At 62.1% G+C, this 54960-nt stretch carries 55 protein-coding genes and 1 tRNA gene (1 of these 56 only partly in view); 25 read left to right on the plus strand and 31 right to left on the minus strand.

Features of this window, described 5'->3' with window-relative positions:
* The 3 genes from BLS48_RS15630 to BLS48_RS15640 form a co-directional block, all read left to right on the plus strand.
* On the plus strand, positions 1-240 hold a 240-nt coding region (locus BLS48_RS15630; protein ID WP_167365101.1), incomplete at its 5' end, for an ATP-binding protein.
* A gap of 137 nt (positions 241-377) precedes the next feature.
* Positions 378-2492, plus strand: a complete 2115-nt coding sequence (locus tag BLS48_RS15635) for a DUF3363 domain-containing protein (protein ID WP_091578965.1) — start codon at positions 378-380, stop codon at positions 2490-2492.
* A gap of 618 nt (positions 2493-3110) precedes the next feature.
* A complete protein-coding gene (locus tag BLS48_RS15640; RefSeq protein ID WP_091579415.1) occupies positions 3111-4760 on the plus strand; it encodes a bifunctional AfsR/SARP family transcriptional regulator/alpha/beta hydrolase in 1650 nt (549 codons plus the stop codon).
* A gap of 290 nt (positions 4761-5050) precedes the next feature.
* Here BLS48_RS15640 and BLS48_RS15645 read toward each other — a convergent pair whose 3' ends face one another.
* The gene (locus tag BLS48_RS15645; RefSeq protein ID WP_167365102.1) at positions 5051-5620 is read right to left on the minus strand and encodes a class I SAM-dependent methyltransferase; all 570 of its coding nucleotides are present in this window, start codon (positions 5618-5620) and stop codon (positions 5051-5053) included.
* Positions 5621-6308: 688 nt separating this feature from the next.
* On the opposite strand from BLS48_RS15645, the gene BLS48_RS15650 reads away from it, so the two are divergent.
* Positions 6309-7847, plus strand: a complete 1539-nt coding sequence (locus BLS48_RS15650; RefSeq protein WP_091578968.1) for a winged helix-turn-helix domain-containing tetratricopeptide repeat protein — start codon at positions 6309-6311, stop codon at positions 7845-7847.
* A gap of 378 nt (positions 7848-8225) precedes the next feature.
* Here the strand turns inward: BLS48_RS15650 and BLS48_RS15655 are convergent, their stop codons facing one another.
* Positions 8226-8507 (minus strand): helix-turn-helix domain-containing protein, encoded by a 282-nt coding sequence (locus tag BLS48_RS15655; protein ID WP_208604625.1) that lies wholly within the window; start codon positions 8505-8507, stop codon positions 8226-8228.
* A gap of 199 nt (positions 8508-8706) precedes the next feature.
* Here BLS48_RS15655 and BLS48_RS15660 point away from each other — a divergent pair, with 199 nt between their 5' ends.
* Entirely contained in the window at positions 8707-9423 is a 717-nt protein-coding gene (locus BLS48_RS15660; RefSeq protein WP_208604626.1) for a hypothetical protein, read from the plus strand.
* Positions 9424-9770: 347 nt separating this feature from the next.
* On the opposite strand, the gene BLS48_RS35945 is transcribed toward BLS48_RS15660, so the two are convergent.
* Positions 9771-10142 (minus strand): PIN domain-containing protein, encoded by a 372-nt coding sequence (locus tag BLS48_RS35945; RefSeq protein ID WP_208604627.1) that lies wholly within the window; start codon positions 10140-10142, stop codon positions 9771-9773.
* Between the two features lie 45 nt (positions 10143-10187).
* On the opposite strand from BLS48_RS35945, the gene BLS48_RS34985 reads away from it, so the two are divergent.
* Positions 10188-10418 (plus strand): hypothetical protein, encoded by a 231-nt coding sequence (locus BLS48_RS34985; protein WP_143019435.1) that lies wholly within the window; start codon positions 10188-10190, stop codon positions 10416-10418.
* 24 nt (positions 10419-10442) lie between these two features.
* Positions 10443-12068 carry a recombinase family protein gene (locus BLS48_RS15670; RefSeq protein WP_091578973.1) on the plus strand — a complete coding sequence of 542 codons (1626 nt, stop codon included), beginning with the start codon at positions 10443-10445 and terminating at the stop codon, positions 12066-12068.
* Between the two features lie 61 nt (positions 12069-12129).
* Here the strand turns inward: BLS48_RS15670 and BLS48_RS15675 are convergent, their stop codons facing one another.
* From BLS48_RS15675 to BLS48_RS15685, 3 genes are all read right to left on the minus strand, one after another.
* Positions 12130-12531, minus strand: coding sequence for a site-specific integrase (locus BLS48_RS15675; RefSeq protein WP_244529619.1), 402 nt, complete (start codon positions 12529-12531; stop codon positions 12130-12132).
* A 183-nt stretch (positions 12532-12714) separates the two neighbouring features.
* Entirely contained in the window at positions 12715-13122 is a 408-nt protein-coding gene (locus BLS48_RS15680) for a hypothetical protein (RefSeq protein ID WP_091578977.1), read from the minus strand.
* 206 nt (positions 13123-13328) lie between these two features.
* Positions 13329-13405 (minus strand) — tRNA-Met (locus BLS48_RS15685).
* 241 nt (positions 13406-13646) lie between these two features.
* Between BLS48_RS15685 and BLS48_RS15690 the strand changes: the two genes are divergently transcribed.
* Positions 13647-14606, plus strand: coding sequence for a Gfo/Idh/MocA family protein (locus BLS48_RS15690; protein ID WP_091578978.1), 960 nt, complete (start codon positions 13647-13649; stop codon positions 14604-14606).
* Between the two features lie 69 nt (positions 14607-14675).
* On the opposite strand, the gene mnmA is transcribed toward BLS48_RS15690, so the two are convergent.
* The gene (gene mnmA / locus BLS48_RS15695) at positions 14676-15866 is read right to left on the minus strand and encodes a tRNA 2-thiouridine(34) synthase MnmA (protein WP_091578980.1); all 1191 of its coding nucleotides are present in this window, start codon (positions 15864-15866) and stop codon (positions 14676-14678) included.
* Between the two features lie 255 nt (positions 15867-16121).
* On the opposite strand from mnmA, the gene sciP reads away from it, so the two are divergent.
* Positions 16122-16397, plus strand: coding sequence for a CtrA inhibitor SciP (gene sciP, locus BLS48_RS15700; RefSeq protein WP_013529904.1), 276 nt, complete (start codon positions 16122-16124; stop codon positions 16395-16397).
* Positions 16398-16605: 208 nt separating this feature from the next.
* Here the strand turns inward: sciP and BLS48_RS15705 are convergent, their stop codons facing one another.
* Both BLS48_RS15705 and BLS48_RS15710 read right to left on the minus strand, forming a co-directional pair.
* A complete protein-coding gene (locus BLS48_RS15705; RefSeq protein ID WP_143019436.1) occupies positions 16606-17010 on the minus strand; it encodes a PilZ domain-containing protein in 405 nt (134 codons plus the stop codon).
* Between the two features lie 293 nt (positions 17011-17303).
* Positions 17304-18230: an NADP-dependent oxidoreductase gene (locus BLS48_RS15710; RefSeq protein ID WP_091578983.1), complete on the minus strand. Its 927-nt coding sequence runs from the start codon at positions 18228-18230 to the stop codon at positions 17304-17306.
* An 89-nt stretch (positions 18231-18319) separates the two neighbouring features.
* Here BLS48_RS15710 and BLS48_RS15715 point away from each other — a divergent pair, with 89 nt between their 5' ends.
* Entirely contained in the window at positions 18320-18718 is a 399-nt protein-coding gene (locus BLS48_RS15715; protein WP_091578985.1) for a winged helix-turn-helix transcriptional regulator, read from the plus strand.
* A 113-nt stretch (positions 18719-18831) separates the two neighbouring features.
* Here the strand turns inward: BLS48_RS15715 and BLS48_RS15720 are convergent, their stop codons facing one another.
* Entirely contained in the window at positions 18832-19209 is a 378-nt protein-coding gene (locus BLS48_RS15720) for a flagellar export protein FliJ (protein WP_091578987.1), read from the minus strand.
* A gap of 450 nt (positions 19210-19659) precedes the next feature.
* Between BLS48_RS15720 and ctrA the strand changes: the two genes are divergently transcribed.
* Positions 19660-20355, plus strand: a complete 696-nt coding sequence (gene ctrA / locus BLS48_RS15725) for a response regulator transcription factor CtrA (RefSeq protein WP_006203583.1) — start codon at positions 19660-19662, stop codon at positions 20353-20355.
* A gap of 172 nt (positions 20356-20527) precedes the next feature.
* Here ctrA and BLS48_RS15730 read toward each other — a convergent pair whose 3' ends face one another.
* Together BLS48_RS15730 and chpT are read right to left on the minus strand one after the other, a co-directional pair.
* The gene (locus BLS48_RS15730; RefSeq protein ID WP_091578989.1) at positions 20528-20896 is read right to left on the minus strand and encodes a response regulator; all 369 of its coding nucleotides are present in this window, start codon (positions 20894-20896) and stop codon (positions 20528-20530) included.
* A 245-nt stretch (positions 20897-21141) separates the two neighbouring features.
* Positions 21142-21771, minus strand: a complete 630-nt coding sequence (chpT, locus tag BLS48_RS15735) for a histidine phosphotransferase ChpT (protein ID WP_091578991.1) — start codon at positions 21769-21771, stop codon at positions 21142-21144.
* Positions 21772-22209: 438 nt separating this feature from the next.
* On the opposite strand from chpT, the gene BLS48_RS15740 reads away from it, so the two are divergent.
* Positions 22210-22746: a DUF1134 domain-containing protein gene (locus tag BLS48_RS15740; protein WP_091578993.1), complete on the plus strand. Its 537-nt coding sequence runs from the start codon at positions 22210-22212 to the stop codon at positions 22744-22746.
* A gap of 98 nt (positions 22747-22844) precedes the next feature.
* Positions 22845-23981, plus strand: coding sequence for a coiled-coil domain-containing protein (locus BLS48_RS15745; protein WP_091578994.1), 1137 nt, complete (start codon positions 22845-22847; stop codon positions 23979-23981).
* Between the two features lie 2 nt (positions 23982-23983).
* Here the strand turns inward: BLS48_RS15745 and BLS48_RS15750 are convergent, their stop codons facing one another.
* From BLS48_RS15750 to BLS48_RS15775, 6 genes are all read right to left on the minus strand, one after another.
* A complete protein-coding gene (locus tag BLS48_RS15750; RefSeq protein ID WP_091579418.1) occupies positions 23984-24787 on the minus strand; it encodes a TrmH family RNA methyltransferase in 804 nt (267 codons plus the stop codon).
* 166 nt (positions 24788-24953) lie between these two features.
* Entirely contained in the window at positions 24954-25298 is a 345-nt protein-coding gene (locus BLS48_RS15755; RefSeq protein WP_091578996.1) for an ArsR/SmtB family transcription factor, read from the minus strand.
* Positions 25299-25452: 154 nt separating this feature from the next.
* Positions 25453-26241, minus strand: a complete 789-nt coding sequence (locus BLS48_RS15760; RefSeq protein ID WP_167365103.1) for a HugZ family pyridoxamine 5'-phosphate oxidase — start codon at positions 26239-26241, stop codon at positions 25453-25455.
* A 23-nt stretch (positions 26242-26264) separates the two neighbouring features.
* On the minus strand, positions 26265-27443 hold the full coding sequence (locus tag BLS48_RS15765) for a CaiB/BaiF CoA transferase family protein (protein WP_091578997.1): 1179 nt from the start codon (positions 27441-27443) through the stop codon (positions 26265-26267).
* Positions 27444-27449: 6 nt separating this feature from the next.
* Positions 27450-28211: a 3-hydroxyacyl-CoA dehydrogenase gene (locus BLS48_RS15770; RefSeq protein ID WP_091578999.1), complete on the minus strand. Its 762-nt coding sequence runs from the start codon at positions 28209-28211 to the stop codon at positions 27450-27452.
* Between the two features lie 58 nt (positions 28212-28269).
* A complete protein-coding gene (locus BLS48_RS15775; protein WP_091579001.1) occupies positions 28270-28806 on the minus strand; it encodes a GNAT family N-acetyltransferase in 537 nt (178 codons plus the stop codon).
* A gap of 272 nt (positions 28807-29078) precedes the next feature.
* Between BLS48_RS15775 and BLS48_RS15780 the strand changes: the two genes are divergently transcribed.
* The gene (locus tag BLS48_RS15780) at positions 29079-30071 is read left to right on the plus strand and encodes a glutathione S-transferase family protein (RefSeq protein ID WP_091579002.1); all 993 of its coding nucleotides are present in this window, start codon (positions 29079-29081) and stop codon (positions 30069-30071) included.
* Position 30072: 1 nt separating this feature from the next.
* On the opposite strand, the gene BLS48_RS15785 is transcribed toward BLS48_RS15780, so the two are convergent.
* Positions 30073-30570 (minus strand): NUDIX domain-containing protein, encoded by a 498-nt coding sequence (locus BLS48_RS15785; protein WP_091579004.1) that lies wholly within the window; start codon positions 30568-30570, stop codon positions 30073-30075.
* A gap of 53 nt (positions 30571-30623) precedes the next feature.
* On the opposite strand from BLS48_RS15785, the gene BLS48_RS15790 reads away from it, so the two are divergent.
* Complete coding sequence (locus BLS48_RS15790; RefSeq protein ID WP_091579006.1) at positions 30624-31547, plus strand: metallophosphoesterase family protein; 924 nt, start codon at positions 30624-30626, stop codon at positions 31545-31547.
* On the opposite strand, the gene BLS48_RS15795 is transcribed toward BLS48_RS15790, so the two are convergent.
* From BLS48_RS15795 to leuA, 4 genes are all read right to left on the minus strand, one after another.
* The gene (locus tag BLS48_RS15795) at positions 31531-32148 is read right to left on the minus strand and encodes a hypothetical protein (RefSeq protein ID WP_091579007.1); all 618 of its coding nucleotides are present in this window, start codon (positions 32146-32148) and stop codon (positions 31531-31533) included. The genes BLS48_RS15790 and BLS48_RS15795 overlap by 17 nt on opposite strands.
* A gap of 112 nt (positions 32149-32260) precedes the next feature.
* Entirely contained in the window at positions 32261-33064 is an 804-nt protein-coding gene (locus BLS48_RS15800) for an alpha/beta fold hydrolase (protein ID WP_091579009.1), read from the minus strand.
* A gap of 217 nt (positions 33065-33281) precedes the next feature.
* On the minus strand, positions 33282-35054 hold the full coding sequence (locus BLS48_RS15805) for a tetratricopeptide repeat protein (protein ID WP_091579011.1): 1773 nt from the start codon (positions 35052-35054) through the stop codon (positions 33282-33284).
* Between the two features lie 184 nt (positions 35055-35238).
* On the minus strand, positions 35239-36915 hold the full coding sequence (gene leuA, locus BLS48_RS15810) for a 2-isopropylmalate synthase (RefSeq protein ID WP_167365118.1): 1677 nt from the start codon (positions 36913-36915) through the stop codon (positions 35239-35241).
* A gap of 501 nt (positions 36916-37416) precedes the next feature.
* Between leuA and BLS48_RS15820 the strand changes: the two genes are divergently transcribed.
* Genes BLS48_RS15820 through BLS48_RS15830 form a run of 3 tightly spaced genes read left to right on the plus strand, consistent with a single transcriptional unit; the run spans position 37417 to position 39731 of the window.
* Positions 37417-38583: an ATP-grasp domain-containing protein gene (locus BLS48_RS15820; RefSeq protein ID WP_091579012.1), complete on the plus strand. Its 1167-nt coding sequence runs from the start codon at positions 37417-37419 to the stop codon at positions 38581-38583.
* A 4-nt stretch (positions 38584-38587) separates the two neighbouring features.
* A complete protein-coding gene (locus BLS48_RS15825; RefSeq protein ID WP_091579014.1) occupies positions 38588-39364 on the plus strand; it encodes an esterase family protein in 777 nt (258 codons plus the stop codon).
* Positions 39365-39416: 52 nt separating this feature from the next.
* Complete coding sequence (locus tag BLS48_RS15830; protein WP_091579015.1) at positions 39417-39731, plus strand: nuclear transport factor 2 family protein; 315 nt, start codon at positions 39417-39419, stop codon at positions 39729-39731.
* A 2-nt stretch (positions 39732-39733) separates the two neighbouring features.
* On the opposite strand, the gene BLS48_RS15835 is transcribed toward BLS48_RS15830, so the two are convergent.
* The gene (locus BLS48_RS15835) at positions 39734-41269 is read right to left on the minus strand and encodes an MFS transporter (protein ID WP_091579017.1); all 1536 of its coding nucleotides are present in this window, start codon (positions 41267-41269) and stop codon (positions 39734-39736) included.
* A 147-nt stretch (positions 41270-41416) separates the two neighbouring features.
* On the opposite strand from BLS48_RS15835, the gene BLS48_RS15840 reads away from it, so the two are divergent.
* Positions 41417-42322 carry a LysR family transcriptional regulator gene (locus tag BLS48_RS15840; protein ID WP_091579428.1) on the plus strand — a complete coding sequence of 302 codons (906 nt, stop codon included), beginning with the start codon at positions 41417-41419 and terminating at the stop codon, positions 42320-42322.
* 3 nt (positions 42323-42325) lie between these two features.
* Here BLS48_RS15840 and BLS48_RS15845 read toward each other — a convergent pair whose 3' ends face one another.
* Together BLS48_RS15845 and BLS48_RS15850 are read right to left on the minus strand one after the other, a co-directional pair.
* Positions 42326-43225, minus strand: coding sequence for a proline iminopeptidase-family hydrolase (locus BLS48_RS15845; protein WP_091579018.1), 900 nt, complete (start codon positions 43223-43225; stop codon positions 42326-42328).
* A 110-nt stretch (positions 43226-43335) separates the two neighbouring features.
* A complete protein-coding gene (locus BLS48_RS15850) occupies positions 43336-44097 on the minus strand; it encodes a helix-turn-helix transcriptional regulator (protein WP_244529620.1) in 762 nt (253 codons plus the stop codon).
* A 293-nt stretch (positions 44098-44390) separates the two neighbouring features.
* Between BLS48_RS15850 and BLS48_RS15855 the strand changes: the two genes are divergently transcribed.
* From BLS48_RS15855 to BLS48_RS15875, 5 genes are all read left to right on the plus strand, one after another.
* Positions 44391-46064: an ABC transporter substrate-binding protein gene (locus BLS48_RS15855; protein ID WP_091579021.1), complete on the plus strand. Its 1674-nt coding sequence runs from the start codon at positions 44391-44393 to the stop codon at positions 46062-46064.
* Positions 46065-46164: 100 nt separating this feature from the next.
* Entirely contained in the window at positions 46165-47193 is a 1029-nt protein-coding gene (locus BLS48_RS15860; RefSeq protein ID WP_091579023.1) for an ABC transporter permease, read from the plus strand.
* Positions 47193-48167: an ABC transporter permease gene (locus tag BLS48_RS15865; protein ID WP_091579025.1), complete on the plus strand. Its 975-nt coding sequence runs from the start codon at positions 47193-47195 to the stop codon at positions 48165-48167. Before BLS48_RS15860 ends, BLS48_RS15865 begins: the two co-directional genes overlap by 1 nt.
* Positions 48157-49176, plus strand: a complete 1020-nt coding sequence (locus BLS48_RS15870; protein ID WP_091579026.1) for an ABC transporter ATP-binding protein — start codon at positions 48157-48159, stop codon at positions 49174-49176. The genes BLS48_RS15865 and BLS48_RS15870 overlap by 11 nt, the downstream gene beginning before the upstream one ends.
* Complete coding sequence (locus BLS48_RS15875) at positions 49173-50156, plus strand: ABC transporter ATP-binding protein (RefSeq protein ID WP_091579028.1); 984 nt, start codon at positions 49173-49175, stop codon at positions 50154-50156. The genes BLS48_RS15870 and BLS48_RS15875 overlap by 4 nt, the downstream gene beginning before the upstream one ends.
* A gap of 31 nt (positions 50157-50187) precedes the next feature.
* On the opposite strand, the gene BLS48_RS15880 is transcribed toward BLS48_RS15875, so the two are convergent.
* The 4 genes from BLS48_RS15880 to BLS48_RS15895 form a co-directional block, all read right to left on the minus strand.
* Positions 50188-51288 carry an AbrB family transcriptional regulator gene (locus BLS48_RS15880; protein WP_091579029.1) on the minus strand — a complete coding sequence of 367 codons (1101 nt, stop codon included), beginning with the start codon at positions 51286-51288 and terminating at the stop codon, positions 50188-50190.
* A 245-nt stretch (positions 51289-51533) separates the two neighbouring features.
* The gene (locus BLS48_RS15885; protein WP_091579031.1) at positions 51534-51842 is read right to left on the minus strand and encodes a putative quinol monooxygenase; all 309 of its coding nucleotides are present in this window, start codon (positions 51840-51842) and stop codon (positions 51534-51536) included.
* A 63-nt stretch (positions 51843-51905) separates the two neighbouring features.
* Entirely contained in the window at positions 51906-52688 is a 783-nt protein-coding gene (locus BLS48_RS15890; RefSeq protein WP_091579032.1) for an SDR family NAD(P)-dependent oxidoreductase, read from the minus strand.
* A 61-nt stretch (positions 52689-52749) separates the two neighbouring features.
* Positions 52750-53187, minus strand: coding sequence for a DsrE family protein (locus tag BLS48_RS15895; RefSeq protein ID WP_091579034.1), 438 nt, complete (start codon positions 53185-53187; stop codon positions 52750-52752).
* A 100-nt stretch (positions 53188-53287) separates the two neighbouring features.
* On the opposite strand from BLS48_RS15895, the gene BLS48_RS15900 reads away from it, so the two are divergent.
* Positions 53288-54397, plus strand: coding sequence for a hypothetical protein (locus tag BLS48_RS15900; RefSeq protein ID WP_091579035.1), 1110 nt, complete (start codon positions 53288-53290; stop codon positions 54395-54397).
* A gap of 180 nt (positions 54398-54577) precedes the next feature.
* On the opposite strand, the gene BLS48_RS15905 is transcribed toward BLS48_RS15900, so the two are convergent.
* On the minus strand, positions 54578-54960 hold the 3' end of the coding sequence (locus tag BLS48_RS15905) for a cation diffusion facilitator family transporter (protein WP_091579037.1). Its footprint extends 565 nt past the window's final position; 383 of the gene's 948 nt are visible here — the last part of the coding sequence; the start codon falls outside the window, past its right edge; it ends in the stop codon at positions 54578-54580.

Consider the following 54960-nt stretch of genomic DNA (forward strand, 5'->3'; position numbering starts at 1 on the left):
CTGTTCCATCTGCTGAGCACGCTCTACGAGCGCACCAGCGTCGTCATCACCACCAATCTAAGCTTCAGCGAATGGGCTACCGTCTTCGGCGATGCCAAGATGACGACGGCGCTGCTCGATCGCCTCACCCATCATTGCCATATCCTGGAGACTGGAAACGACAGCTTCCGCTTCAAGAACAGCTCGGCCCAGACCCCTGCCACAAAGAAGGAGAAAGCACCCACCTTGACCAAAGCCTGAGACCCAAACCATACATGAAGGCGGGTCACTTCTCGGCGAAAATCCCGGGTCAGTTCTCGGCGGAAATCAACACGCTGGAGCACGATCAGCGCCTGCGGTGCCTTGCGTAGCCTCAATTCGCCGCTGATCCTGCCGCCATGGTCGACCGTGACGACAGAGATTTCCGTATCAGACCCGGGCGAGTGCGAAGCGGCGGCACGCGCGTCAATCCGCGCTCGATGCCGTTCGTGACACAGGTGAAGATCGCCGTGCGCAAAGCGGGCGGCAATCCCGGCAGGGTCGGTGGTTCGGCGGGGAGCAAGGGCGGCGGCCGGTTCAATTCAAGGGGACGCGGCGCCAGCATCGCCGCCGGCCTGGCGCGCGACGGCGGCGGCTGGGGCCGGGAAGGGGGCGGAGGCCGCTTCCGGGCGCGGCGGGTGATGGTCAAGGCACGCGTGGTCAAGTTCGCGTCCCAGCGTGGCACGCGCGGCCCGAAGATGCGTGGCGTCTCGACCCGGGCGGTCGATGCGCATCTGCGCTATCTTGAGCGCGACGGGGTGGCGCGCGACGGCGAGAAGGGCAGGGTTTATACCGAGCTCGAGGACGGTCGCGATAGCGACGAGGGCAGGGCGTTCATCGAGCGCTGCCGTGGCGACCGGCATCAGTTCCGCTTCATCGTCGCACCCGAGGATGCCGTCGAGATGGAGGACCTGCGCTCCTTCACCCGCGATCTCATGCGGCAGATGGAAAGTGATCTCGGAACCCGGCTCGACTGGATCGCCGTCAACCATCATAACACCGGCCACCCGCACACCCATATCCTGGTGCGCGGTGTGACTGATCAGGGCAGGGTTCTCAACATCGCCGGAGACTATATCGCCCATGGCATCCGCCATCGCGCTGGCGAGTTGGTGACGCTGGAGCTCGGACCGCAGACCGAGATCGACATCGCCCACAAGCTGAGAGCCGAGGTGGAGGCCGAGCGGCTGACCCGCCTCGACCGGATGCTGCTTGCCGAACAGCAAGAGCGTGGCATCGTCGACCTACGGCCCGGCGCTAGCGAGAGCTACACGGTGCGCGCCAACCGTCATCTCCTGATCGATCGGGCAAAGCGTCTGGAACACTACGGCCTCGCTGCCGAGACTGAACCCGGCCGTTGGATGATTGCCGGTGATGCCGAGCACGTGCTGCGCGGCCTCGGCACGCGCAATGACATCATCAAGACCATGCATCAGGCACTCGCCGACCACGGCATCGTTGAGGAGCGCGGGCCCAGCCAGTACGTCACCCATGGCAGAGAGCTCACCGAGCCGGTGATTGGACGAGTTCTGGGCAAGGGGCTTGCCGGCGACGGCATGGATGGCGGGCTCTATGTCGTCGTCGATGGCGTCGACGGCCGCACCCATTATCTTGAGACGGGCGATGACACAAAATTCGACGAGGTGAGGCGCGGCCACATCGTCGCCCTCGAGCCTGTCCCGGCAAAGGCAGAGCCACGCGCGGCCGATCTCAACATTCGCGATGTGGCAGCCGAGCACGGCGGCATCTACCGGCCAAGCGAACACCTGCAAGCAGCACGGCCGCGGATCGAGCGCGTGAAGGGCGATCCCGATGCCTTCGTTCGCTCCCATGTGCGCCGCTTAGAAGCGCTGCGGCGGGCCGGAATTGTCGAGCGGGTCGATGCTGACCGCTGGAAGATTCCCGACGACATCGCCGAGCAAGGTGCGGCCTACGACGCCCGCAACAGGGGCAGGGATTTTACGGTCCGCACGCTTTCCTTCCTCGACCTCGACAACCAGGTGACAAGCGATGGCGCGACCTGGCTCGACCGGGAACTCGCATCGGCAAACCGGACGCCGCTCGCACAGATCGGGTTCGGCCGGGAAGTCACTGACGCGATGGATCGGCGTCGTCAAAGTCTCGTTGACATGGGCCTTGCAGCTCGACTGGACGCCGGCCGGATTCGGGCGCCCAAGGATTTGATCAGTCGTCTCGAGCAAGCCGAGGTCGCCCGCGTCAGCCGTGCGATGGCGGCCGAGCGCGGGCTCAGCTTCATTCGGGCCAAGCCGGGCGAATATGTCAGCGGCCGGCTGATCGGAGCGGCCGATCTCGCCTCCGGCCGCTTCGCCATGATTGACGACGGTGCTGGCTTCCAGCTCGTGCCTTGGCAGTCGGTTCTCGACAAGCGCATTGGCCAGCAGATTAGCGGCATCGCCCGTGACAACGGCGGCATCGAGTGGACCTTAGGCAGAAAGCGGGGGCTGGGGTTGTGATGACTTAGAGATGACTAGGTTCTCAGCCACCGCGTCCATGTAGGTTCACTTCTGAACGCGCAAGATGCGCCAGGAACGGTCGGTCGATTGAGGTTTCTGGAATGGGGGCTTAGGGGACCGCAAGCGGACTGTCTGCTTTGCGACGGACGCAGCGCAAAGCGGTCGTTCAACTCACACCCGACGGTCCGAAGGGTCATAGGCTTATTGCGCCGCGATGACTTTCCGTTTCAAGAACCGGCCAAGACTCGATAGACGCGGGAACGCCAGGGTGCTCAGACCCGTCTGCGCATGTTGTCGAGATGCCATGATCGCTGCGCGATGAGCTTCTTGTTGTTCCAGGTAGCATGCCAGTGCAAGGTCATAACGTGACGCCCGAATGTCGCCGGGCGGCGGTCGTACGATTGACGTTCTCCCGGATTGAATGGGCCAATCGGAAAGGCTGGGGCCAAGCATAGCGTTTCCCTTGCGAAGTGTTGATTTGAGAGCCTCTCCTATGGCCGTGAGGGATGCGTACGAAGAACTGTGATTGGTTCGTGAAAAGCGTCTTTCCAGCCTGATTGCAGTTGAAGTCGCACCAGGTCTGGGGAACAATCGAGTGTCCAACATGGCTTGCGAACGGTGGCGCAAACACAACTTCTGTTATTCGGCGGCTTCACTCTTGCTGGAGGCGGGCTTGCCAATGCAGTGCTGAGCCGCAAAGCGCGTGGTTTGGTGACCTATCTCGCACTCAATCCTGGACAGTCCCATTCGCGCGAGAAACTCGCCGCGCTTCTATGGGTCGATACTGGGGAGCCACAGGCGCGGATGAACCTTAGACAGGCTCTGTCAGCGATCAGGAAGGCGTTGCCATCGGTCGACGACCGACGCCTTTTGGCACACGGCGACAATGTCACCCTCAAGCTCGACGATCTTGAGATCGATGTGGCACGGTTCGAGCGCCTAGCGTCAGGAATAGCCCCCGAGCAGCTTGAACAAGCCGTCGTTGTCTATCGCGGTGACTTGCTCGATGGCTTCGCCCTGAAGGAAGAACCGTTCAACGACTGGCTCAGGGTGGAACGTGAGAGATTGAGGACGATTTGGATCGGCGTTCTGGAGAGACTTCTCCATCACTATTCGGTCGAGAACAATCTGGCCGCATATGTCCAGGCAGCGAGGCGCTTGATCGGGTCTGATCCTCTTAGGGAAGACATCCACCGAGGCCTCATGCAAATCTACGCCCGCCAAGGCCGACTGAACATGGCACTGACGCAGTATGCCGAATGCCGCGAGGTCCTTCGCAAGCACCTCCAGGTGCAACCGGAGAAGGAGACGCGTGAGCTGAACGACAGGCTTCGTGCTAGCCGTTCGGTAACGTCCAAATCGAATTCAACAACGTTGTTGGAAGCCGCGGCAGGCCCTGTCGATAGTCCGGTGCCAGCCTCGCTGCGCCCCGAAACGCACTATGTAAGGTCGGGCGGGGTCAGCGTTGCCTATCAGGTAACCGGTGGGGGGCCGTTCGACCTCGTCTACGTACAGGGCTGGGTTTCCAACCTCGACTATGCTTGGGAATCTCCGCGGCTAGCGCACGTGCTGCGCCGACTGGGGTCATTTTGTCGGCTGGTCCGCATCGACAAGAGAGGCACTGGGCTTTCTGATCGCAACGTGGGCTTTCCAACGCTGCAAGAGCGGGCGGACGATGTACGGGCGGTACTCGATGCAATCGGATCGCGACGGGCGGTCTTGTTCGGCAGTTCCGAAGGCGGCGTCCTATGCATGCTTTTTGCGGCGACCTATCCAGAGCGAACCGAGGCACTCATTCTTCACGGTGCTTACGCTCAGGGATTGTGGTCACCTGACTATCCTTGGGCAAAGACTAGAGAGGACATGGAAGAAGAATTGGCCGAAATCGAACGCAAGTGGGGAGAGCCTTGGGATTTGGGACGAGGGGCGCCGAGCTTGGCGAACGATACCCACGAGCAACAATGGTTCGCAGCCTATCTGAGGAGTTCGGCGTCTCCCTCCGATGCCATCGCATTGTGGCGCTGGGGCGCAGAAGTCGATGTTCGTAATATCCTCCACGCTATTCATGTGCCCACTCTGATCCTGCAGAGGAAAGGCGATCGATGGGTCAAGGTAGAAGAAGCGCTTTACCTGTCCGAGCACATTGCTGGCGCCACGCTCATTGAGCTTCCGGGAGATGACCACCTGATCTGGGGCGCCGATTCGGACCGTCTAGTCGACGCAATTCAACACTATCTCGCCGTGAAGTTTCCGACGAAGGCCAGCTAAGGCTGCAAGGCTGGCTTGTCTTTTTCCTGCTTGTAGAAATGGACGATCTAGACGCCTTTTCCGTCGCAAGAAACCGACAGGCCATTGTCTCACTCGTCTCAGTTCATTCCGCACTTATGAGTTCACGGCCCTAGTGACGGAACCGGTAGACGCGTGCCAGTCTGTTCGGCACTGTCATCAATTCGTCTGCAGTTCTGAAACCGGCCTCGCGGCCCATGCCAATCCAAGTCGCGGCCGTCTCGGCATAATCGGATGCGCGGCAGTGGGTCTCAAAGGCGGCGAACTCCTCGTCAGAGACCGTCGCCCCACTCGGGCCTTATCTTATGAAATCGCTCCAGCCATCCCTCTCGATCCTCGCTCTCGAGGCGCGTGGGCTCCCATATCAGAAAAAGACCATCTCTGGGCAACAGGTCGCGGATTTTGCGCATGAAATTCCGCTTGTCCGGTGCAAGAAGATGGTGGAGGGACTGACCAATCCATACAACGTCGAGCGGCCCCTTCCAGGAATCGATTGCAGCAACGAAATCTCCGCAACGCAGTTCGACCGGGCAGGTGAGTGGGGCAAGCGCTTCCTTGGCTGCGTCGAGCGACGGTTGGGATATGTCGATGCCGATATAGCGTGCGACGTTGCTGCCGGCCAGTGCGGCTGCTGAGCCGGGGGCTGTGCCGCAGGCCAGTGCGGCTGCTGAGCCGGGGGCTGTGCCGCAGGCCAGATCGGCAAAGACGAAGCCGTCGGAAGCCTCATCGAGAAGAACTTGACGCAGCGTTTCATAGACCTCCCAATGGGCCATATAGTTCGCCGCGACAACCTTCTGGTATGTTGCAAGACCCTTCTCGAATAACTCTTGGTCGGACTTCATGGCCCCTCCTAGAGGCGAGCATTTCGCGTACTGGAAAAACTCGGTGCTTTCTGAGTCGAACGTCACCCATTTGGCGCCTGAGCTGGCTCGGAGCGGCCATGATATTAGCCTCAGCTTAAGTAATATCCGGCTTTTGCCAGGGGCCGTCAATCTGTGTCGTCCTGCTTTGACACCAGAAGACGCGACACGTGGCGCCAGGATTTCAAGGGGTCGATACCGACGAGGCGAAACGATGCCACCTAATGCTTGCGGCAAGATGTTCGCTCCAATGGACGCGATTGATGGAGTGGCTCGATAGGCCATCTCGCTGGGCGCTGCACTGCAGAGGTACCCCAGCCGGCGGCGTTGAAAACCGCTATTAGTCGCCGTATGAAATTAGGCAAATGTCTTCTCGCGAACCCGGAAACATCCGAGCCGGATTGAAGCCGGACTCGTCTCTGATACTCGACGTAGTCGGCCAAGTAGCGATCTAAAGCTAGACGAAATTCCTCTTGTCTACCTCGCTTTGCGAATCCGCATGTCTCCTGGAAATCTGGTGCGGCAAGGACAGGTGCCCGTTCGTGCGTGATCGACGACATTCTCGGCTCCTCGCTATCAAAGTGAAGGTACCTTGCGTCTAGGGGTTTCAAATGTCCCCAAGGCTTTCGGAAAAGTTCCGAAACGTTCCGAAAAGACTTAAGGTCCTCACATGTTTGGGCCGCGCGTTGCCTTTGGTTCGTTTGTTCTGAACTCGGAAAGCGGTACGCTTCTTCGAGACGGAGTTCCCGTGCCGGTCGGGTACCGAGCGCTGCTCCTTCTGGCGAAGTTAACGGACAGCGCCGGTCAAGTTCTCACCAAGACCGAATTGATCGACGCTGCCTGGCCGGGTATCGCGGTGGAGGAGAGCAATCTGTCTGTTCAAATCGCTTCGCTGAGAAGATTGTTGGGTTCGATGTCCGACGGCACGGACTGGATCGCCACAGTCGCTCGCGTTGGCTACCGGTTCACTGGCGATGTCAAAAAAATCGATCAGCCTGCGGTGGCAGCCGCATCTTCTGAGCCGGGCCCATCGGTCGCGGTGCTACCATTCACAAATCTCAGCGAGGATGCAGAGCAACAGTACTTTGCCGACGGGCTGGCTGAGGACATTATCACGCGGCTTGGGCGATTGCGCTGGCTGTTTGTTCCCGCTCGCAACTCTTCCTTCAGCTATAGGGGCAAAGCCGTTGACGTCAAGCAGGTAGGGCGAGAGCTCGGCGTCCGCTACGTGCTCGACGGAAGTGTTCGCCGATCCGGGCAGCGTCTTAGAATTGGCGCCGAAGTGAGCGACACATCGAGTGGGCATCAGGTGTGGGCCGAGCACTATGATGTTGAGAGCTCCGATTTTCTCACTCTCCAGGACCAAATCGCAGACAGCGTCATCGGGGCAATCGAGCCGAAATTGTATGCAGCGGAATATGACCGCTTTCAGAGCCGCTCGCCCAATAATCTCGACGCCTGGGGTTTCGTCATGAGGGCCATGCCTCATGTTTGGACGTGGGGGCCGGCGGCGGACATCGATTCCGCGGAGGCGTTGCTTATGCACGCCACCGAGATCGAACCTGACTATCCCCGTGCCAATAGCTTGCTCGCCTGCATGCGAACGGCTCGAACACTGCTTGGAATTGTGGATCCGACGGCCAACCTTGGTGCCGCCCAAGAAATGGCCGAACGTGCAATTCAGCGTGATCCGATAGATCCCTGGACGCACTTTGCGGCCGGCTTTTCCTATATGGTGGCGCGCCGTTTTGATCAGGCAGTCGAAGCCTTAAGCGAGGCAATCAGCCTGAACCCCAGCCTTGCAATCGCTCACACCATACTCGGATCGACCTACGGTTATGGGGGCCTTCCGAAAGACGGCCTCCATCATCTCGCGATCGCGGAGAGGCTGAGTCCCCGCGACTTCACCCAAGCGGCGAACCTGTCCATAAAAGGCATGTGCCATTTCGTCATTGGAGATTTCGCCGAGGCCGTTCGGCTCGAGAGCCGGGCTGTGAGGCTCCGTCCCCATTTCGGAACCGCCTGGCGCACCCTCGCTGCGTCTGCCGGCGTGTTCGGCGATCAGGCCACAGCGGTTCGTGCTCTCAGCGAAGCGAAACGGCTTCAGCCATCTCTGTCTTTGGATTGGGTGGATAAATATTACCCGATGGTGCGGCCAGAGCACCGTGCCCTCTATATCGAGGGATTGCACATTGCGGGGCTCAGCTGAATGGCCGACACCATCGGTTGCGCTCCCTCGATGTGGGAAGAGAGGCGATGTTCGCGTTTGTGTGTACGAACGCCGCGGCGAAACGCTCGCAACGACCCGCACAAGGCAAGCCCTTTCCATCTCAGCGCTCCCCATAGATTTAGCGTCGCAACTATGACGTAAGAGCCCACTCTGGCCAACGGGTCGCTCGTGCCCAACCACGGCCGGCAGGCTTAAAGGTCGGCTTTCAGGACGCGGTTAAGCTGACCTCTACGGCCGAGATGCTGCGCTAAGCTTTCATTAGCGGTACAGGAATGTAGGTGGCCAACGGGTCATATCGCCACATTCCGTTAGCGGCTGACTAACGGCGGAGCTGGGTCAAATTGCTTGTTGTAACGATTATTCGCTGTCGGGTCGCCGGGCAAGCCTCACTCCCGGTCCGTTACCGTTCTCGAGAATGAATTCTGTTCCTGCATCCGTCAGTGCCTTGAGAATTTTCGCCGCCGTTCCAGGGCGCCCCCGGAGCGGACCGTCTTCGGCCTCCAGACGAGCTATTGTTGGCTCCGATATGGAAGAGTGGCGCGCCAGGTCTCCCTGCGACCACCCCAGCAGTGCGCGCGCAGCTTTGATTTGGCGCGTGCTGACCAACTGGCGATGTTTTGATGGATTTTCTATTGACATTCAGTTCGCCTAATTGATATTTTTCCTATCAATCCGTTCCCGTTGCGAAATCTGACCAGCAGGGTGGGACGGAGTTGGCCGCAGCAAGCATTGGTGTCTTAGTTCTCCAATACTGCTCCAGCCTGGCATGAGCGGCTGGACAGGATGTCCACAGACCCACCCAGCCCGACCACAACCCAAGCTGATTGGAGCTCGGATCATGGCTGATTCCGACAATAGCATGACTCTGCCTTTCGTCACCCGCAGGCGAGTACTTGCGGGAGGGGTGATCACGTCCATCGCTTTGGTGCTCGAGAAAAGTGCGCTTGCCGGCAACGCTGCTGCAACGAGTGCGCTCCCCGACCCAGCGCTGACGCTTTGGCGGGAATGGGAGACAGCCCACAAGCTGACCGAGCGGCTTTGCCGCAGGCAGCAGCGCCTGGAGACGAGGCTTGTCGAGAGCGTCGGCTTTCCTTGTGCAACCGTCCGCCTGCCAGAGAGTGGGGACGTGACGATCCACTCGATCGAAGCGCTCAATGAAGTGCTCGGCAAGGGGCCGGATATGGCGGCTCTACGCAAGAAGGCCGAAGCTGATTTCGCATTGCATCAGGCACGCTGGGATGCGGCCGCCGAGGAGGCCGGTTACACCGCAGCACTCAGGGCCGAGCGCGAGGCTGGCGATAGGGCAGAGCACCTGCTGGAAGCGTTCTCAACTACCCCCGCCACGACTCTCGCCGGTGTGGCGGGCAAGCTCGATGCTGTGTTGCGCGAGGGCGAGGCGTGGGAAGAATGCTTGGAGTTCCCCTGGCCGCAAATCCGCTCGGCGCTCAGCGATCTGGAGCGCATCGGGAAGCAGACGATGCCGGAACAGTTCTCTCACGACGAGCGGCGTCCCAAGCTCCGCAGCCGGCGGGCTGGCTGCTGTTTCCGCGCCTGAAAGGCGAAGAAGGAGGCGAGATATGAAGACCCGTCCAACCCAATTTCCGGATTCAACGGAGACGCCCTCAATTTGCGGCGAAGCGTCTGCCTCCCGTCACCCTGCAACCGCCAGGCAATTGCCAGCACGGGACGCTCTTGCGGCATCTCACCATCCGCCGGCGAGCGATCCCGATCTGGTGGACGCCTTCAACCGAGACGCGGCCTTGAAGAAATGGACCGTGCCTGAAGCTGCAGAGGCAGCGAAAGCTCTGTGGGGAAAGACAGCCGCGACCGCAATCGCCTGGTGCGCCTTCTCGGCGCATTGCGACGGGAGGACGCAGGAGTTCCGGTTCTGGTTTCGGGTATTCACTGATCTTCAAGCGGGTTTGCCCGACTCCGAAGCGGGAGCGACAGGGCCCAAGCCTCAAGGTGCTCGGGCCTTGTCATGACCGCCTGGTACTCGGTCATCAACGTCACCGAAACGATGAGCGTCAACCGGCGTTCCAAAGCCGCCGCCAACAGTTGGCGCGCGGCGCCAGCGTCACTTCGGATCGCCGCCACCAAGCTCGCCGTATCGAGAAGCAGTCTCATGCAAGCATATTGGATATCGCCTGCGATATTGCAGGAGCCTCGAGCTTTGACAATTTGGCTCGGTTTCGGAATTCCCAAATCGCAGCCCGCAAGTATTTGCACGCCACCGTACGACCGCACTGCAACTGAACTTGTCCTGCTGATCATCACGCCGCTCAATGTCCTTGATCTACACAGAAGAGCGGGCATGCCATGGTGGACGAGGCCAAACCTGGGAACGACAGCGCAAGCCATGATTACAAAGCTAACATGTCGGCACGAGACATGGCTGAACGGGCCGTCCTGTCGATCGCCTGTTTGTTGGGTCGGCGGGTTGCTCGGGTGCATTTCGAGGAATTGCAGACGGCCAATGACAACAAGGTTCATCCTCCTGAGAAAGCACCGTCAGAAGGGGAGGGTGGGGACGGCGGCGGCGGACATTAGCAAACAGAGGCAGAGGAGCGGTCCATGACCCGTGTCGCGCTGTATGCTCGTTACTCATCCGACAACCAGCGCGAAGCCTCTATCGAGGATCAGCTGCGGCTTTGCCGAGAACTCGCGGCCAGGGAGAAGTGGAGCGTCGTTGGGACCTATGCCGATGCCGCCATATCCGGCTCAAGCATTATCCGTCGACCAGATATCCAGCGGCTTCTCACCGATGCTCAAAGCGGGCAATTTGAGATCGTTCTAGCCGAGGCACTCGATCGCCTGTCACGCGACCAGGAGGACGTAGCCGGCCTCTTCAAGCGGCTGCGCTTTGCAGGTGTCAGGATCGTCACTCTCTCGGAGGGTGCTGTAGACGAACTGCACGTGGGCCTCAAAGGAACGATGAACGCGTTGTTCCTGCGCGACCTTGCCGTCAAAATCAGGCGAGGTCAAAGCGGCCGCATATTGAACGGCTACAACGCCGGCGGCCTCTCCTATGGCTATCGCGTGGTCAAAAAGCTCGATGAACGCGGCGAACCGATCCGCGGTCTACGCGAGATCGATGAGGATCAAGCCGAGGTCGTGCGTCGGATTTTTCGGGAGTTCGCGGCTGGTCAATCGGCACGTACGATAGCTGCAGGCCTCAACAAGCAAGGTATCCCATCACCCTTTGGGGGTGCGTGGGGCGCCTCTACCATCAATGGCAATCTCAAGCGGAGAAGCGGCTTTCTCTACAACGAAGCCTATATCGGGCTGCTCGTCTTCAATCGTCTCCAAATGCGCAAGGATCCCGAGACTGGGAAGCGCATCTCGCGGCCGAACCTTCCGGAAACCTGGCAGGTCGTTGAAGTGCCGCATCTGCGCATCATCGACGATGAGCTGTGGGATGCGGTGCAAGTCCGCAAGAAGCTTTATGGAGGCATGAAACTCCATCACCGCCGACGCCCGAAGCACATGTTCTCGGGGCTTGTGCGGTGCGGCTGCTGTGGCGCTTCCTATACGGTGAAGAATAGAGACCAGCTTGCTTGTGCCGCGCACCGGGAGAAAGGCACTTGTGCCAATAACAGGACGATCCGTGTTGGCGAGCTTGAGAAGCGTGTGCTTGAAGGCATCCAGCGGCGCTTGCTGGCGCCAGATGCCATTGCAGGCTTCCTTGCTGAATATCATGCTGAGCATAAGCGTCTGAACGCCATGAACCGCGAACGGCAAAGGGAAGTCGAAAGGCGGCATGCCAGCATCGACAGGCAGATCGCTAATATCGTCGATGCTATCGCTGACGGTGTCGCGACGATCAGCATGAAATCGAAGCTACTGGACCTCGAGCGCGAAAAGGAGAATCTAGCCCGAGAGCTTCAGGCGATGGCGGCCGCGGAAAGCATTGTGGAGTTTCATCCGGCCGCGGTGACGGTTTACCGTCGGCAAGTATCCGAGCTCCAGGACGCGTTGCAATCCGATGAGCGCGAGCGCCACGAGGCGGCGAGGATCATCCGCTCGCTGGTCACGGGGATTGATATCATTCCGACGGAGGGTAGGGGAAAGGTTGAGCTGAAAGTCCGCGGTGCGCTGGCGGAGCTTCTGAACCTGCCAAATCGTAAACCAGGAACAGCGCCTAACGCTGCAGTGATGGTAGCGGGAGAGGGACTTGAACCCCCGACCCCAGGATTATGATGCTTGGTAGGACCGTTGATTTAATTATCAAAATTGGTCGTTTGTCGCGCCTATGTCGCGTTCACCCCAAGAGCGCGCGTTCTGCGGCAGCCATTTCGTCGGCGTCATCGCCATGCGGGAACAGGTGCCCGTAGACGCCCATGGTCATAACGATCGAGCTATGTCCGAGCCGTTCCTGAATGACCTTCGGAGGTGGGGCGAGACCGCCGTCCTGCGGCCGATTGATCAACCACGATGCATAGAAGTGACGGAGAGAATGCATGCCGCCATATTTGGCCTGCACGATTATGGTCTTGCCGTTTTCGCGGGTTTTGTCGTTCGCAACCGCCACCCTGGCCGCAACCTGAGTCGGAAGGAAACCGCGCTTTGTCATGTTCGATCGGCTTTCGATGTTGCCGCTTCCGGTCGGGAACACGTAGTGCAATTCCCTGACCTGATTCCCTTCGGCGTCGTTGCCAATCATGCGACGTGGGCAGGCGGGCCTCCACTCTCTCGATGCATTGATCACAGTCGGCGGGACCGGGATCGTTCTTTCGCCTGCTAAGAGGTGCTTGCGCATCTCGGCCGATCAAAGAGGAAGACATTTCCACTTTGCCCGCTGCCTCACGGTGGCGGGACTTTCTTCCCCGTGCGGAATTCCGCCGATTCAGCGTGTGGCCGGTGATAACTCAGACGCCGAGCGCACGCTGGCACTTGAGAAAACCACAAAGGCGAAAAGCAGCACCGCAGCGGCCACGATCAGCGAGCCCGCAGCGACGACCGGCTCAAGCGCCGTATTCCCGTGCAGCATCAAATACAGCGCCGGCAACATCACCACCAAGCCGACGTTGTAAAGGCCGTAGTGGGCCATTGCGATTTTCCGCTCTGCCTTTGCCGGGTTAAGGGCGTAGTAGCCGCCGAAGATTGCGCTTGTGACCCATCCGAGCAGATTGATGTGTGCATGCGCCGGGAAGGCACCGTGGTCTCCCGAAATCGCCATTTGCAAGCCGGCGCCAATCCCCAAAATGAGCCAAACGACGGCCGTCTTAAAGAAAAGATCCGAAACCTTAGGCATGTCACTTCCTCCCTAGAATCCCCGATTCCAATGCGGCGAGATTAGTGTTTCCTAAAATGCGATGCAATCATGTCGCACGGACTTGCCGATAGTGTCAGGAAACCCTTGGAAATCAACCGTAGTGGTTTGCAACATGGCGCGACATGGAATCAGCCGCCAAGATGCATTCGATTGCACCTAAGTGGCTGATTTTATTTGATGAATTTTGGTAGCGGGAGAGGGACTTGAACCCCCGACCCCAGGATTATGATTCCCGTGCTCTAACCAACTGAGCTACCCCGCCAGGGCGGCGAAAGGCCCGAAATCCGCCTCAAATCGAAAGGCATGTCCGAGCGTTCGCCAAGGTCGCGCGGATATAAGGTTGGGAGGGTGAGCCTGTCAAGCTTCGAAGCAACCGCCGCGCCGGCTTATTGTCGCCGCCGAAAAGCTTTGCCGCACAGACATTTGAGCGCGGCTGCCGGGGTTGAGTTCGAGGGGACACGTCGCTATGTCTCGGCCACGACTTCTTAGAGTTTGAAAAACAGATGAAACCGCGCATTGCAGTCCTCGGTTGCGGATACTGGGGCAGCAACCACATCCGCACCCTCAAGGCGCTTGGCGCGCTGCACGCGGTCTCCGACCTCAACCGTGCCCGTGCCGAAGGCTTCGCCAGCGAGCAGGACTGTCTGGCGATCGAGCCCGACCAGTTGTTCGTCCGTGACGACATCGACGCCATCGTCATGGCGCTGCCGCCGCAGTTCCATGCCGATCTTGCCGTGCGCGCCGTCGAGAGCGGCAAGGATGTGCTGGTGGAAAAGCCGATCGCGCTGACGGTGGCGGACGCCGAGCGCGCGGTGCAAGCCGCTAAGGACAACGGCCGCGTCTTCATGGTCGGCCATGTCTTGCGTTTCCATCCCGCCTTCGAGATCCTCAAAGGGTTGATCGACAATGGCGAGCTCGGCGAAGTCCGCTATATCCACTCTCACCGGCTCGGCCTCGGCAAGTTCCACACCGAGAATGATGCATTGTGGGACCTGGCGCCGCATGATCTGTCGATGATCCTCGCCATCACCGGCACGGAGCCGATCGAGGTGCGCGGCGAGGGCGCCGCCCTGCTCGACAATCTCAGCGACTTCGCGCATCTGCACATGCGCTTTCCCAACGGCCTGCGCAGCCATCTCTTCGCCTCGCGGCTCAATCCCTATCGCGAGCGGCGGCTGACCGTCGTCGGCACCAAGGCGATGGCGGTGTTCGACGATGTCGAGCCATGGGAACGCAAGCTTGCCGTCTATCGCCACGCGGTGTGGCAGGACAGCGGCCAATGGGCCTTCACCACCAATGAGCCGTCCTACGTCGCGGTTGCACAGGGCATGCCGCTGACGCGCGAGCTGGAGCATTTCATCCAGTGCATCGAGACGCGGGCCGAGCCCCGTACCAGCGGCGAGGAAGCCATCAGGGTGCTGCGCATCCTAACCGCGGGCACCGTCACGCATACCAAGTCCTGAGCGAGGGCCTGGAATTCTATTCTGGCGACCAGAGTAGAATTTCGAAGCGGTCTCCGAGAGGATAGCGGTCTATTCGGCGGGAATCCGCGCCGGCCTGGCGGCAAGCCGGGTCAGCATGGCCTCGGCCTCGGCGCCACGCTCGGAACGCTCGATGAAGCCGCCGCCGAGCACGCGGGCCTCGTTGCCATCATCGGAATAGAGCACGCAGGCCTGTCCCGGCGCGATGCCGGACTCGCCGTCGACCAGTTCCACCCATGTCACGCCATTGCCGTGATGCAGCACGGCCGGGCGCGGCGGGCGCGCCGAGCGGACCTTGGCGAACAGTTCCAGGCCGCCGGCGGGAACATCGGCCAGCGGCCCGTCGCCCAACCAGTTCATGTTGCGCAGATAGATCTTGTGCGTCTCCAGCGCCTCGCGCGGGCCGACGACGACGCGGGCGCGGTCGGCGTCGAGATGGACGACGTAGAGCGGTTCGCCGGAAGCGATGCCGATGCCGCGGCGCTGGCCGATCGTGTAGCGCAGGATGCCCTCGTGGCGGCCGAGCACGCGGCCGTCGATATGGACGATGTCGCCAGGATTGGCCGCCGTCGGCTTCAGCTTGGCGATGATGTCGGAATATTTGCCTTGCGGCACGAAACAGATGTCCTGGCTGTCCTGCTTGGCGGCGACCGTCAGTCCCATTTCCTCGGCGATGGCGCGAACCTGCGGCTTCGACAGGCCGCCAAGCGGAAAGCGCAGATAATCGATCTGCGCCTGCGTGGTGGCGAACAGGAAATAGCTCTGGTCGCGGTCGGCGTCGACCGGCCGGTAGAGCGCTCGGTGGGCGCCATTGGCGCCGGAACGGATATAGTGGCCGGTGGCCAGCGCTTCGGCGCCAAGGTCCTTGGCGGTGGCGAGCAGATCGGCGAACTTCACCGTCTGGTTGCAGGAAACGCAAGGGATCGGCGTCTCGCCGGCGACGTAGCTCTCGGCGAAGGGATCGATGACCGCCTTGCGGAAGCGTTCCTCGTAGTCGAGCACATAGTGCGGAATGCCGAGCGTCTCGGAGACTCGGCGGGCATCGTCGATGTCCTGCCCGGCGCAGCATGAGCCGGCCCGGTGTGTCGCCGCGCCATGGTCGTAGAGCTGCAAGGTGACGCCGACGACATCATAGCCCTCGCGCTTCAGCAGGCCGGCGACGACCGATGAATCAACGCCGCCCGACATGGCGACGACGATACGGGTGTTTTCGGGACGTCCGGGAAGGTCGAGGCTGTTCATGGTTCTTTCATTCTGCCCGGCGCTGAATGCCAGTGGCTGGAATATAGGTCAAGCACTACGGCTGCGCCAGCTTTGAGGGCCTGCCGATTTTGTGTCCGAATCCGAACCAGCCGCGAGGTGTTTAAAATGCTGACCAAAAGACTAACGCGGCGTTCATGATCCTTACCTAGTCATTAGGGTCTGCTTAGGCAAATTTTAAAGCTGTGGCGGTAACGTGGCGGGGATTGGGTCTTTGAGTTTTTTGTAGAGAGTACGATGACCGATCTGGTTAGACCGAGAGTCAAATATGTTATCGGGCCTGACGGCAGCCCTCTTACGATTGCCGATCTGCCGCCGACGAACACACGTCGCTGGGTTATCCGGCGCAAGGCGGAAGTGGTTGCGGCGGTGCGCGGCGGGCTTTTGAGCCTCGACGAGGCATGCCAGCGCTACAAGCTGACCACCGAGGAATTCCTGTCCTGGCAGGCGTCGATCGACGAATATGGCCTTGCCGGGCTGCGCACCACGCGCATCCAGCAATACCGACATTAGCAGAGTTTGCTTCCGGAACGGCGATCGTGAGTCAAGGGGCGGCGTAAGCCGTCCTTTTTTCGCGAGCGGACACGCTTCTTGATCGGTCCTACTACGTCTACGCAAAGTCGCGTGCCGACCTGCGGGTGCGAGCCATGGGGCGGCGCGCCCTCCTTCGGAGTCCTACAGGGCGAGGTTAACGCCGATTCCCGGTCTGCATGGCCGGACTCTAGCTCGCAAACGAGCCAAGAAAGTCGTTGACCAAATCCTCCCTCGTCTCCGAAAAAAGACTTTCGATGGTCAGGTCCATCTCTTTCTGGGTGATGATGGCGTCGATCTGCGCGGTTGGGAGGGGATTGCTGAATCGGCAACTCAGCGTGTGCTGTGTTCTTTGAACCAGATAGCAGCTTACGAGTTCGGATTTTTCGTCACCAAATTGCAGGTAAAAGTAATCCGGACTGCCCGAAAAGCCGCCGACATACAGTGCTGCTCCGCCTTCAGACAGATCCAGCATGCGGAAATTGGCGCTCTGTACCTCCCGCAGGCCGTGTGTCGGGAAGATGAGGCGAACAGGGAAATTGACGTCCCTTCGAACCCATCTGCGTTTTTCCTTCGTGCTCTCAGAATACTTCACGGGTTTTTCCCCAAAAGACTTAGATGTCCAAGTATTCCTCAGCACCCACTTTGGGAGCATGGAGTGAAAAAGCTTAAGGATCGATAAGAGGTTCCGTTCGAATTGGTTCTTCCTATATGACGTTGGGAGAGCCCATCCGCTTCTTCAGCATCATTGATCGCGCCTTGTGGCCAGGCCGAGGCGAGGCGATCGCGCCGCAGCAGGTTTCGTCCGCGCCCGCGCGCCTGAAACAAGGGCGGCGAGGGCGCGCGGCGATCTGCGCGCCTTGTGTTTTTCGGAGCGCCTTTTGACGCTCAGGCTGTCAACACCACTTTGCCGATCGGCTTGGTGGCAAGAAAGGCGTGAGCGGCGCCTGCCTGCTCGAGCGGGAAGCTTTTCGCCACATGGACGGCGAGCTTTTTGGCATCGATCAACTGGCCGAGTTTCAGCAAGCCCTCACGGTCCGGCACGACCGACATGCGCTCGACCCGGACGCCCTGCGCCTTGGCCTGCGTCTTCGTCGCGTCGCTGACATTGAGCAATGACACCAGCACACCGCCACGCTTGAGCACCTTCAGCGAATGTTCTGCATGGTCGCCGCCAACAGTCTCCAGCACGAGATCGATGTCGCGAAGCTTGTCCGCGAAATCGCCCTTGGTGTAGTCGAGAACCTCATCGGCGCCGAGCGAGCGGGCGAAATCGAGCTTCTGCGGGCTGGTGGTGGCGATCACGTAGGCGCCGTGCGCCTTGGCGATCTGCACCGCCAAATGGCCGACGCCGCCGGCAGCCGCGTGGATCAGCACGCGCTGGCCCGATTTCAATCCGCCATGCCGGACCAGGCCCTGCCAAGCGGTCAGGCCGGCCAGCGGCAATGCGCCCGCGTGGATGTGGTCGGCGCCGCTGGGCTTTGGCGCGATTTCGTCAGCGGGCACGGCGGCCAGCTCGGCGTACGCTGCCGCCTGCTTGGGGAAGCGCGGCATGCCGAACACCTCGTCGCCGATCTGGAAGCCGGAGACCCCGGCGCCCAGCGCCTCGACCGTTCCCGAGATATCCCAGCCGAGAATGAAGGGTGGCTCGCCCAAAAGCTTATAGTGGCCGGCGCGGACGGCGCCATCGACTGGATTGATACCAGCGGCCTTGACTCGGACCAGCACTTCGCCGGCCTTCGGCGTGGGGTCGGGCTGCTCGGCGGTGGCAAGGACGTCGGGTCCGCCGACGGAATTCTGGATAACGGCACGCATGGGATGTCTCCTGCTTGGTTGGTGCCGCTATCATTTGGATAGTAATAATCTATTGTCTAGTATGTACCATTGGGATATATAGCGACCTCATGGATAGTGATCTCGACTCCCCCTTCGGCTATGATGCGTTCCGGCGCACGTGTCCTTCTCACACCGTGCTGGAAATGCTGGCCAGCAAATGGGTCTATCTGGTGGTTAGCGCGCTGCGCAAAGGCCGGCTGCGCAATGGGGAGCTTGCCCGCAAGCTCGAAGGCATTACCCCGAAGATGCTGACGCAGACGTTGCGCGTGCTCGAGCGCGACGGCCTGGTGCGGCGTGAGATCTTCCCGGTCATCCCGCCGCGCGTCGAATATGAATTGACCGAGCTCGGCCAGAATCTGGCGGGGCTGCTCACCCAGATCAGGGCTTGGGCGGAGCAGCATGCGCCTGACATCAAGGATGCACGGGCGCGGGCAACCGCCGAAAATGAGGGGAATTGGGCCGTTTGAGGGCAGCCTTCAGGTCTGCTCGATCGAGCTTTTCGTGACCTTCGGCCAAGACTGGAGCCGGGATACCGCGCCCGCCTGACTGGCAAGCGCCGACGCCACGGATAGGCCGGGCTTCAGCCGATCATCGCGCTGCGGCCGCCGATTTCGGCTTCGCGAATCTTGGTGTCGCGTGATTCGAGCATTTCCGCCTTGGAAAGCTCCGCTTCAGCTTCGCCGAGTAGTGATTCGGCAGCGCTTCGCTGCTGGGCGAGGTCGCTTTGCGAGTTTCTGAGATTGTCGCGGCGCAAACGCGCCGCCTTGGCAAAGGTCGGATAGGCGAAATGGTTGATGTCGGTGATGCCGGCCTTCTTTTCTTCGGCGGTGATCTGAAGCTCAAGCTCGACGGCCATGCGTTCGAACTCGGCGATCATCATGTCGAGCTGCAGCAGCTGCCGCCGCTTCTCATTCACCCGAAACTGCTTCAGCCGAACGAGGTTTTCACGTGACTTCATGATTCGGTACTCCCGGAAACGCACACCCGCACATATCGTCGATCCACCTGGAAAGGCTCAGGCGTCGCCCGTTTCCACCGGCTTTCCCCGAACTATGGGAAACAAAACCCTAAAGTTTTTTGCCGGCGGTAACCATTCGTTTACGGGCATTGTTAATCATACGGGTCAGGGCTTAAGGCCGGGTAAAAATTCCGGTCGCCGATACGGAAGCGCGTCGATGAGTCCCTGGAGTCACTTAGTCCAGGTTATTAATGTGTCGCATTAGGAATTTTGGTCTGTGATTCGTTATTAGATTCAAGAGGGTGTAGAAAGGGGTTAAAAAATCTGGTACCGTCATGGACGGGAAATTAGGTTTTGTTAACCATTCGATGGCAGCCTCTGCACAAGGCAACCACTGCTCCGGTCCAGGACGGGTCGTGAAATGGTCCGGCAGCAGAAAAGGGGAATGAAATGCGTGTTCTGCTGATAGAAGATGACAGTGCAACCGCACAAAGCATCGAACTGATGCTGAAATCGGAAAGTTTCAATGTCTATACGACGGACCTCGGTGAAGAGGGGGTCGATCTGGGCAAGCTCTACGACTACGACATCATCCTTCTCGACCTCAACCTGCCTGACATGTCGGGTTATGAGGTCTTGAGAACGCTTCGCCTTTCCAAGGTAAAGACGCCGATCCTCATCCTGTCCGGCATGGCCGGTATCGAGGATAAGGTACGCGGCCTCGGCTTCGGCGCCGACGACTACATGACCAAGCCGTTCCACAAGGACGAACTGGTCGCTCGTATTCACGCCATCGTGCGGCGCTCCAAGGGGCATGCCCAGTCGGTCATCACCACTGGCGACCTGGTGGTCAATCTCGATGCCAAGACTGTTGAAGTCGGCGGCCAGCGCGTGCATCTCACCGGCAAGGAATATCAGATGCTGGAGCTGCTCTCGCTGCGCAAGGGCACCACGCTGACCAAGGAAATGTTCCTCAACCACCTCTATGGCGGCATGGATGAGCCTGAGCTGAAGATCATCGACGTGTTCATCTGCAAGTTGCGCAAGAAGCTCGACGCGGCATCCGGCGGCCAGAACTACATCGAGACGGTCTGGGGCCGCGGCTACGTGTTGCGCGAACCGGAAGACATCCGCGTCAGCGCCTGAGCGAAAAGCACCGTCCGAACCTGTCTTTCTCGACAAAAAACCCGGCTCTGGCCGGGTTTTTTGCTTTGATGGGCCGACGATCAGCCAGAGCGGTTCGACATGGAAAGCTCTTCCGCTGTAACTGTCAGTTTTTACGCACGCTTCCTGGAGCTACTCCAGGTGGCCAGCCGAATCAGGCAGCGATCTTCAAGGTACGAAAGCGCTCGAGCAGTTGGGGCCGGTTGAACGGCTTCAGCAAATAGCCCTGGGCGCCGGCGCGCTTGGCCCGCATGATCGAAGCAATATCGAGTTCGACCAGCGAAATCAGGATCTGCGGCCTGATCGGGCTCTCCATGGCGCGCACGCGACGGATGAGATCGACCGCGGCTACATCCGGCAAGGCGCCGTCGACGACGATGATGTCGGGCATGTCGGCGGCGCACATCTCCAGCGCGTCCAGTCCGCTGGCTGCTTCTATCACCATCATGTCGGAGCCACCCAGGATGCGTTTAGCAACCTTCCTGATGACGCTCGAATCGTCGACGAACATGCAGCGTTTCATTTCCGGGTCCTCTTTGCCTTGTGGCAATCCGGTAGCGTCGGGGCATCCGGACTGCACCATAGGCCGATCTGGTAAAGAAGCCGAAAAGCCATTAGGTAAAATTTTTGAAAAGATGCCATTCGCAGGCTTTTCTTGGCGATGCTTCGCAATGGCCAGCTTGGCGAAGTTCGTCTCACTTCAATTGAAAGCTGCCGCGGAAATCGCGGGTTGAATTACTTCGGTTTCTCTGAGGCCAGGCGCGAATTTCAGGCAGCCGAAAGGACGATTTCTTCCGGCGTCGCGTGAATCGAAATCGTCATGTTGGCCTCACGCGCCAGAAGCAGCGTGTAATAAGGCTGCACCGAATGCGCGTCGATCGGTTCCTCCGGCTTGTGGCCGGAATGAAGTTCGAGGAATTTTGGCGGCACGCGCAGCATCGGGCCGCTCGCCGCGAGCGTAAAGCGTGGCTCGGTTTCGAGGTTTTCAAGCGTCACGGAAAGCTTGCCGCCGCGCGGAATGGCGGCGTTGGCGACGAGGAGCAGGTTGAGCAGCAGCTTGACCTTGTTCTTGGGCAGCAGCGCGCGGGTTCCGTTCCAGCTCAGTTCCGGCTTCTCGTTCTTGAGGAAGGCGATGGCGACGGCTTCGGCGTCGCCGGTGTCGATCAGCATGCCGGCCGAGCCGGCGGCGCCGAAAGCGATACGGGCGAATTGCAGACGGGCCGAAGCGTTGCGGGCGCTCTGGCGGATCAGCTTCATGGCGTCTTCGTCGGCGCCGCCTTCGTCGAGCAGCTCGAGCCCATTGTTGATCGCGCCGACCGGCGAGATGATGTCGTGGCAGACCCGGCTGCACAGAAGCGCTGCCAGGTCGGGTGCGGAAAGGGTGAACAGATCGGCCATCGGCGAAAATCCCTGAAAAATTTCACAACTTACGGCCGAGCGATCGATCGTCGCCTGCCCACACGAATCACGCGCTCTCTCCTCGGGCTCCTGAATACACAGCGCCCGTGCGTGCGGCAACAAATCCAAAATTGTGGTCATGGCAAATGGCGTGTTCACGCAGGCTGCCGATGAGCGATCCGAAACAGCCTTTGAACCGCCATGTTCATGTGGGAGCTTAATGGTTGAAAAAGGATTACGGCATAGTTTGCCCGTAACAGTTACCCTTAACGGCCGGCTAAAAGAGCCGTACGGGGTGTGAGGCGTCGGCGAAGGTGCTCCCTGACGGAGATTGGAAGCATGTTTTCCCGATTCTACGACCGGATCTCGTTCCGTGTCACCTCTGACCGGACCTTGTTCCGTGTCATTCCAGACCGGGCATTTGTCCGTGTCGTATCAATGACGATCGCGCTCATGGGCGTTCTCGTCTTCTCGACTTCAGCCCTGCGGGCCCAGGAATATACCGCTCAGGAGATTGTCGATTCCGGTCACAAGTTCTTCGGCGCGACATCGGGCGGGCTCGCCACGGTCGTCGAGAAGATCTTTGCTTCCTACGGCCTGCCCAACGGATATCTGCTGGGCGAAGAGGGCTCGGGCGCGCTGATCGGCGGCCTGACCTATGGCGAAGGCACGCTCTACACCAAGAACGCCGGTGATCACAAAGTGTTCTGGCAAGGTCCATCGCTCGGCTGGGATTTCGGCGGCGAGGGGTCGCGGGTGATGATGCTGGTCTACAATCTCGACGATGTGAGCAGCCTCTACAACCGCTATGGCGGCGTTGCCGGTTCGGCCTATGTGGTGGCGGGCGTCGGCTTCAACGTGCTGAAGAACAACAATGTGCTGCTGGTGCCGATCCGCACCGGCGTCGGCGCTCGACTCGGTGTCAATCTCGGCTATCTGAAGCTTACCGAGCGTGCCACGTGGAATCCGTTCTGACGTGAACCCATCCCGTTGCGGCAAAACCTTGCCGCAACGCTGGATTTCCGCCATGCCAACGTGGCACAGTCCAGCTTTCGTCCATAACGGGTGGTCACTTGGTTCAGTCGTTCCTGTTCTTTGCCCTCGGCTTCCTCTGCGCCGGATTTCTGGCGCTGATGGTTGCCCCGGCCATATGGCGGCGGGCCGTCGCCTTGACGCGCAAGCGCATCGAAGCCTCCATACCGTTGACGCAAACCGAGATCCAGGCCGACAAGGACCGTATCCGGGCCGAGTTCGCCATGTCGGCGCGTCGCCTCGAAATGAGCGTCAAGGCGTTGCGCGAGAAGACGGCGGAGCAGTTGGTCGAGATCAACCGTGGCCACGAGGCCCTGAAGGGCCTTGCGGTCGAGCGCATGGACAAGAACCAGGCGCTTAGCGACCTTGCGGCCATGGGCGAAATGCTGCAGCAGCGCGAGGGCGAGCTACAGCTTCTGTCGGACCGGCTCAAGGAAACCGAACGCAAGCTGGAAAAGCGCGCGCTCGAGCTCGAAAAGCTGGAGCGCATGTATGATGACGCCAGTTTTTCCTCCAGCAGCCGGCAGATCGAGCTCGTGGCGCGCGAATCCGAATTGCAGAAACTCGCCAGCGACATTTCGCTGCTGCGCGGCCAGCGCAAGGAGGCGGACAGGCGCAACCAGGAGATCGCCGCCGAAAGCAAGGCCGCGCGCGATGCCCTGAAAGCCGAGAAGAAAAGGACCGCCGAGCTCGACAAGAAGCTCGAACGGCTGCTTGCCACGCTCGCCGATCGCGAGGAAAAGCTCGACCGCCGCGAAAAGGAACTGGCGCGGCTCCGCGAAAAGTCGAAAACCGAGGACAGCGCACCGGCCTTGCGGCTGGTCGGCAAGGCCGGTGAAGTTGCCAAGGGCGATGACGTCGACAAGGCAATCGCCAAGCTCGACAGCGATCGTGAGCGGCTCGAGGCCAGGCTGACGGCGCTGGCGCGCGAGAACAAGAGGTTGAAAGCGGATCTCGATGCGATGGCCACGTCCGGCCCGACGGATGGCAGCTCCGCATTGCGCGAGCAGATGAACGAACTGGCGGCCGAGGTCGTCCACCTGACGGCCAAGCTCGAGGGACCTGATTCGCCGATCGCCAGGGCGTTGGCGGCCCCCTCGGATGCGCGCTCCGGCAGCGGTGGCCGCAGCCTTGCGGACCGCGTGCGGGCGCTGCAGAAGGCCGCCACGGCAAACTGAGATCAGTCCCTGTTTGCGGAAAAATGATGCAGGGCGATGGCTGACGCCGCGGCGACGTTCAGGCTGTCGAAGCCTTGCGCCATGCCAATGCGCACCGTGTGCAGGCGGGCCAGCAGGCTTTCAGGCAGGCCTTCGCCCTCGGTGCCGAGATAGAGCGCCAGGCGCTCGCTCGGCCGCGCATCGCGTATGTCGGTCTGCCCGCGCGGCGACAGCGCAAACTGGCGATAGAAGCGGCGGTCAAGCGTTGCCGTGAAGTCGGCGACGTCGCTGAATGACGCGAAGGGGATTTTGAGCGCGGCGCCGACCGAAACGCGGATCGCCTTGCGGTAGAGCGGATCGCAGCATGTCGCATCCAGCAATACCGCATCGGCGCCAAAGGCGGCGGCGTTGCGGAAGATCGAACCCATATTGTCATGGTTGGCGATGCCGACGAGCACCACGACCAGCGCGCGGGCCGGCAAGGCATCGAGCAGGGCCTCCGCCGGTTGCGGCGCACCCTTGCGGCCTATGGCCAGGATGCCGCGATGCATGTGAAACCCGGCGATCGCGTCCATCACCGCGCTGGTGGCGACATAGACCGGCAGGTCCGCCGGCGCCTTGCGCAGGATGCCCTCGAGGCCGGCCAGCCGGTTTTCCAGAACCAGCACCGATTCGGCTGCAAAGCGTCCTGTCGACAGCAACAGGTCGAGTACCACCTTGCCTTCGGCAACGAAGCGGCCTTGCCGGCCGGCGAGGTCACGCTCGCGGATGTCGAGATAGGCGGCAACACGCGGGTCTTGCGGGTCGTCGATACGAATGGGATCCATGCGTTCCTCGCGGCCATCGCACGCGTCCGAAAAACCGATCGGCTCCCGGCACATACCCTGGATTCGGAAAGCACGATGCTACAATTCACGACTGTCAGCTATCTCCGTGCGTCCGGATGGACGCACGTCGCCGCGAAAGCGTTATCACCGATTACAAGGCCGCCGGTCAGGTCCCGGCGCGCCGCAAGCGTTGCGCCATGTGGGACAACTCATCCTGGCCGCTGCCGAAAATGCCGTCCAGCATGCCGAGCAACTCACGCACGGCGTCGGACTTGCAGGAATAGTAGATCATCTGACGATCGCGACGGGTTTCCACGAGGTCGAGGGCCCGCAACTTGGCCAGATGTTGCGACAGGGCGGATTGGCTGAGCATTACCTTCTCGGCGATGGCGCCGACCGACATTTCGCCGTCGGTCAGGTAGCTCATGATCAACAGCCGTTTTTCATTGCCCATCAGCATCAGAAATTCGGCTGCCGATTCGGCGTTGGCGATTAGCTTAGTCGAGACCATCGATCCCCCGTGCCTTTTGCTCATCCCGACGCCATGGGGGCAATGGCATCTGATTCCATAAACTCACTTGTGAATAGGCGCTGGCGAGTCAGCTCCACTAACAAAGGTAGAACATTTCGTTCAAATCTCAAGCATTGCTTTTGATCCAACACGATTAAGTGTCAGTTTTTGTGTTGGCGCCGGTTCTGGCAATCCTGGCCATCTCGACCAGAACCTGCCGCAATTCCCGTGCCGTCGCCAAAGGTTGCGGGAAGAAGACCCGGCAAACATTGTCGCCCGACACCAGATCCATGCCATCGGCATCGAATCCGGCAATGGTCCAGCCGTCGCCGGACGCCTTGGCGAAATGACGCGCATAAACGGCGATCGCGTCGAGATGGTCGGCGTTCATGTGGTCGACGGCGGATTGTTCGCTCGCGGCCAAGTCCTCGACGATCGGTCCGCTGGTGAGCAGGTTGGATCGATCGAGTTGATAAGCCTTGCCGAAGCCGCCATTCAGGCTGGCGTGTTGCGGTTCGAGTCGAAAAATCGAAAAGTCGCCGAGCCCGGCGTAGAGGCTCGCCTTGGGATTGCGGTTGAGATAGCGGCGCTCGGCGCGTGCGTGCGCGTTCGACCCACGCTCGAGGCGTGCCGCCTGGCAGACCAGCGTCAGGCGTGGGTGCGCCAGCGGGTCGCCCTTGCCGGGCTCGCCGACCAGCAGGGAACAGCGCGGATCGGCAAGCAGGGCGCCGGTGTGCGCCGAGAGCATCGAAACCAGGATCAGCGGCGCGCCGTCGATGTCCGTGGCCACGCCGACCCTGCTGGCCAGCGGCGAGCCGGTTTGCGGCTCGATCACCGCCAACGCGCCGAAACGGGCGCGGCGCAGAAGCGTCTTCGCCAGACGGATCGCCTCGGCGTCAGTCTCGCGGATCACGGCTTTCTTCTGGTCCGTCAAAACGCCCATCGCAATAAGCTGATTTTTCTTCTCTAGTTATTGGCCAGCATGACCAGTTTGACAAGGTCGTCGATCTCGGTTTTCGCAAAGCCGAAACGTGTCAGCACTGTCGACGGCGACAGATCCTGGTCGCCAGGCTTCGTTGCCGGTGCCGGCCGCGAGGCCGAAAAACGCGGCGCCGGTGCAGGGCGCTTGAACGCACCCGTAGTCACGAAGGCATCGCGCGACCGATTGTGTGGGTGATGCTTCGCTTCACGCAGCGACAGGACCGGAGCTACGCAGGCATCGGTTTCGGCAAACAGCCGGTCCCAGTCGTCGCGTGATTTCCGCCTGATCCGGTCGGCAATGGCGGCGCGCATCGGTGGCCACAGCGATTTGTCATACTGGCCGGGTACGAACCGCTCTTCGAGTGGCAGCAACCTGGCGAATTCGGCGAAGAATTGCGGTTCCAGGCAGCCTATGGCGATGTGCCCGCCATCCGCCGTCTCATAGGTGTCGTAGAAGGGAGCGCCGGAATCGAGCAGGTTCGCGCCGCGTCTTTCGTCCCAAAGGCCAGCCGCCGTCAAGGCGTGCAGGGGCGTCGCCAGCATCGAGACGCCCTCGACCATCGCGGCGTCGACTACCTGGCCCTTGCCCGTGCGCGAACGTTGGAACAGGGCGGCCAGCACGCCGGCAACCAGCATCATGGTGCCGCCGCCATAGTCGGCGACGAGGTTGAGCGGCGGGACGGGGCGGCTGTCCGCGTGGCCAATTGCGTGCAGCAGGCCCGAATAGGCAAGGTAGGTGATGTCGTGGCCGGCACGGCCCGCGAGCGGCCCATCCTGGCCGAAGCCGGTCATGCGGCCGTAGATCAGAGCCGGATTGCGCGCCAGAACGATATCCGGACCGAGGCCAAGCTGCTCCATGACGCCCGGGCGAAAGCCTTCGACCAGAAGGTCTGCCTTTTCGGCAAGGCGCAGCGCCAGTTCGGTGCCTTCCTGGCGCTTGAGGTCGATGCGCAGGATAGAGCGGCCGTGACGATCGATGTTGTATTCATCCGGCAGCGACAGGAGCGGCCGGTCCGAACCAGCCCGTTCGATGCGCAGCACCTGCGCGCCCATCTCCGAAAGCATCAGGCCCGCCAACGGCACGGGACCGAGCCCGGCCATCTCGATCACCTTCAGCCCGGCAAGCGGACCGGTCTTTCCGGCGGTGGATATGCCGGTGTTCATGGCCAGCTATTTCGGTGCCATGCGGATGGCGCCGTCGAGGCGGATGGTTTCGCCGTTCAGCATCTGGTTCTCGATGATGTGCAACGCAAGGGCCGCATATTCGGATGGCTCGCCGAGACGCGACGGGAAGGGCACCGCGGCGCCCAGCGAATCCTGCACCTCCTGCGGCATGCCGGCTACCATCGGTGTCTTGAAGATGCCGGGCGCGATGGTGCAGACCCGGATACCGGAACGGGCAAGGTCGCGCGCCACCGGCAGCGTCATGCCGACGACGCCACCCTTGGAGGCTGAATAGGCGGCCTGGCCGATCTGGCCGTCAAAGGCAGCGACGGAAGCGGTGTTGACGATGACACCGCGCTCGCCGCCTTGCAACGGCTCGAGCCTGGCGGCACGGTCGGCGACGAGACGGATCATGTTGAAAGTGCCGATCAAATTGACTTCGATGACCTTGCGGTACTGATCGAGAGGATGGGGGCCGTCCTTGCCGATCGTCTTCACGCCGATGGCGATGCCGGCGCAATTGACCAGGATACGTGGCTCACCAAGCTTGGCCGCGACCTCGGTGAGAGCGGCAGTGCCACTGTCGCCGCTGCTGACATCGCATTGGACGGCAATGCCGCCGATCTCGGCCGCAAGCTTCGCCGCGCGGTCAATACCAATGTCGAAGATGGCGACGCGGGCGCCCTTGGCGGCAAGAGCGCGCGCCGTTGCTTCGCCAAGACCGGAACCGCCGCCGGTAACGATCGCGATCTGGCCATTCGGGTTCATGGCGTCATCCTTTCACATGAGAACAGGGACTGATCAGGCGCCAGGTCGGCTCGCAAGGTCAAGCCATCGCCGTGACGTGACCGGCAACCCTGGCCTGATCGGCGTGGCAGACTTCGCCCGAGAGCCTGGCGACCGCGCCCGGCGTAATCTCGTGCGACAGCAACCGATCGAGATCGACAGGGCGTGGCATCGAAATCTGGCCGCGCGGGATCCTCTTGAAGCCGAGCGGTCCATAATAAGGCTCGTCACCGACCAGCATGACGGCGGGCGCGCCGGACTTGGCGGCCGCTTCCAGCGCGATCGAGACCAGCCGGCGGCCGATGCCGAGATTCTTGAAGGCCGGCCGCACCGCAAGCGGCCCGAGCATCAGGGCGCGGCCGGCGCCGGCGGCGATGCGGGTCATGCGCACCGAAGCGACGACGGTATCGCCATCGACGGCGACAAAGGACAGCGATCGATCATGCCCGCCAGCCTCGCGGATCTTGTAGGCGGCCAGCACGAAACGGCCGGGCCCGAAAGCTTCGTCATTGATGGCTTCGATCTGGAGGTCATGCGCCGGAGTTTCCGGCAGGTATTTCACGTCGGCAAGGCTCATGGTCTTTGCGTTCCGGTAGAAGAGGAAAGGTTTGCTGCAAACGGCAGCATTCGCCAGTCAGCGCTTCATCAAGCGCGGGCGCCCTTTCGTCGTCGGTCAAACCGGATCAAGGCAAAGTCGAACATGCGGATTGTCCGCTAGCATCAATTTCCCGCCGCTGCAATCGGGGGCTTCTTGGGCCACGCCGTCGCTTGACGGTCTGTTCAGCACCAGGTGATTCCGCGCGGCCGACTGGTGTCCTACATGAAGGGCAAGCAGGAAAGGAACACGCGATGGGATTGCTGGTCGACGGCAAATGGCAGGACCGCTGGTACGACACCAAGGACAGCGGCGGCAAGTTCATACGGGCGCGATCGCATTGGCGCGACTGGATCACCCGCGATGGAACGCCAGCCGAAGGCCGCAGCCGCGGCTTCAAGGCAGAACCGGGCCGCTATCACCTCTATGTCTCGCTTGCTTGCCCGTGGGCGCACCGGACGCTGATCTTTCGCGCGCTGAAGAAGCTCGAAGGCATCATATCGGTGTCGGTGGTGCATCATTTCATGGGTGCCAACGGCTGGACGTTCCTGGCCGAGGACGGCGCCACCGGTGACACGCTCTACGGCCTCGACTTCCTGCACCAGATCTACACCAGGGCCGATCCGGCCTATTCGGGCCGGGTGACGGTGCCGGTGCTGTGGGACAAAAAGGAGCAGACCATCGTCTCCAACGAATCCTCCGAGATCATCCGCATGCTGAATTCAGCCTTCGATGAATGGGGAGACGCCAGCCTCGATTTCTATCCGCAGGCGCTGCGCGGCGAGATCGATGCGATCAACGCTCTGGTCTATCCCTCCGTCAACAACGGCGTCTATCGTGCCGGCTTCGCAACCACGCAAAGCGCCTATGAGGAAGCATTCGGTGAGCTGTTCTCGACGCTCGACACGCTGGAGGACCGCCTCTCGGGACAACGCTATCTGGTCGGCGATCGCATCACCGAGGCCGACTGGCGGCTGTTCACCACGCTGGTGCGCTTCGACCCGGTCTATGTCGGCCATTTCAAATGCAATCTGCGTCGCATAGCCGACTATCCGAACCTGTCGAACTATCTGCGCGATCTGTATCAGGTGCCTGGTGTTGCCGAGACCGTGAACCTGCATCACATCAAGGCGCATTATTACGGCAGCCACGAGACGATCAATCCGACCCGGATCGTGCCAGTTGGTCCTGAACTCGACTATGCCCAACCGCATGACCGGGCGCGGTTCCGCAAGGTGGCGGCCTGATCTACCAGTAGGGCGATGCGGGCTCGCCACCAAAAATCTCGGCGATCCGGCGCAGCGTTGCCGGTGTCGTGCCTTCCGGCAAGCGGTCGAGCGGGAAGAAGCCTGCCTCGGCGATCTCGTGATCCGGCAGCTTCGGCGCGGTCTGATTGAAGTGCTCGATCAGATAGAGGCCGACATGGTCGCGGCGGCTGGAGCGGCGGTTGAAATGCACCGACCTCAGCACCGGCGGGGCGTTCAGCGCGATGTTGCCTTCCTCGGCAAGTTCGCGCGCCAGCGCCTCGGCAAGCGTCTCGCCGACCTCAACCCCGCCACCGGGAAGTTGCCAGCCCGGAACATAGGTATGGCGAATGAGGAAGACCGAATTGGTTGCCTTGTCTTGAACGAGGGCGCGCACGCCAAGCGTCATCGGTCGCCGCAGCACGAAATAGAGATGGAACAGCCTTGCCCTGAGCCCTGCCCAGCCGGTCTGGCGGAAAACGTCTTGTGAGCCTGTCGTCATCAATAGAGAAACCGTGGGTGGAAAGCGGGAGGCGCGTCGCTTATGAAAGACGGATGTTCAGGCTCGCGCATATTTCCGATGTCCATCTGGGGCCGCTTCCCGATGTAACCTATCGCGATCTCGCCTCCAAGCGCGTGCTCGGTTACGTCAACTGGCAGCGCAATCGCCGCCGCCACATGCATGACGCCGTCATCGACACGATCGTCGCCGACATCAAGGCGAGCAGCCCCGATCACCTCGCCATCACCGGCGACCTGGTCAATCTGGCGCTCGACGCCGAGATCGAAATGGCCAGGTACTGGCTGGAGACGCTGGGATCGCCGCATGATGTTTCGGTCGTTCCGGGAAACCACGACGCCTATGTCCCCGGGGCCTTCGACAAGGTCTGCCGGTCATGGGCGGCGTGGATGAGCGGCGACGGCATCAACACGCCGGTGGACCGCAACGCCTTCCCCTATCTGCGCGAGCGCGGCGATGTCGCGCTGATCGGCGTCTCGACGGCGCGCGCCACCGCGCCGTTCATGGCCAACGGTTTCTTCATGGAAGGGCAGGCGGGGCGGCTCGGCAAGATTCTCGACGCGACGGGCCGGCAAGGGCTGTTTCGCGTGATCATGATCCATCATCCGCCGGTGCGCGGCGCGGTCTCGCAGCAAAAGCGGCTGTTTGGCATTGCCCGCTTCCACAAGATCATTCGCCGCCACGGCGCCGAGCTCGTCCTGCACGGCCATTCGCACCTGCCGTCGCTGTTCTTCATCGGCATCCGGGGCGCCCGGGTTCCGGTGGTCGGCGTCGCGGCCGCCGGCCAGGCGCCGGGCGGCAAGCACCCGGCGGCGCAGTACAACCTGTTCGATATCGACGGCGAAAAGGGCAATTGGCGGATCCAGCTTACCCGGCGTGGCCTGACCGGGCCAGCAATACCGCCTTCCGATCTGCAGACACTGGAGCTGGGTGCTGAAACCGCTACGGCCGCAAGCTGAGGACCATGGCCACGATGCGGTCCCAGAACAAGGCGACCGACACCGCCAGCCCGACCAGCGCGCCAGCGGCGATCAGGCCAAGGCCGGACAGGAACGCCGACCAGCCCGAGCTGCGCGTCGTCGACCGCAACGGTGGCTCGGCCTCCCGAACGTCGGCGCGTTTCAGGCCTGCGACAGCCGGCTCGACGCCACCTTCCATCATCCTCTGACGCTCGACGACACGCTCGGCGACGTAGCGCGTCACGGAATCGGCAACGGGCTTCATCTCGGTCGATTCGGCAAGCACCACACGGCCGATGCGGGTGTCCCTGAGGAAGCGATAGGTGCGGCGGTCGCGTCCCATCGCGACATGGCTGACGGCGTCGATCCACAGCCGCGGCTGCAAGCCGGACGAGACGACGAAGTCGAAATTGTCCATGTCGGCGGGAACATCGGCAAAAACCGGCGCCAGTTCCGCGGCAAGCAGATCGAGGCGCATGCGATGGGCTTCGCGCATATCGACGACGACGTCGTCACGGTCGGCAAAGGCATTCTTCACATCACGGATGGCGTCGGACAGTTTTTTCGACGGATCGTTTATCTTCTCGCCTGCTTCCTTCATTGGCGTTTGCCTCGCGGGTTTGGTTAACACGGAGTTAACACAGCCGCCGGCAAAATGCACTGGCGAGATCGGCGGGATCAAGCCGTTCCGGAAGGCATCGCGCCCGACCGAGTCAGCCGGCCGCAGCGGAGAATTTCAGGCGATGCGGCCTGGCGCGGCGGTTGGTGTTGCGGCGAATGATCTCGGCGACGAGATCGGGGGCTTCCTCGGCCAGCATATGGCCGGCCTCCAGCACATGGTGCACATGAAAATGCGCCGGCAGGCCATCCGCCTGGGTAAAGGGCAGCACCGTGTCATCGGTTCCCCACACCACCATCACCGGCATGTCCAGCCCTTCGAGGCGGTCGCGCGGGATGACGCCTTGCCGATCGTCCGTGGTCATGGCGGCCGCGATCTCGACAAGCTTCGGCAACTGGCCGGAACGCTTGCGCATGTCGCAAAGCACGTCGACGTTTCGCTCCGAAGGCAGACTGTGGGGGCCGGACATGGCGGCAAGGCAAGCGTGGATCTCGGCTTTGTCGACAGCACCGGCAAAGCGGCGCAACAGCGGGCCGTTGATCTCGGGGCCAAAGCCGCCCGGAGCCAGAAGCGTCAGCGAGGCCACTTTTCCGGGCTCGGCCAACGCCATCAGCGTCGCCACCGCACCGCCCATCGAGTGGCCGACGAGATGAACGCGCTTCGGCCCACGCGCCGACAGATCGGCGAGAATGGCCTTTGCCGCCACCTTGGCTGGACCGGCCGCGGGAAAATCGAGCGACAGCCCGTGCCCCGGTAGATCATAGGCCAGCGTGCGCGCGGAAGGCGCCAGCGAGGAGATCACCTCGCGCCAGACATCGTGGCAGCCGCCGAAACCATGCACAAGGACGATGGTCTTCGAGCCAACACCCTGTTCAGCGGCATAAAGCGATGGGGTCATGAAAGCGGAAGGGTTTTGATTTATCTATTATTGCAGGACGCGCGAGATCGAATGTGGCTGAATTGCTCCTTGTCCAGGGCGATAGCCAGTAAAATCTTTGCGATTGGCGGCGGTTGCCGACAGAAAACCCTGAGGCCAATCGACACTCGGCGATCGGAGCGCGTCGTATTCTTTCGTGGCGTGGTGCGTCATGCCACGATCCGTGATGTCGGTCGTGCTAGCTGGCGTTGCCGAGCCCGGCGGCGCGCAAGGCATTGACCAGCCGATCGGTCAGGTCGGCCGGGTATTTCCTGTCGGCGAAGGTTGCGCGCGGATTGGCGGCGAAATTCGGAAACTTGGCGGTCAGTTCATCGATCAACTTGCGCGCCTGGTTGTCATGGCCGGCGATCCTGGCGCCGATCAGCCGGGCGGCGAGATAATGCGATTTTGTTGCAGTCGTTCTCAACGCGTTGCTGGCAATGGTGGCCTTGTTCATGTCGCCAAGCATGAATTCGCCGGCGAAAAGTCCGAAATCCCACCATGTCGGGTGCCCGCTGGAGGTGTCCACGGCATGGGCGAGGATCGGTGTTCCCTCGGCATATCGGCCGGCGAAAATCAGCCCATAGCCATAGGCGGCGGCCATGGCGAGATCATAGGGGTTGAGATCATAGGCCTTGCGCATCCAGCGGAGCGCTTCGTCGGCATTGCCGATGCGTGTATTGATGTAGCCGTAGGAGCGATGCGCATAAGGGCTGGTCGGTCCCATCTGCACGGCGCGATGGGCAAGTTCCACGGCTTTCTCGACCGTCGCATCCGGAGGATAGGCGTAATGATCGTTAACCGCCTCGAGATGCAGCGAGGCAAGCTCTGAATAGACCAGTGACGATTTCGCCCCGTTGCTGGCAAGAGCCTCGAGGCAGCGATATGCGGCCTCATGGGTCTTGGCGTTCTGGTCGAGATAATATTTGTCGTTGAGCAGCAGGCACTGCGTCAGGCCGGTCTGAATGCCGCTTTGCTCGATGTAGTTGTAGATCGTGCCGGAAGCTGGAACGGCCGAAGTCAAGATGCCGGCGATATGGTCCTCGACGGCGGCCGGCGCGCTGTCGGCGGCAGTCAGGTTGCGCGACAAAAGCACCCGTCCGGTTGCCATGCTCTGCAGTTCGATCGTGATATCGCCGGCGTTCGGACCAGGCAGGATGTCGAATATGAAGCTCGTGGCATCGTTGGCCGGATCGGGTCTGTTGGCGGCGTCGCGACCGATGAAGTCGATCGTATCGAAGCTGCTCAGGCCGGCGCGCAGCGACGCGGCGACCCTGCTGGCATCGGCGCCATCGGCCTTGACGGCGATGTAGACGAGCGGCAGGGCTTCAGCCACTGGCGATGGCGCGATGCTGCCAGTTGCGGCGGCCGTCTCGATCGTTGCCGACATGTCGCCGCCCGCCAGCAAGGCCGTGCTGCCCTGACGGAGGATCAGGACGCCCAGCATGGCGATGACAAGGGCGATCGCCATCCAGAAGAAGCGGAGATGGCGCACCACCGAGGGGGTGGGCGAGGGCGCGGCAGCCAGCAATGCCGCGGCGGGAACAGCGTCGCCGGCGTCGGTGGGTCGTTCGGCCGCGGCCGCCGCCTCCGCTTGCCCGGCAGGCTCCAGGGTTTCCGGCAGGCGGATCGCATTGAGCTCATAGGCTGGAACATAGCCGCCGCGCGGAATGGCGATGCGGACGGGCTCGGCGACGCCTTCGTTGGCGAAATAGTGTTGCAGCAGGTCGCGCAACCTGCCCGCCTGCACCCGGACCACGGCATCGGTCGACGGATCGAAATCTCCGTCCTTGCCGAAGACGTCCATGGCGATGGAGAAGCCCTTCAGCCTATCGGCTTCGCCTGCCTGCTCGCGCTCGACAAGATAGCGAAGCAGTTTACGCGCGCGCTCGGATCTCCCGAACGTTTCGCTGGCAAGCAGTCGCTCCAGTGTCTCGCGCACTGCGGGGGCGGCAGGCGTCGCATGCTGCAAGTGTCGATCCTCTTGAAGTCGGCACAGGTTGAGGCACGATCATATCGTTCCCGCACCACCACACAAGTATACACCCATTATGCGATCACGTACCCCACCGGATAATTCAGCGGTGGTTAATGAAGCGAAGGATCGGAACCGATCACCAGATGGGGATGGTCCCGACCTTCGTTCTGGTCGTGCGTCAACCGGCCCTTTTGCCGACGATACGGTTGGCGGCGGACGTCACCGCTTCCAGCGAAGCGGCAACGATGTTGGTGTTGATGCCGGCGCCGAACAGCTTGCCATCAGGATATTCCATCTCGACATAGGAGATGGCCGAGGCGTTCGAGCCGCGCTGCATCGAGTGCTCGGAATAGTCGAGAACCGACATCTCGACGCCGAGATGGCGCGACAATGCATCGACGAAGCCGTCGATCGGACCAGTGCCGGTGCCTGATATCGTCACTTCCTTGCCGTTGTCGAGGATGGTCGCCTCGACCACGCGTCGGCCCTTGACCGCAGTGTCCGGATAGGTGTGGTGATCGAGGAATTTCAGCCGGGCGCCGGGCTGGTCGACATAGGTCTCGAGAAAGCGCTCGTAGATGCGCCTGGCCGGCACTTCCTTGCCCTCGGCATCGGTGATCGCCTGGATTTCCTGGCTGAATTCGATCTGCAGGTTGCGCGGCAGGTTGAGGCCGTAATCGGCCTGCAGCACATAGGCGATGCCGCCTTTGCCCGACTGCGAGTTGATGCGGATGATCGCTTCGTAGCTACGGCCGACATCGGCCGGATCGATCGGCAGATAAGGCACTTCCCACAAGCTCTTGTTGGCCTTTTTCAGCGCCTTCATGCCCTTGTTGATGGCGTCCTGGTGCGAGCCGGAAAAGGCCGTGTAGACGAGCTCGCCGACATAGGGGTGGCGCTCGGGGATCTTCAACTGGTTCGAATATTCGTAAACATCCTTCATCCGGTTGATGTCGGAGCAGTCGATCCCCGGGTCGACACCCTGGGTGTACATGTTGAGCGCCAGGGTGACGATGTCGACATTGCCGGTGCGCTCGCCATTGCCGAACAGCGTGCCTTCGACGCGGTCGGCGCCGGCCATCAGGCCGAGCTCGGTGGTGGCGACGCCGGTGCCACGGTCATTGTGCGGGTGCAGCGAGATCAGCAGGTTCTCACGGTTGTCGAGGTTGCGGCACATCCATTCGATGCGGTCGGCATAGATGTTGGGCGTCGACATCTCGACCGTCGAGGGCAGGTTGATGATCAGCTTGTTGTCGGGGGTCGGCCTGACGATCTCGGTGACGGCGTTGCAAATATCCAGCGCCACTTCGAGTTCGGTGCCGGTAAAGCTTTCCGGAGAATATTCGAAGCGAAAGCCGCCGCCAGCCTTGGCCGCCATGTCGGTGATCATCTTGGCGGCGTCGGTCGCGATGCGCTTGATGCCGCCGATGTCTTTTTCGAAGACGACGCGGCGCTGCAGTTCGCTGGTCGAATTGTAAAAATGGACGATCGGGTTGGTGGCGCCCTTGAGCGCCTCGAAGGTGCGGGTGATCAGTTCCGGCCGACACTGCACCAGCACTTGCAGCGAGACATCGGCGGGCACGTTGCCCTCTTCGATGCACCAACGGGCAAAATCGAAATCGGTCTGCGATGCGGAGGGGAAACCGATCTCGATCTCCTTGAAACCCATGTCGAGCAGGAGCGCGAACATGCGCGCCTTGCGATCGTGGCCCATCGGATCGATTAGCGCCTGGTTGCCGTCGCGCAGGTCGACGGAGCACCAGATCGGTGCCTTGTCGATGACCTTCGAGGGCCATGTGCGGTCGGCGAGGCCAACGGTTGGATAGGGTTGATATTTGCGGGCTGCATCAGGCATGCCGCGGCTCTTCATGCTCTTCGCGCTGTCCTTGCCGGCTACCGCGGCATCAGGGCGGATTTCTTCTCGTGCGTTCATCGTCATTTCTCCCGGCGACCCTCGGATCCGCCTTCAGACGGATTGCTGGCGAGTGGCGCCTTTACCAGATTTTCGTTCGCTTGATGTGAGTGCCAAGGAGCATGCGCTTGCGCGGCGGTTCGACCGCCGGGCGCTCCTTCAGCGAACCCGGCGATCGCCGATAAGGCCGAGAAGAAGCAGGGTCGAAGTGAGCGCGCGCATGGTCTCGCCGGAAAAACCGGTCGGACGGGTAGCGTTGGTGGCGCGCGTGTTCATGGCGGCTCTCATACAGGAGCGGCTCGTGAGAGGCAAGTGGGACCGCATGGCGGGCCAGCGTTTGTCGAGCAATGTCCCCAACGCGGGTGCTCTTCCCCGCGCGCTGCAAATGCGCCAGACTTGGACGTCGATGGGGCCGCGATGTCCTGTCGTGGGGAGGGGTCATCCATGAATTTCGTGTTCTTCTCGCCGCATTTTCCCGCCAACGGCGCAGATTTCTGCGATCGGCTGAAGAAGGCCGGGGCCACGGTGCTCGGCATCGGCGACGCACCCTACGACGCGCTGGACGGCAAGCTGAAGGCAGCGCTTTCTGAATACTACCGTGTCGCCGACATGGAGGACTATGAGCCCGTGTTCCGGGCGATGGGTCATTTCATCCACAAATGGGGCCGCATCGACCGTTTTGAATCGCTCAACGAGCATTGGCTGGAGCTGGAAGCCAACATTCGCACCGACTTCAACATCTACGGCACCAAGCTCGATTTCGTGAAGAATTTGAAACGCAAGAGCCGCATGCGCGCCTTCTTCCGCAAGAGCGGGGTGGACACCATCGCGCAGCGCAAATGCTCCGACCGATCCGGGGCCATGACCTTCATTCGCCGCGTCGGCTATCCGGTAGTGGTCAAGCCCGACACCGGCTCCGGCGCCTCGAATACCTTCAAGATCTCCAACGCCAGGGAGCTCGACCAGTTCTTCAGGGACAAGCCCGAGGATGTGACCTTCGTCATGGAGCAGTTCATCGAGGGGCTGGTGGTGACGTTCGACGGGCTGGTCAACCGCGACGGCGAGGTGGTGCTGGCCGCCAGCCACCGCTACGACCAGAGCGTCATGGAGGTGGTCAACAAGGACCGCCACATGAGCTACACCTGCTTTCCCCGGATCAGCCCGGCGGTCGAGGAGGCCGGCCGCAAAATCCTGAAGGCGTTCGACGTGCGCGAGCGCTTCTTCCACATCGAGCTGTTCGAGACCAGGGACGACCGCGTCATCGCGCTGGAGGTCAACATGCGACCACCCGGCGCCTGGATGACCGATGCGATCAACTACACGTTCGACATCGACGTCTATGCGGCCTGGGCCGACATGGTGGTCAAGGACGCCGCCGGCGGCCCCTACGAGGGCAAGTATTTCACCGCTTACGCCAGCCGCAAGCGCCATCTCCACTATTTGCACAGCCATGAGGACGTGCTAGCGGCGCACCGTGACAGGATCGTCCACCATCAGGCCATCGAAGAGGTTTTCAGCCGCGCCATGGGAAATTACGCCTACCAGATGCGCTCGAAGGACGCGGCAGCGCTGCGCGAGGCGGTCGCCTACATCCACGCGGAAAAGGCGTGAGGCGATGGACATATCCTATCACAAGAACTTCTCGGGCAATCTCGGCCGCGACATGGAATACAAGCGCTATGGCTATGCCGGCCGGCCGGTGGTGGTGTTCCCGACCTCGCAGGGACGGTTCTACCAGTTCGAGGATTCGGGCGGGGTGGGCGCGCTGGCCGAGTTCATCGACACCGGCCGTATCCAGCTGTTCACGGTCGACGGCATCGATTCGGAGTCCTTCTTCGACAAGCATGCCGAAGCCGCGCATCGCATCGCCCGTCACGAGGCCTATTTCCGCTATGTGCGCGAGGAGGCACTGCCGGAGTTCCTGTCCACGGCCGCGCAAGCCAATGGCGGGCGCAAGCTGAAGCCACTGTTTTCAGGCTGTTCGATGGGCGCCTACCACTCGTCGAACTTCGTTTTCCGCTTTCCGGAACTGGCCAGCGGCGTCATCGCGCTGTCGGGCGTCTATTCGGCCCGCGACTTCTTCGGCAAGGCGCTGGACGGCGACATCTTCTACAATTCGCCGCTCGACTATCTGCCCGGCATCGTCGACCAGAAGCTGCTTGGCCGCCTGAAGGCGCTGCGGCTGATCTTCTGCTGCGGGCAAGGCGCGTGGGAAGAGCGGATGCTGGTCGAGACGCGCAAGCTGGAACAGATCCTGCGCGACAAGTCCATTCCCGCCTGGGTCGACTATTGGGGCGGCGACGTCAGCCATGACTGGCCGTGGTGGCACAAGCAACTGGTCTATTTCTTCGGCCGCTGGCTGGATGATGATCTGATGCACAGGCTGGATTAAGGTGCATTGATATTCAAGTGGGGCTGGATCAACGCACCCTCGGCACAGACGAATGACGACACCCGACTCCATCCGCCGCTTCGTCGAGGCCACCAATGCCGGCGACACGGAAGCTTTTCTCGACAGCTTTACCGCCGACGCTTTCCTGAGGGATTGGGGACGGTCCTTTCAGGGCCGCGAGCACATCGCGCGATGGAACCAGTCGGACAATATCGGCCTGAAGTCCCATCTTCGCATCGTTCGTGTCATCTCAGCGGAAGGCAGCTACCGCGTCCGCATCGCCGTCACAGGGGACGGCTTCAACGGCGAGGGCGACATGACCTTCACGCTGGACGATGATCGCATAGCAAGCCTTGTCATCACCTGACGTTATCCTTCCTGGCATGCCGGCAAAGGTGCGGCCTCGTGTTCCGGCGCCGACCCGCGACGCAGGCCAAGGAAGACGATAATGGCGGTCATGACGGTGATGGCCGCCAGCACCATTAGCAGCCTGCCGAACGCTGTCTCGTAGGCCTGGACCAGAACGGCGGCTCCGGCTCGCGGCAGGTGTTGGACCGTTTGTCCGAGATTGCCAGTTACCAGCAATTGCGCCGCGGCGGCCGTGTCCGCGGAAGAAGCCGTTCCCTGAGCTGCGAGTTCCGCGGCCGTGAAGCCCGACAGGATCGCCATGACGATCGCCAGCGCCACGCCCTCGCAAGCGACGCGGGTGGTGTTGAAAATGCCGACCGCCATGCCGGCGCGCTCCCTCGGCACGACGCTGACGGCAAGCCCATCCATCAGCCCCCACGGCAAGGCGATGCCGACGCCGATCAGCACCAGCGGCGCCACCAGCGCGATGTCGACCGGTGGTGTCAGGCTCAGCCAGACAAGGCCGGCGGCGGCGACGAGCAGGCCGATGCCGCAGATGGTGGCCGGAGCGATCCAGCGCGCCATCTGGCCGGCAAGCAACGGCAGGATCAGCAACGGCCCCGACAGGCAGATCATCAATTGCCCCGCCTTGATTTCGGTCATCCCCTCGATGCCGATGAAGCGGATCGGCAAGAGGACGAGCAGGACGACGAAGGCATAGGCGGGGGCAGCCGCCAGAAACTGGACGCCGACGAAGCGGGGATAGCGAAACAGCGTGAGATCGAGCATCGGCCGGCGCACGCGCCGCTCGACGACGACGAAGGCAACAAGACAGAGCGCGGCCGCGCCGAGAAGCGCAATAACGAAGGGATTGGTCCAGCCGCTCTGCGGGGCCTGGAGCACGCCACAGGTCAGCGACGCCAGCGCAATCGTGAAGGTGCCGGCTCCCGCCCAGTCGAGGCCCGTCGCGTTCGGATCGCGCGATTCGCTGATGGTGCGCAAGCCAAGAGCCGCGGCGGCGACCGCGAGCGCGGTGACCAGAAGAAAGATCGACCGCCAGCCGAATGCATTGATGAGCAGGCCGGAGACGATCGGGCCGAAAGCGAGGCCGATGCCGAAACTGGTGCCGAGGAAACTGAAGGCGCGCAGCCGCAACGATCCCTCGAATTCCTGGGCAAGCGCCGAAGCGCCGCCGGCAAAGGCGGCGGCGCTGCCGATACCTTGCGCGGCCCTCAGCACATCGAACCAGACGATGTCAGGCGCGAGCATCGAGCCCAGCGACGCCAGGACATAGGTGGAGAGGCCGGCGAGGAATACGCGCTTGCGCCCCTGGTTGTCGGCGAGAGCGCCGGCCGCCATCAGGGTGGCGCCGAAGGTCAGCATGAAGGCATTGGTCACCCAGTTGAGCTCGATCGGGCTGCCGCCGAGATCGGCCGCAATGCGCGACAGCGCGACGGCCGGACCGGTGAAGGTCAAAGGCATGGTCATGGCGGCAAGACATACCGACAGCAGCACCAGCCATCTCTCGGCCGAGCCGGTTCTCGTCTTCAAGGTCATGGGTTTTCCTATCTGAAGCAGTATCGCCGGCATGCCGCTGCGGTCACAGGGCCGGTCGCACTCACAAGATAGGTCGACGACATTTCCGGCAAAATGGTATTTTATCTCCAGTCATATCGGACTGAAACGCTCGAATGGATTGATGTGATGGATCGTCTCAGCGGCCTCATGGCCTTTGCCCGTACCGCCGAGCTCGGCAGTTTCGTCGCCGCTGGACGGGCACTTGGCATTTCCGCTTCCGCTGTCGGCAAGAGTGTCGCCCGGCTCGAACAGGAGTTCGGGGTGCGCCTCCTGCAGCGCAGCACGCGGCGGATCGGACTGACCGAGGAGGGCAAGCTGTTCAACGAGCGGGTGCGCCGCATCCTCGACGACATCGACGATGCCGAGGCGATGCTGTCGCGGACACGCGAAACGCCGCATGGCCGGCTCCGTGTCTCGACCCCGATTGTCACCTATCATCTGCTGCTACCGGTGCTGTCGGAGTTCATGGCGCGCTATCCGGAGATCGAGCTCGACATCGACTTCAACGATCGCATCGTCGACGTGATCGACGAAGGCATCGATGTCGCGATCCGCAGTGGCGACCTGCCCGATTCACGATTGGTGTCGAGACCCGTTGCGCCTTTTCGCATGCTGCTGTGCGCGGCGCCCTCCTATCTCGACCGCCATGGCACCCCCGGCGTGCCGGCGGATCTCATCAGGCATTTCGGCATAAACTTCCGCTTTCTCAACAGCGGCAGGTTGCTCGACTGGCCGTTCATTGCCGGGGACGCCGAACCGCGGATCCGCTCGATGCTGACCTGCAACAACATGGAAGCCTTGAAGGGCGCCACGATCGCTGGTCTTGGCATCGGCTGCATGCCTGACTTCCTGGTCCACGAGGCGTTGCGCGACGGCAGGTTGCACAGCGTCCTCGACGATCATGTCGACGGTCGTGGCCAATTCAGGATGCTGTGGCCATCCAATCGCTATCTGTCGCCGAAGGTTCGCGTCTTCGTCGATTTCCTTCCCGAGCGGCTTGCTGTCGCGGGCAACGGTTCGCCGCGCGAATAGCAGTCAGTCATGGCGGGCAAGGAAGGCCTCGGTGACGGCCATGCAATCCTTTCTTTCCTCGACATGCGGCATGTGGCTGGAGAGCGGGAAGACATGGCCTTCGACCGTGGGAATATGGTCAAGGAAGGGCTGGACACAGGCTGGCGTGGCTTCATCGAAAAAGCCGCGAAAAGCCAGCGTCGGGGCCTCGATCAGCGGCAGCCGGTCGATGATCGTCCAGTCTCGCATGGTGCCGACGACGTGGAATTCGTTGGGGCCGTTCATCGTGTGATAGACGGTGGGATCGGCGTCGATGGCGGCGAAGGTGCGCGCCACCTCGGCCGGCCAGGGCACGACGCGGCAGACGTGCCGGTCGTAGAACGCCCGGGTCGCCGCGAGGTAATCGGGATGGTCGGTCGTCCCGTCCGCTTCGTGGCGATCGAGCGCCTGCCGCACCGCCGTCGGCAGCTCCGCGCGCAGCTGCCCCGCACCTTCGACCCACAGCTTCATCGAGGCAAGCGAGTTGGCGAGCACCAGCGCCTTGAGGCCCGGTGGTCGGCGCACCGCATGCTCGGCGCCGAGCATGCCACCCCAGGATTGTCCGAGCAGGGCGTAGCGCTGATGGATGCCGAGATGGGCAAGCAGTGCATCCAGTTCGCCAAGGAAGAAGTCGACCGTCCAGAAGTCGCCGCCCTTTTCCGGCAGGTGGGTGGATCGTCCGTTGCCGATCTGGTCGTAGTGGATCACCGCGCGGCCGAAACCGGCAATGTCCTTGAAACTGTCGACATAGTCATGGGTACAGCCTGGACCGCCATGGGCAACGACCAGCGGCAGCTTTGCAGAACCCAGATCTCCCGTTACGCGGTACCAGGTCCTGTATGGCCCGTAGGTGCTGAAACCTTCCGATACCGCGAGATCGTCCATCGTGTCCCTCCGCCTGGGTCGCTCGGCGAAGACCGCTGATCAGCGGTCTCCGACATTGTCGCGGCAAAGGGTATAGAGGCGGATCGGCAGGCGACCAGCTAGCAATAACACTAGTTTTGACTGATCCGGCGGGACGGGTTCTGGCCCTGGCTGATCGGTCCGAGCAACCGGTAGTGGGCCGCCAGGGCGATGGCGTGGAAGCGGTTGCGGGCGCCGAGCTTACGACTGGCGGCGTTGAGATGCAGCGTCGCGGTCGGCACGCTGCGGCAGATTTCATGGGCGATCTGCTTGGCCGTCAAACCGCAAGCCGCCAGGCTCAGGCACTGGCGCTCCCGCGATGTCAGGTGGAAATACTGGCTCGTCCTGGTGCGCTGATCGAAGCCTGCATAGACACAGTCGTGGAACAGGTGGCCGAGGTCGCCGATGCTTGGCAGCATGCTTTGTGCCTCGGCTTCGAAATGCGGCTCAGGATCGAGGCGGATGGCGGTGAAGGTCGCGAGATCGCCGCCGTCGAAGCGGATCGGCACAGTGACGCCGCATGTCATCCTTGTGTCGAGGAGGTAGCTCACCACCGGATCGTGCTTGCGCTGCAAGATGCGCCGCATGACCGGGCTCTGGGACCCCTTGTGCGACCACAGGAACGGCCGGGATACGGCAAGTGCCGCCTCCTGCACCGGATCGAGCTGATAGAAGCCGCCCTTGCACCAGAGGTCCTGCATGTCGGACGGGACGTTGGCGAGCGCCATCAGCGAAGGCGTGATCAAATCGCCGTCATGGCTGACCGGGACCGGCGTATAGTCATAGATCAGCGAGGTGAAACCGGCGGGCGCAAGTGCGCGCATCGCTGCCGCCATCGCGGCGTCGACACTCATCCCCGTGTGAAATTCACTTTCGAAATCGCCGGACATGCCCTGCATGAGCAAAAGCTTACTCGCCGGCCAATGTTTGTCAAACGGGCATGTTCACCAAATGCCCAACAAATAAGCAGTCCGCGATCACGGCTTGTTGTCTGTGACGGGTCTGAAGGATCAAAACTATCTTAATTCACAGCTATCCCGGCGGGTTTCGCGCGCCATAGGCTGTGTACAATGGATCACGGTCCGGCGTGTGTCACTTGGCGCAGGTCGCGGCTTGCGATCACCCACTTCCCTAGAGGAGCAAGACGATGCGGTCCCGGACGGTTTTTAACGCAATGATGGCCGGTGTCGGCCTGGCCGGCCTCATGCTGATGGCGCCCATGACAGGTGCCGCCGCGCAGGAAGGCAAGGTTGGCGGAACGCTCAAGCTTCTCGCCAACGCCGCTGCCGGTACGATCGATCCGCACATCAACTACACGCTGCAATATTTCCAGATCAACTATGTCCTCTATGACGGGCTGGTGACCTTCCGCAAAACCGGCGACAAGACCGGCTTCGAGGTGGTGGCGGATCTGGCCGAGAGCCTGCCCAAGCCGGAAGACGGCGGCAAGAAATACGTCTTCAAGCTGCGCAAGGGCATCAAGTTCGCCGACGGATCGGACCTGACGACGGCCGATGTCGTGGCCTCGTTCCAGCGCATGTTCAAGATCAGCGGCCCGACGACGGGCACGCTCTACAACGGCATCGTCGGCGCCGACAAATGCCTCAAGACGCCGGCGACCTGCACGCTCGAGGGCGGCGTCGGGGCCGATGAGGCGGCAAGCACCGTCACCTTCAATCTGGTGGCGCCCGATCCCGATTTCCTGCAAAAAATCTCGATCCCGCACGCGGCGATCCTGCCCGCCGAGGCGCCGCTCAAGGATTCGGGCACCGTGCCCATTCCCGGCACCGGGCCCTACATGATCGCCAGCTACGACCCCAACAGCCTGCTCAAGATGGTGCGCAATCCGCATTTCAAGGAATGGAGCAAGGAAGCGCAGCCGGCCGGATATCCCGACGAGATCGACTATGGCTTCGGTCTCTCCGACGAGGCGGCGGTCACCGCCGTGGAGAACGGCCAGGCCGACTGGATGTTCGATCCGCCGCCGGCGGACCGGTTGGCGGAACTGGGCACCAAATACGCCAAGCAGGTGTCGGTGCATCCGCTGACGGCGATGTGGTATGCGCCGATGAACACCAATCTGGCGCCGTTCAACGACATCCGCGTGCGGCAGGCTGTCAACTACGCCATCGACCGAGCGGCTATCGTCAAGCTGTTCGGCGGCAGCAACCTGGCGCAGCCGTCCTGCCAGATCCTGCCGCCGGACTTCCCGTCCTACGCGCCCTATTGCCCGTTCACCGCCAGTCCCGGCGAGAAGTGGTCGGCGCCTGACCTGGAGAAGGCCAAGGCGCTGGTCGCCGCCTCCGGCACGGCCGGCCAAGAGGTGACGATCATCACCGAGGACACCGAAGTGTCGAAATCGATCGGTGTGTATCTGCAGGACGTGCTGAACGGGCTGGGCTACAAGACCTCGGTGAAGCCGATCTCGCAGAACATCCAGTTCACCTACATCCAGAACACCAACAACAAGGTGCAGATTTCCATCTCGCAGTGGTTCCAGGATTATCCGGCGCCTTCGGATTTCCTGCAGGTGCTGTTCAGCTGCGCCTCGTTCACGCCCGGCTCGGACGCTTCGGTCAACATCTCCGGTTTCTGCGACAAGTCGATCGACCAGAAGATGGTCGAGGCCCAGACCGCCACGATCGCCGATCCGGCCAAGGGGGCGCAGCTGTGGACCGGCGTCGACAAAGCGGTGACCGACGCAGCTCCTGTCGCCGTGCTGTTCACGCCCAAGCGCGTCGACCTGATCTCGCCGCGGTTGAAGAATTTCGTCTTCAGCCCGCAATTCTACTGGATCATGAGCCAGTCGTGGGTCGAGTGATCAGGGGTTGAGTGACCAAGCCCAGTCCGATCCGCGGCGGAACGATGCGCAATCCTCCGCCGCGGTTGCTTTTTCCCGCTGATCTGAAATTCATACCATCATGGACAATTCGAGTGGCGGGCAAGCGCTGGTTCGGAGCCGCCGGGGCGCCGAGGGGCCATGGCGCACGGCGTGGCGCAAGCTCAGGGCCGATCATGCCGCCATCATGGCGTTCGGCGTGCTGGTGCTGATCACCGCTGCTTCGCTCGCAGCCCCGCTCTATGCCCGCCATGTCGCGCTGACCGACCCTTTCGCCACCAATCTCAATGGCGAGATAGTCATGGACGGCCAGACCAGACAGGTGCTGGAACCTTCGACCGAGGGGCTTGGCCTGGGGTTCACGCCGCTTGGACCGACCTGGGATTTCGGGCCCTATATGCTGGGCGCCGACAATCAGGGCCGCGACGTGGCCGCGCGCCTGCTCTATGGCGGGCGAAATTCGCTGCTGATCGCCGGCGCCGCGGCGCTGATATGCCTGGGCCTGGCGACAGTGCTCGGCGTTGTCTCCGGCTTTTTCGGCGGTCTGGTCGATACCTTGCTGTCGCGCATCCTCGACGTGCTGTGGGCGTTTCCGATCTTCCTGCTGGCGATCTCGTTGTCGATCGTGCTGATCACGCAGAGCATCAACATCGGGCCGATCGAAATCCGCTCCGGCAGTCTCTGGCTGCCGATCTTCATCATCGGCATCGTCTACGTGCCCTATGTCGCCAGGCCGATCCGCGGCCATGTGCTATCGCTGATGCAGGCCGAGTTCGTCACGGCGGCGATCGGCATCGGCGCGTCGCCCTGGCGCATCCTGCTGTATGACATCCTGCCCAATGTGATCACCCGGGTCATCGTCTTTGTGCCGCTCATCCTGGCGCTGAACATGATGACCGAATCCTCGCTGTCCTTCCTGTCCATCGGCGTGCAGCCGCCCGACGCAAGCTGGGGCACCATCATCCAGGATGGCCAGGGGCTTCTCTATTCGCGCCCGATCGTCGCCCTGGCGCCGGGGCTGGCAATCGTCATCTGCGTGCTGGCGCTGAACATATTGGGCGACGGGGTGCGCGACGCGCTCGACCCAAAATCCTCGATAAGGGTCGCCTGATGCTGACGGCGCTCGTTTCCAGGCTCGGTCAGATGGTGCTGGTGATGTTCGGCATCAGCGTCGTCGCTTTCCTGATCTTCTTCGCCACGCCGGGCGCCGACCCGTCGGCGCGCATAGCCGGGCGCAACGCGTCGCAGGAGACGCTGGCGCAGGTGCGGCACGATTTCGGCCTCGACCGGCCGCTGCCAGTCCAGTACGCGCTGATGATGGAGCGGCTCTTTGTCAGCCGCGACCTCGCCTCCTTCGTCAATCGCGGCCAGAAGGTCGTGCCAACGGTGCTCGAGGCGATCCCGATCACCCTGTCGCTGGTGTTCGGCGCCGCGGTCTTCTGGGTTCTCGGGGGGCTGGTCGTCGGTGTGGTTGCTGGCGCGACGCGCGGCACGTGGCTCGACCGGACGCTGATGATTCTCAGCCTGGTCGGCGTGTCGATACCGGTCTTCTGGCTGGGCGAAGTCGCCAACCTGGTTACACAGAGCCGCTGGCATGACAGCTGGCTGTTCTCGTGGGTGCCGCCGCTCGGCTACATCCCCCTCACCGAGGATCCCTGGGGCTGGTTCAAGGCGCTGGTCATTCCCTGGTTCACGCTCGCCACACTCTACATCGGGCTTTACGGCCGCGTGCTTAGGGCCTCGATCATCGAGACCATGCAGGAGGATTTCATCCGCACCGCCCGCGCCAAGGGCATCGGCGAGCGGCGGGTGCTGCTCCATCATGGGCTGAGAACCTCGCTCGTCGCCTTCGTCACCATGTTCGGGCTCGATTTCGGCGCCCTGGTCGGCGGCGGCGCCTTGCTGACGGAAGTGGTCTTCGGCCTGCAGGGGGTCGGCAAGCTCACCTACGGTGCGTTGCAGACGCTCGACCTGCCGATGATCCTGGCGACGGTCATCTATGCCTCGTTCTTCGTGGTGATGGCCAATTTCATCGTCGACGTCGCCTTTGTCTTCATCGATCCGAGGGTTAGGGATGCCCACTGACAAACCGCTGCTGGTCGTCGAGAACCTGTGCGTCTCGTTCCTCACGGAGGGCGGTGTGGTGCCCGCCGTCAGCGGCGTCTCGTTTTCGCTCGAACAGCGCGAAATCCTCGGCGTCGTCGGTGAAAGCGGCTCGGGCAAGAGCCAGACCTTGCTCGCCATTATGGGACTGATCAGCAGCCCCAATGCCGTCGTCACCGGGTCGGTTCGGTTTCTCGGCCGGGAGTTGCTGGGCCTCAAGCGCCGTGCGCTCGACGCCATTCGCGGCCGGCAGATCGCGATGATCTTCCAGGATCCGATGACGGCGCTGACCCCGGTGCATACGATCGGCGACCAGATCATCGAGCAGATTCGTGCGCATGAGCGGGTGTCGCGCGCCATCGCGCGCAAGCGGGCGGTGGACTTGCTCGACGCGGTTGGATTGCCGAGCCCCGAAAGCGCCGTCGACCGCTATCCGCACCAACTCTCCGGCGGCATGCGCCAGCGCGCCGTGATCGCCATGGCGCTGTCGTGCAATCCGGCCCTGCTGATCGCCGATGAGCCGACGACGGCGCTCGACGTGACAGTGCAGGCGCAGATCCTGGAGCTGATCGGCCGATTGCGCGATGAGTTCGGATCCGCCGTGATCCTGGTCACCCACGACCTCGGCGTGGTCGCCGAAGTCGCCGATCGCGTGCTGGTGATGTATGCGGGGCGCGTGGTCGAGGAGGGCGGCAAGGGGCAGCTTTTCCGCGAACCGCTTCACCCCTACGCGTGGGGCCTGTTCGGTTCGATTCCGCCGATGCATGGCCCGCGTCCCGCGCGGCTGACGGCAATTCCCGGCAGTCCGCCGAAACTGAGCCAGATGCCGCAGGGCTGCGCCTTCGGGCCGCGCTGCACATTCCGCCACCAAGCCTGTATCGCGCAGCCTTCGCTTGGCGGAGCGGGAGGGCACCGGTCGGCTTGTTTTCTGCCGCAGGACGGCCGCCAGGACCTGCGCCGGACGCTGGCCGCAGGGGCCGTGCCCGCATGACCGAGACCAGGCCAAAGCCGCTGGTGCGGACCAGCGATCTGTCGAAACACTATCCGGTCGGGCGTTCGCTCCTTCAGCGGCGGATCGTCCATGCCGTGGAGCAGATCTCGCTCGACATCTTCCCGGGCGAGACGCTTGGCATCGTCGGCGAGTCCGGCTGCGGAAAATCGACTCTAGGGCGATGCCTCGTCCGGCTCACCGAAATCACCTCCGGGGCACTGGAATTCGAAGGCCTGGACATTACCAAAGCCTCGCAACGGCAGCTTCGGCCGATACGCCGCCAGATGCAGATGGTGTTTCAGGATCCCGCCGCTTCGCTCAACCCGCGCCGCCGCGTCGGCGATCTTCTGGCGGACCCGTTCCGGGTGCACGAAAAGCTGTCGCGATCGGAGATGATGGATCGCGTCGAGGAATTGCTGGTCCGCGTCGAACTGCTTCCCGAGCATGCCCAACGCTTCCCGCATGAATTCTCGGGTGGACAGCGCCAGCGCATCGGCATCGCGCGCGCTTTGGCGCTGCGGCCGCGGCTGATCGTTGCCGACGAACCGGTATCGGCGCTGGATGTGTCGATCCAGGCGCAGATCATCAACCTGCTTTGCGATCTGCGCGACGAGTTCAACCTGACCTATGTGTTCATTGCCCACGACCTCTCGGTGGTCAGGCAGTTCTCGTCGCGGGTGGCGGTGATGTACATGGGTTCGATCGTCGAGACAGGGCCTGTCGACGCGATCTTCTCGGCGCCACGGCATCACTACACGATAGCGCTTCGCTCGGCGGTGCCGGTTCCCGATGTCGACAATAGGCCAGGCCAGCGGATCATGCTCAAGGGTGATCTGCCAAGCCCGCTCGACCCGCCGTCAGGCTGCCGTTTCCATACGCGCTGCGTGGCGGCGACTTCGGTCTGCCGCCAGGAACGTCCCGTGCTTTCGCTCGTCGACAAAAACCATTTCGTCGCCTGCCACCATCCAAGCGCAGGTTAGAGTATGCGCCAAGGCTCAGGGTCCCGTGAGATCATTCCCGGATGCCTCTGGCCACCAGCCGCGCAACGCTTGGGCCGACGAGCAGCACGATCAGGAAGCGTGCCGATTGCAATGCCATGACGAAGGAGATGTCGACGTTCCTCGCGGCGGCGGCGATGATGGCGATGCTGTCCATGCCGCCGGGGCTGGTCGCCAGATAGGCGGTCAGCGGATCCATGCCGAGCAGATGGCTCATCATGAAGCCGAGGCCGCCGCAAAAGGCGATCAAGGCTACGATCGAGGCGATGATCTGTGGCAAGGCGCGCGCCGCATGGCGCAAGATCGGCCGGGTGAAGTTCAGGCCGATCGACCAGCCGACCAAGGCATAGCTGACGGCCAGCAGCCATGGCGGCAATTGCATTTCCACGCCAAGGCCGAGATGGATGATGGAGCCGAGGATGAAGGTACCGAGGAAGAAGGGCGAGGGCAGCCTGAGCAGTTTTCCCGACAGGCCGCCGACAAGCGCGATGCCGATGGTGGCGGCGAAGGCATGCGGATCGATCGGCGGAAACCAGATGATGGCGGGGACTTCAACGCCTGACGTGTCGACCCACATCTTGGCAACGAGAGCCGCCGTCATCGAAACGACGATGACGCGCAGATATTGCATGAAGGCGACGAGGCGCTGGTCGGCGCCGAAGGCACCGGCCATCAGCACCATGGCGGTGGAGGCACCTGGCGACGAGCCCCAGACGGCGGTGGTGCCGGGCAGGATGCGCCAGCGGCTGATCAGCCAACCGAGCAGGCTGGAAGCTGTGACTGTGGCAATCACCACACCGAGGAACAGCGGCCATTCCCGGTAGAAAACGGGAAAGATGCCAGCCGAGATCGAAGCAGCGACGAGGCAGCCGACGACTGCCTGGGCGGCGCCGAACAGAAGGCGCGGCACGCGCACCCTGGCGCCGTTGGTGCCGGCGACGATCGCCGCCAGCATCGGTCCGATCAGCAACGCCGCCGGCAGCGCGGCGAGTTCCAGCGCACCGGCAAACAACGTCGAGACGATCAGCAGGGCCAGCCATTGCCAGAGCTTGTGCAGGCGCGCCATGCGCTCGATAGCGGGCTGGTCTGGGAGCTGCTCGGCCGAGGAATCCATTTTTTGGTCTTAGACTCGAAGCGGGACGATGCGAACCCCGCCGCGCCGAAAAAGGATGCCTGCCTTGGAGCGGTTCATCGTTTCGCGGAAACGCAGAACCGCTTCATCTCTTTGTCCGGACGCAATTCCCAAGGGAAAGCGCTGTGCGCTTTTCCCGGGAAAACCGTTTCACACTTTTCCTGGAGTTGCTCTTTGCTCGAGCATGATCTTTTCCGAAAACCGGTTTCCACTTTTCGGGATCATACCTAACCGGCATTGCCGTCGGCTAGCCCGAAGCCGCCGACTGGGTGGGTCTCGACCTGGAATTCAAAGCCGGCGATGAACGGCCGCGCCTTGGCGATCGCCGCCTGGACTTCGGGAAGCTGCAGCGAGGCCTTGTGGCTTTCGGCGTCGGTCCACACTTCGGTGACCCAGATCGCATCGGCATCGGCGGGGTCGCGGGCGATGATATAGCTCAGGCAACCCGGCAGGGCACCGGTGCTGGCGCGCAGGACGTCCATGACCGCGTCACGCTGGCCGCGCGCCGCCCGCATCTTGCCGATCAGTCCGTACATTCCATTGTCTCCCTTCAAGGTTTTCGACAAGAATATGCAGATCGCCAGTATGCAGGCCGCCGCTCAAGGCATCAACTGGCCGCCGTTCACCTCGATCACCTGGCCGATGATATAGCCGCTCAGAAGATCGGAAGAGAGGAACAGATAGGCGCCGACGCAATCCTGCGCGGTGCCGGCGCGCCCCTGGGGAATGGTGGCGACCATGCCCCTTATCTGCTCCTCGGTCGAATAGCGCTCATGGAAGGGTGTGAGTATGACGCCCGGCGCCACCGCATTGACGCGGATGCCGAAGCCGATCAGTTCCTTGGCCATGCCGCGCGTGACATTGGAGACGAACGCCTTGGCCGAACCATACAGCCCGGCGCCGCCGGCGGCGCCGTTGCGGGCGGCGATCGACGATGTGTTGATGATGAAGCCGCCCTGTTTCTTCAGCCATGGGATCGCCTTGCGCGAGGCCGTCAGCACCGAACGCGCATTGAGGTCCATCACCGCGTCGTAATGCGCTTCGGTCTGCTCGGCGTAGGGCACGCGGCCAAGCATGCCGCCGGCGTTGTTGACCAGCCCATCGAGGCGGCCGAAATGCCGCGCGCTGTCCTCGACGACGCGTTCGACATCGGAGGGAACGGAAAAGTCACCCTGGACGAGGAACACCTCGCCGCCCTTGTCGGCAATCGTCTTGCCAAGCTTCTCGGCGGCTTCGCGGCTCGAATTGTAGTGCAGCGCCACCCTGGATTTCTGCCCGGCATAGGCCAGCGCGAGTGCCGCCCCGATGCCGGTCGACGCACCGGTGACCAACACCGCCTTGCCGGCAAGATCGGGGATGCTGAGGGTGGTGGTGGCTGGCACGGCTGTTCCTCCGGGATGGTTGCCGTCCTTCGTAGGCCTTTGCCCCCCGGATGTTCAAGCCTCAGGGACGCAGATAGGCGTAGCCCTGGCCTTGCAGTTCGGCGAGCTTGACGACACCGCCCTTGTCGGCGGCATGGAAACCCGCGAGCAGGTCGGCGAGCGAAATGTCCATGCCTTGCATGGTGTTGGCGCAGGCCTGCGGCTCGAGCCCCTGCCGCACCAGGCCGGCGAAGCGGCCGGAGACCGCGGCCGATATGCCTTTCGACTTGAAGGCGGCAAGGGCTGGACCATGCACGACCAGCACGATGTCGACATTGCCGCCTGTGCCATCATAGTGGTTCTTGATGTTGCCGAGCACGAAATTGACCTTGTCGAGATCGCTCAGGTGGTAGGCGACCTTCTGCCTGGCGGGCTCCGCGGCCGCTGCCTGCACCACGCGCAGGCCGAAAAACGCTCCGGTTCCGGCAAGAACCGCACGGAACATATCGCGCCGGCGCATCGCATCCTCCACCGCTTGGCGGCCACCGCAAATTGCGTGGCTGAGGCCGCAATACTAGCATAAAATGACGTTGCGTCCTGTCGATGCGAGGAGAGGTTACATGGCGTTAAGGGGATGGGCGTTTCCGGAGTGGAAGACAGTTGCCGGCGCCGGATTTGGCGCCGCGCTGCTTGGCGTGCTTGCCGGATCGGCCTTGGCCGATGATGCGCTCAAGCTCACCGAACTCAGCCCGAACGGCGCCGATGCCTGTTTCGGCCGTGTCTATGATGCCGCCCATCTGAAGGCACACCCGAAGCAGAAGGTGGCGCGGATCTTCTTCTACTACGGCCATGATCCGGTCAGCCGTCCGAACGAGGAACCGGCCCCTTCCGACACGTCCTACAATGCCTTCATCACCACCACCGTGCGCGGCGCCAAGGCGCCGCAATGGGCTGGGGGCTGGTGCAACCACGAGTCCGAGGACGGCAAGACCGGTCCCATCCATTGCGGCATGGACTGCGACCGCACGCTTGCGTCGCTGAAGGTCGACGACAAGGGACGGCTGATCCTGTCGGACCTGCAGCCCGATGTCTATCTCGACGCCGGTTCGGAAGAGGAACTCGGCACGGCCGAATATGACAGGCAGGCGCTGGGCAAGGAGGACGACAATTTCCGCCTTGACCCGATGCCGGCCGCGACCTGCAAGGCGGAGTTCGCGCGCATCGATCCGATCGACCCGGCGCTCGGGCCCCCGCTGCGCGAGCGGCTGAAGCCCGACCAGGCGTTCTGCTACGGCCGCGACTATGATGCAGCGCATCTCAGTTCGCATCCCAACCAGCTGACGCAGTCGATCCGGGTTTCCCGCGGGCCGGTGGAACTGGCGTCCTTCGCCTCGGGTGGCGATGCCGCCAACTGGCCCGACGGCGCCGATATCGCCGTTTCGGTCACTACGCGGCAGAAATCGGCTAAGGTCACGCAGACCTATTCCTGCCAGGGCGAGGCCGACCAGTGGCGCTGCACGGCAAGTTCGAAGATGAGCGATTTCTCCTGCGACATCGCGCAGAAGGAGATTTTCCTCAAACGCGGCGCCGACGGCACGATGATGCTGGCCAATCCCAACAGCAGCCTGGCGATCGTCGATCTATGTTCGAAGGCCGCCGACGGCAAGACGAAATCCGACGACAAGGTCTACCGGCTGCAGCCGATGCCGCAATCGGCCTGCGCGCCTTGAGGCCTGCCGATATTCAGGTGATGCCGGCCTGCGAACGGCGGCTTCCTGCCCTTCCAGTTCTACTGCGTCGCAGTAGAACCGAGCTCACGTACTTTATGTATGCTCCGCTCCGGTTCTCGGATGCCACCATTCTCGGCTCGGCCTGACCTGAATCTCGCCAGCCCTCAGGCTAGCGCAAGACTATGCGAAGGGCACCGCCGTCGTGCCCTTGGGAAGCTTCGCCTCATCGTCGGGCTCGACATGGATGGTGACGCGGACCGAGGGGATCTCGGCCTTCAGCGCATCCTCGATGCGGTCGCAGATGACATGGCTGGCGCCGACCGTCATGTCGGCATCGACGACCAGATGGAACTCGATGAAGGTGGCGCGGCCGGCGATGCGCGTCTTCAGGTCGTGCACCTCGAGCGCGCCCTTGCAATTGGCCGAGATGACGTCACGGATGCGCATGTGCGCCTGCGTGTCGACGGCGCGGTCCATCAAGCCGTTCATCGACGAGCCGATGACGTGCCAGCCCTGCCACAGGATGTTCAGCGCCACGATGACGGCGAGTGCCGGATCGAGGA

It is taken from the genome of Mesorhizobium qingshengii, assembly GCF_900103325.1.
Classification (GTDB): domain Bacteria; phylum Pseudomonadota; class Alphaproteobacteria; order Rhizobiales; family Rhizobiaceae; genus Mesorhizobium; species Mesorhizobium qingshengii.

Excerpts from the sequence above, each read along its gene's own strand:
- BLS48_RS15635 (WP_091578965.1), top strand. The coding sequence starts at position 378 with ATGGTCGACCGTGACGACAGAGATTTCCGTATCAGACCCGGGCGAGTG.
- BLS48_RS15645 (WP_167365102.1), bottom strand. The coding sequence starts at position 5,620 with ATGAAGTCCGACCAAGAGTTATTCGAGAAGGGTCTTGCAACATACCAG.
- BLS48_RS15650 (WP_091578968.1), top strand. The coding sequence starts at position 6,309 with ATGTTTGGGCCGCGCGTTGCCTTTGGTTCGTTTGTTCTGAACTCGGAA.
- BLS48_RS15655 (WP_208604625.1), bottom strand. The coding sequence starts at position 8,507 with ATGTCAATAGAAAATCCATCAAAACATCGCCAGTTGGTCAGCACGCGC.
- BLS48_RS15660 (WP_208604626.1), top strand. The coding sequence starts at position 8,707 with ATGGCTGATTCCGACAATAGCATGACTCTGCCTTTCGTCACCCGCAGG.
- BLS48_RS35945 (WP_208604627.1), bottom strand. The coding sequence starts at position 10,142 with ATGATCAGCAGGACAAGTTCAGTTGCAGTGCGGTCGTACGGTGGCGTG.
- BLS48_RS34985 (WP_143019435.1), top strand. The coding sequence starts at position 10,188 with ATGGTGGACGAGGCCAAACCTGGGAACGACAGCGCAAGCCATGATTAC.
- BLS48_RS15670 (WP_091578973.1), top strand. The coding sequence starts at position 10,443 with ATGACCCGTGTCGCGCTGTATGCTCGTTACTCATCCGACAACCAGCGC.
- BLS48_RS15675 (WP_244529619.1), bottom strand. The coding sequence starts at position 12,531 with ATGATTGGCAACGACGCCGAAGGGAATCAGGTCAGGGAATTGCACTAC.
- BLS48_RS15680 (WP_091578977.1), bottom strand. The coding sequence starts at position 13,122 with ATGCCTAAGGTTTCGGATCTTTTCTTTAAGACGGCCGTCGTTTGGCTC.
- BLS48_RS15690 (WP_091578978.1), top strand. The coding sequence starts at position 13,647 with ATGAAACCGCGCATTGCAGTCCTCGGTTGCGGATACTGGGGCAGCAAC.
- mnmA (WP_091578980.1), bottom strand. The coding sequence starts at position 15,866 with ATGAACAGCCTCGACCTTCCCGGACGTCCCGAAAACACCCGTATCGTC.
- sciP (WP_013529904.1), top strand. The coding sequence starts at position 16,122 with ATGACCGATCTGGTTAGACCGAGAGTCAAATATGTTATCGGGCCTGAC.
- BLS48_RS15710 (WP_091578983.1), bottom strand. The coding sequence starts at position 18,230 with ATGCGTGCCGTTATCCAGAATTCCGTCGGCGGACCCGACGTCCTTGCC.
- BLS48_RS15715 (WP_091578985.1), top strand. The coding sequence starts at position 18,320 with ATGGATAGTGATCTCGACTCCCCCTTCGGCTATGATGCGTTCCGGCGC.
- BLS48_RS15720 (WP_091578987.1), bottom strand. The coding sequence starts at position 19,209 with ATGAAGTCACGTGAAAACCTCGTTCGGCTGAAGCAGTTTCGGGTGAAT.
- ctrA (WP_006203583.1), top strand. The coding sequence starts at position 19,660 with ATGCGTGTTCTGCTGATAGAAGATGACAGTGCAACCGCACAAAGCATC.
- BLS48_RS15730 (WP_091578989.1), bottom strand. The coding sequence starts at position 20,896 with ATGAAACGCTGCATGTTCGTCGACGATTCGAGCGTCATCAGGAAGGTT.
- chpT (WP_091578991.1), bottom strand. The coding sequence starts at position 21,771 with ATGGCCGATCTGTTCACCCTTTCCGCACCCGACCTGGCAGCGCTTCTG.
- BLS48_RS15740 (WP_091578993.1), top strand. The coding sequence starts at position 22,210 with ATGACGATCGCGCTCATGGGCGTTCTCGTCTTCTCGACTTCAGCCCTG.
- BLS48_RS15750 (WP_091579418.1), bottom strand. The coding sequence starts at position 24,787 with ATGGATCCCATTCGTATCGACGACCCGCAAGACCCGCGTGTTGCCGCC.
- BLS48_RS15755 (WP_091578996.1), bottom strand. The coding sequence starts at position 25,298 with ATGGTCTCGACTAAGCTAATCGCCAACGCCGAATCGGCAGCCGAATTT.
- BLS48_RS15760 (WP_167365103.1), bottom strand. The coding sequence starts at position 26,241 with ATGGGCGTTTTGACGGACCAGAAGAAAGCCGTGATCCGCGAGACTGAC.
- BLS48_RS15765 (WP_091578997.1), bottom strand. The coding sequence starts at position 27,443 with ATGAACACCGGCATATCCACCGCCGGAAAGACCGGTCCGCTTGCCGGG.
- BLS48_RS15770 (WP_091578999.1), bottom strand. The coding sequence starts at position 28,211 with ATGAACCCGAATGGCCAGATCGCGATCGTTACCGGCGGCGGTTCCGGT.
- BLS48_RS15775 (WP_091579001.1), bottom strand. The coding sequence starts at position 28,806 with ATGAGCCTTGCCGACGTGAAATACCTGCCGGAAACTCCGGCGCATGAC.
- BLS48_RS15780 (WP_091579002.1), top strand. The coding sequence starts at position 29,079 with ATGGGATTGCTGGTCGACGGCAAATGGCAGGACCGCTGGTACGACACC.
- BLS48_RS15785 (WP_091579004.1), bottom strand. The coding sequence starts at position 30,570 with ATGACGACAGGCTCACAAGACGTTTTCCGCCAGACCGGCTGGGCAGGG.
- BLS48_RS15790 (WP_091579006.1), top strand. The coding sequence starts at position 30,624 with ATGTTCAGGCTCGCGCATATTTCCGATGTCCATCTGGGGCCGCTTCCC.
- BLS48_RS15795 (WP_091579007.1), bottom strand. The coding sequence starts at position 32,148 with ATGAAGGAAGCAGGCGAGAAGATAAACGATCCGTCGAAAAAACTGTCC.
- BLS48_RS15800 (WP_091579009.1), bottom strand. The coding sequence starts at position 33,064 with ATGACCCCATCGCTTTATGCCGCTGAACAGGGTGTTGGCTCGAAGACC.
- leuA (WP_167365118.1), bottom strand. The coding sequence starts at position 36,915 with ATGCCTGATGCAGCCCGCAAATATCAACCCTATCCAACCGTTGGCCTC.
- BLS48_RS15820 (WP_091579012.1), top strand. The coding sequence starts at position 37,417 with ATGAATTTCGTGTTCTTCTCGCCGCATTTTCCCGCCAACGGCGCAGAT.
- BLS48_RS15825 (WP_091579014.1), top strand. The coding sequence starts at position 38,588 with ATGGACATATCCTATCACAAGAACTTCTCGGGCAATCTCGGCCGCGAC.
- BLS48_RS15830 (WP_091579015.1), top strand. The coding sequence starts at position 39,417 with ATGACGACACCCGACTCCATCCGCCGCTTCGTCGAGGCCACCAATGCC.
- BLS48_RS15835 (WP_091579017.1), bottom strand. The coding sequence starts at position 41,269 with ATGACCTTGAAGACGAGAACCGGCTCGGCCGAGAGATGGCTGGTGCTG.
- BLS48_RS15840 (WP_091579428.1), top strand. The coding sequence starts at position 41,417 with ATGGATCGTCTCAGCGGCCTCATGGCCTTTGCCCGTACCGCCGAGCTC.
- BLS48_RS15845 (WP_091579018.1), bottom strand. The coding sequence starts at position 43,225 with ATGGACGATCTCGCGGTATCGGAAGGTTTCAGCACCTACGGGCCATAC.
- BLS48_RS15850 (WP_244529620.1), bottom strand. The coding sequence starts at position 44,097 with ATGAGTGTCGACGCCGCGATGGCGGCAGCGATGCGCGCACTTGCGCCC.
- BLS48_RS15855 (WP_091579021.1), top strand. The coding sequence starts at position 44,391 with ATGCGGTCCCGGACGGTTTTTAACGCAATGATGGCCGGTGTCGGCCTG.
- BLS48_RS15860 (WP_091579023.1), top strand. The coding sequence starts at position 46,165 with ATGGACAATTCGAGTGGCGGGCAAGCGCTGGTTCGGAGCCGCCGGGGC.
- BLS48_RS15865 (WP_091579025.1), top strand. The coding sequence starts at position 47,193 with ATGCTGACGGCGCTCGTTTCCAGGCTCGGTCAGATGGTGCTGGTGATG.
- BLS48_RS15870 (WP_091579026.1), top strand. The coding sequence starts at position 48,157 with ATGCCCACTGACAAACCGCTGCTGGTCGTCGAGAACCTGTGCGTCTCG.
- BLS48_RS15875 (WP_091579028.1), top strand. The coding sequence starts at position 49,173 with ATGACCGAGACCAGGCCAAAGCCGCTGGTGCGGACCAGCGATCTGTCG.
- BLS48_RS15880 (WP_091579029.1), bottom strand. The coding sequence starts at position 51,288 with ATGGATTCCTCGGCCGAGCAGCTCCCAGACCAGCCCGCTATCGAGCGC.
- BLS48_RS15885 (WP_091579031.1), bottom strand. The coding sequence starts at position 51,842 with ATGTACGGACTGATCGGCAAGATGCGGGCGGCGCGCGGCCAGCGTGAC.
- BLS48_RS15895 (WP_091579034.1), bottom strand. The coding sequence starts at position 53,187 with ATGCGCCGGCGCGATATGTTCCGTGCGGTTCTTGCCGGAACCGGAGCG.
- BLS48_RS15900 (WP_091579035.1), top strand. The coding sequence starts at position 53,288 with ATGGCGTTAAGGGGATGGGCGTTTCCGGAGTGGAAGACAGTTGCCGGC.